Source organism: Paraburkholderia sp. EG304 (genome assembly GCF_046543485.1).
GTDB classification, from domain to species: domain Bacteria; phylum Pseudomonadota; class Gammaproteobacteria; order Burkholderiales; family Burkholderiaceae; genus Paraburkholderia; species Paraburkholderia youngii.
In genome coordinates, this window is the sequence record NZ_JBKGUA010000049.1 from 1 (window position 1) to 47,786 (window position 47,786).

45 protein-coding genes, 1 pseudogene and 1 riboswitch are annotated in these 47,786 nt (G+C 63.6%); of the genes and pseudogenes, 13 read left to right on the forward strand and 33 right to left on the reverse strand.

The genetic code is table 11. The features are described from left to right. The 6 genes from ACLFKU_RS34700 to ACLFKU_RS34725 form a co-directional block, all read right to left on the reverse strand. Window positions 1-1,087: AAA family ATPase (locus tag ACLFKU_RS34700; RefSeq protein ID WP_410852156.1), on the reverse strand; the 1,087-nt coding region annotated here is incomplete at its 3' end. Window positions 1,088-1,360: 273 nt separating this feature from the next. Beyond that, window positions 1,361-2,254 carry a hypothetical protein gene (locus ACLFKU_RS34705; RefSeq protein ID WP_410852157.1) on the reverse strand — a complete coding sequence of 298 codons (894 nt, stop codon included), beginning with the start codon at window positions 2,252-2,254 and terminating at the stop codon, window positions 1,361-1,363. After that, complete coding sequence (locus ACLFKU_RS34710) at window positions 2,251-4,866, reverse strand: S8 family peptidase (protein ID WP_410852158.1); 2,616 nt, start codon at window positions 4,864-4,866, stop codon at window positions 2,251-2,253. The genes ACLFKU_RS34705 and ACLFKU_RS34710 overlap by 4 nt, the downstream gene beginning before the upstream one ends. Further along, on the reverse strand, window positions 4,748-5,797 hold the full coding sequence (locus ACLFKU_RS34715; protein WP_410852159.1) for an AAA family ATPase: 1,050 nt from the start codon (window positions 5,795-5,797) through the stop codon (window positions 4,748-4,750). The genes ACLFKU_RS34710 and ACLFKU_RS34715 overlap by 119 nt, the downstream gene beginning before the upstream one ends. Then, a complete protein-coding gene (locus ACLFKU_RS34720) occupies window positions 5,784-6,218 on the reverse strand; it encodes a hypothetical protein (RefSeq protein WP_410852160.1) in 435 nt (144 codons plus the stop codon). Before ACLFKU_RS34720 ends, ACLFKU_RS34715 begins: the two co-directional genes overlap by 14 nt. Before the next feature lie 426 nt (window positions 6,219-6,644). Continuing rightward, a complete protein-coding gene (locus ACLFKU_RS34725) occupies window positions 6,645-7,574 on the reverse strand; it encodes a hypothetical protein (protein ID WP_410852161.1) in 930 nt (309 codons plus the stop codon). 126 nt (window positions 7,575-7,700) lie between these two features. Here ACLFKU_RS34725 and ACLFKU_RS34730 point away from each other — a divergent pair, with 126 nt between their 5' ends. Then, the gene (locus ACLFKU_RS34730) at window positions 7,701-8,090 is read left to right on the forward strand and encodes a hypothetical protein (protein WP_410852162.1); all 390 of its coding nucleotides are present in this window, start codon (window positions 7,701-7,703) and stop codon (window positions 8,088-8,090) included. Window positions 8,091-8,206: 116 nt separating this feature from the next. On the opposite strand, the gene glmS is transcribed toward ACLFKU_RS34730, so the two are convergent. From glmS to ACLFKU_RS34755, 5 genes are all read right to left on the reverse strand, one after another. Further along, complete coding sequence (gene glmS / locus ACLFKU_RS34735; protein ID WP_368586370.1) at window positions 8,207-10,024, reverse strand: glutamine--fructose-6-phosphate transaminase (isomerizing); 1,818 nt, start codon at window positions 10,022-10,024, stop codon at window positions 8,207-8,209. Between the two features lie 59 nt (window positions 10,025-10,083). Beyond that, window positions 10,084-11,445, reverse strand: coding sequence for a bifunctional UDP-N-acetylglucosamine diphosphorylase/glucosamine-1-phosphate N-acetyltransferase GlmU (gene glmU / locus ACLFKU_RS34740; RefSeq protein WP_368586369.1), 1,362 nt, complete (start codon window positions 11,443-11,445; stop codon window positions 10,084-10,086). 141 nt (window positions 11,446-11,586) lie between these two features. After that, on the reverse strand, window positions 11,587-12,588 hold the full coding sequence (gene ttcA / locus ACLFKU_RS34745; protein WP_410852163.1) for a tRNA 2-thiocytidine(32) synthetase TtcA: 1,002 nt from the start codon (window positions 12,586-12,588) through the stop codon (window positions 11,587-11,589). Between the two features lie 3 nt (window positions 12,589-12,591). Next, window positions 12,592-12,987, reverse strand: coding sequence for a dihydroneopterin aldolase (locus ACLFKU_RS34750; protein ID WP_013090805.1), 396 nt, complete (start codon window positions 12,985-12,987; stop codon window positions 12,592-12,594). A gap of 90 nt (window positions 12,988-13,077) precedes the next feature. Further along, a complete protein-coding gene (locus ACLFKU_RS34755) occupies window positions 13,078-13,905 on the reverse strand; it encodes an SDR family oxidoreductase (RefSeq protein WP_410852164.1) in 828 nt (275 codons plus the stop codon). Between the two features lie 13 nt (window positions 13,906-13,918). Here ACLFKU_RS34755 and ACLFKU_RS34760 point away from each other — a divergent pair, with 13 nt between their 5' ends. Then, the gene (locus tag ACLFKU_RS34760; RefSeq protein WP_410852165.1) at window positions 13,919-15,121 is read left to right on the forward strand and encodes a class I SAM-dependent methyltransferase; all 1,203 of its coding nucleotides are present in this window, start codon (window positions 13,919-13,921) and stop codon (window positions 15,119-15,121) included. Window positions 15,122-15,152: 31 nt separating this feature from the next. Further along, window positions 15,153-15,347: a DUF2905 domain-containing protein gene (locus tag ACLFKU_RS34765; RefSeq protein WP_018418711.1), complete on the forward strand. Its 195-nt coding sequence runs from the start codon at window positions 15,153-15,155 to the stop codon at window positions 15,345-15,347. 31 nt (window positions 15,348-15,378) lie between these two features. Here ACLFKU_RS34765 and ACLFKU_RS34770 read toward each other — a convergent pair whose 3' ends face one another. The 4 genes from ACLFKU_RS34770 to ACLFKU_RS34785 all read right to left on the reverse strand — a co-directional run bounded on the left by ACLFKU_RS34770 (window position 15,379) and on the right by ACLFKU_RS34785 (window position 20,305). Further along, window positions 15,379-16,611: a multifunctional CCA addition/repair protein gene (locus tag ACLFKU_RS34770; RefSeq protein WP_410852166.1), complete on the reverse strand. Its 1,233-nt coding sequence runs from the start codon at window positions 16,609-16,611 to the stop codon at window positions 15,379-15,381. Beyond that, window positions 16,608-17,261, reverse strand: coding sequence for a glutathione S-transferase family protein (locus ACLFKU_RS34775; protein WP_410852167.1), 654 nt, complete (start codon window positions 17,259-17,261; stop codon window positions 16,608-16,610). Before ACLFKU_RS34775 ends, ACLFKU_RS34770 begins: the two co-directional genes overlap by 4 nt. A 40-nt stretch (window positions 17,262-17,301) precedes the next feature. Next, a complete protein-coding gene (locus ACLFKU_RS34780; protein ID WP_368586363.1) occupies window positions 17,302-18,255 on the reverse strand; it encodes a complex I NDUFA9 subunit family protein in 954 nt (317 codons plus the stop codon). An 82-nt stretch (window positions 18,256-18,337) separates the two neighbouring features. Beyond that, window positions 18,338-20,305, reverse strand: coding sequence for a lytic transglycosylase domain-containing protein (locus tag ACLFKU_RS34785; protein ID WP_368586362.1), 1,968 nt, complete (start codon window positions 20,303-20,305; stop codon window positions 18,338-18,340). Window positions 20,306-20,382: 77 nt separating this feature from the next. Here ACLFKU_RS34785 and ACLFKU_RS34790 point away from each other — a divergent pair, with 77 nt between their 5' ends. Next, window positions 20,383-20,925, forward strand: coding sequence for a 5-formyltetrahydrofolate cyclo-ligase (locus tag ACLFKU_RS34790; protein WP_410852168.1), 543 nt, complete (start codon window positions 20,383-20,385; stop codon window positions 20,923-20,925). 50 nt (window positions 20,926-20,975) lie between these two features. Here the strand turns inward: ACLFKU_RS34790 and ACLFKU_RS34795 are convergent, their stop codons facing one another. Then, a complete protein-coding gene (locus ACLFKU_RS34795; RefSeq protein ID WP_018418717.1) occupies window positions 20,976-21,488 on the reverse strand; it encodes a winged helix DNA-binding protein in 513 nt (170 codons plus the stop codon). A 210-nt stretch (window positions 21,489-21,698) separates the two neighbouring features. Here ACLFKU_RS34795 and pxpB point away from each other — a divergent pair, with 210 nt between their 5' ends. The 5 genes from pxpB to ACLFKU_RS34820 all read left to right on the forward strand — a co-directional run bounded on the left by pxpB (window position 21,699) and on the right by ACLFKU_RS34820 (window position 26,103). Then, complete coding sequence (pxpB, locus tag ACLFKU_RS34800) at window positions 21,699-22,352, forward strand: 5-oxoprolinase subunit PxpB (RefSeq protein WP_368586360.1); 654 nt, start codon at window positions 21,699-21,701, stop codon at window positions 22,350-22,352. Next, complete coding sequence (locus ACLFKU_RS34805; protein ID WP_410852169.1) at window positions 22,349-23,401, forward strand: biotin-dependent carboxyltransferase family protein; 1,053 nt, start codon at window positions 22,349-22,351, stop codon at window positions 23,399-23,401. The genes pxpB and ACLFKU_RS34805 overlap by 4 nt, the downstream gene beginning before the upstream one ends. Before the next feature lie 20 nt (window positions 23,402-23,421). Beyond that, complete coding sequence (gene pxpA, locus ACLFKU_RS34810) at window positions 23,422-24,174, forward strand: 5-oxoprolinase subunit PxpA (RefSeq protein ID WP_410852170.1); 753 nt, start codon at window positions 23,422-23,424, stop codon at window positions 24,172-24,174. Window positions 24,175-24,376: 202 nt separating this feature from the next. Further along, window positions 24,377-25,150 carry a DUF969 domain-containing protein gene (locus ACLFKU_RS34815; protein WP_368586357.1) on the forward strand — a complete coding sequence of 258 codons (774 nt, stop codon included), beginning with the start codon at window positions 24,377-24,379 and terminating at the stop codon, window positions 25,148-25,150. After that, complete coding sequence (locus ACLFKU_RS34820; RefSeq protein ID WP_368586356.1) at window positions 25,147-26,103, forward strand: DUF979 domain-containing protein; 957 nt, start codon at window positions 25,147-25,149, stop codon at window positions 26,101-26,103. The genes ACLFKU_RS34815 and ACLFKU_RS34820 overlap by 4 nt, the downstream gene beginning before the upstream one ends. Before the next feature lie 86 nt (window positions 26,104-26,189). On the opposite strand, the gene ACLFKU_RS34825 is transcribed toward ACLFKU_RS34820, so the two are convergent. The 15 genes from ACLFKU_RS34825 to ACLFKU_RS34895 all read right to left on the reverse strand — a co-directional run bounded on the left by ACLFKU_RS34825 (window position 26,190) and on the right by ACLFKU_RS34895 (window position 40,868). Continuing rightward, complete coding sequence (locus ACLFKU_RS34825; protein ID WP_410852171.1) at window positions 26,190-26,468, reverse strand: hypothetical protein; 279 nt, start codon at window positions 26,466-26,468, stop codon at window positions 26,190-26,192. Beyond that, on the reverse strand, window positions 26,465-26,947 hold the full coding sequence (locus tag ACLFKU_RS34830; RefSeq protein ID WP_410852172.1) for a DUF2778 domain-containing protein: 483 nt from the start codon (window positions 26,945-26,947) through the stop codon (window positions 26,465-26,467). Before ACLFKU_RS34830 ends, ACLFKU_RS34825 begins: the two co-directional genes overlap by 4 nt. 3 nt (window positions 26,948-26,950) lie before the next feature. Then, window positions 26,951-27,427, reverse strand: a complete 477-nt coding sequence (locus ACLFKU_RS34835) for an Hcp family type VI secretion system effector (RefSeq protein WP_410852173.1) — start codon at window positions 27,425-27,427, stop codon at window positions 26,951-26,953. Window positions 27,428-27,631: 204 nt separating this feature from the next. Then, the gene (locus tag ACLFKU_RS34840; RefSeq protein WP_410852174.1) at window positions 27,632-28,891 is read right to left on the reverse strand and encodes a TraB/GumN family protein; all 1,260 of its coding nucleotides are present in this window, start codon (window positions 28,889-28,891) and stop codon (window positions 27,632-27,634) included. After that, window positions 28,884-29,903 (reverse strand): peptide ABC transporter ATP-binding protein, encoded by a 1,020-nt coding sequence (locus ACLFKU_RS34845; protein ID WP_368586354.1) that lies wholly within the window; start codon window positions 29,901-29,903, stop codon window positions 28,884-28,886. The genes ACLFKU_RS34840 and ACLFKU_RS34845 overlap by 8 nt, the downstream gene beginning before the upstream one ends. Next, a complete protein-coding gene (locus ACLFKU_RS34850) occupies window positions 29,900-30,904 on the reverse strand; it encodes an ABC transporter ATP-binding protein (RefSeq protein WP_410852175.1) in 1,005 nt (334 codons plus the stop codon). Before ACLFKU_RS34850 ends, ACLFKU_RS34845 begins: the two co-directional genes overlap by 4 nt. Window positions 30,905-30,906: 2 nt before the next feature. After that, window positions 30,907-31,824 carry an ABC transporter permease subunit gene (locus tag ACLFKU_RS34855; protein WP_176124541.1) on the reverse strand — a complete coding sequence of 306 codons (918 nt, stop codon included), beginning with the start codon at window positions 31,822-31,824 and terminating at the stop codon, window positions 30,907-30,909. A gap of 8 nt (window positions 31,825-31,832) precedes the next feature. Beyond that, entirely contained in the window at window positions 31,833-32,843 is a 1,011-nt protein-coding gene (locus ACLFKU_RS34860; protein WP_013090824.1) for an ABC transporter permease subunit, read from the reverse strand. 140 nt (window positions 32,844-32,983) lie between these two features. Continuing rightward, window positions 32,984-34,615 (reverse strand): ABC transporter substrate-binding protein, encoded by a 1,632-nt coding sequence (locus ACLFKU_RS34865; RefSeq protein WP_410852176.1) that lies wholly within the window; start codon window positions 34,613-34,615, stop codon window positions 32,984-32,986. A gap of 203 nt (window positions 34,616-34,818) precedes the next feature. Continuing rightward, window positions 34,819-36,462 (reverse strand): ABC transporter substrate-binding protein, encoded by a 1,644-nt coding sequence (locus tag ACLFKU_RS34870; RefSeq protein WP_410852182.1) that lies wholly within the window; start codon window positions 36,460-36,462, stop codon window positions 34,819-34,821. 173 nt (window positions 36,463-36,635) lie between these two features. Further along, complete coding sequence (metF, locus tag ACLFKU_RS34875; RefSeq protein WP_176124636.1) at window positions 36,636-37,466, reverse strand: methylenetetrahydrofolate reductase [NAD(P)H]; 831 nt, start codon at window positions 37,464-37,466, stop codon at window positions 36,636-36,638. A gap of 11 nt (window positions 37,467-37,477) precedes the next feature. After that, the gene (locus tag ACLFKU_RS34880; RefSeq protein WP_018432546.1) at window positions 37,478-37,831 is read right to left on the reverse strand and encodes a phage holin family protein; all 354 of its coding nucleotides are present in this window, start codon (window positions 37,829-37,831) and stop codon (window positions 37,478-37,480) included. A 175-nt stretch (window positions 37,832-38,006) separates the two neighbouring features. After that, window positions 38,007-39,425 (reverse strand): adenosylhomocysteinase, encoded by a 1,419-nt coding sequence (ahcY, locus tag ACLFKU_RS34885; protein ID WP_368586350.1) that lies wholly within the window; start codon window positions 39,423-39,425, stop codon window positions 38,007-38,009. A 33-nt stretch (window positions 39,426-39,458) separates the two neighbouring features. Further along, window positions 39,459-39,593, reverse strand: a riboswitch (S-adenosyl-L-homocysteine riboswitch). Window positions 39,594-39,654: 61 nt separating this feature from the next. Further along, window positions 39,655-40,380: an LrgB family protein gene (locus tag ACLFKU_RS34890; protein WP_410852177.1), complete on the reverse strand. Its 726-nt coding sequence runs from the start codon at window positions 40,378-40,380 to the stop codon at window positions 39,655-39,657. After that, entirely contained in the window at window positions 40,377-40,868 is a 492-nt protein-coding gene (locus ACLFKU_RS34895) for a CidA/LrgA family protein (RefSeq protein WP_410852178.1), read from the reverse strand. The genes ACLFKU_RS34890 and ACLFKU_RS34895 overlap by 4 nt, the downstream gene beginning before the upstream one ends. A gap of 112 nt (window positions 40,869-40,980) precedes the next feature. Here ACLFKU_RS34895 and ACLFKU_RS34900 point away from each other — a divergent pair, with 112 nt between their 5' ends. Beyond that, window positions 40,981-41,931, forward strand: a complete 951-nt coding sequence (locus tag ACLFKU_RS34900) for a LysR substrate-binding domain-containing protein (protein ID WP_410852179.1) — start codon at window positions 40,981-40,983, stop codon at window positions 41,929-41,931. Between the two features lie 76 nt (window positions 41,932-42,007). Here ACLFKU_RS34900 and ACLFKU_RS34905 read toward each other — a convergent pair whose 3' ends face one another. Then, window positions 42,008-42,679, reverse strand: a complete 672-nt coding sequence (locus tag ACLFKU_RS34905; protein WP_410852183.1) for a GMC family oxidoreductase — start codon at window positions 42,677-42,679, stop codon at window positions 42,008-42,010. A gap of 129 nt (window positions 42,680-42,808) precedes the next feature. Beyond that, window positions 42,809-43,640, reverse strand: a pseudogene (locus ACLFKU_RS34910) (GMC family oxidoreductase); the annotation flags it as partial. 327 nt (window positions 43,641-43,967) lie between these two features. Between ACLFKU_RS34910 and ACLFKU_RS34915 the strand changes: the two are divergent. The 3 genes from ACLFKU_RS34915 (at window position 43,968) to ACLFKU_RS34925 (ending at window position 47,747) form a co-directional block, all read left to right on the forward strand. Continuing rightward, a complete protein-coding gene (locus ACLFKU_RS34915; protein ID WP_410852180.1) occupies window positions 43,968-45,656 on the forward strand; it encodes an isovaleryl-CoA dehydrogenase in 1,689 nt (562 codons plus the stop codon). Window positions 45,657-45,764: 108 nt separating this feature from the next. Then, on the forward strand, window positions 45,765-47,183 hold the full coding sequence (locus ACLFKU_RS34920; protein ID WP_368624190.1) for a coniferyl aldehyde dehydrogenase: 1,419 nt from the start codon (window positions 45,765-45,767) through the stop codon (window positions 47,181-47,183). A gap of 201 nt (window positions 47,184-47,384) precedes the next feature. After that, window positions 47,385-47,747 (forward strand): hypothetical protein, encoded by a 363-nt coding sequence (locus tag ACLFKU_RS34925; RefSeq protein ID WP_410852181.1) that lies wholly within the window; start codon window positions 47,385-47,387, stop codon window positions 47,745-47,747. Window positions 47,748-47,786 lie beyond the last annotated feature (39 nt).

Consider the following 47,786-nt stretch of genomic DNA (forward strand, 5'->3'; position numbering starts at 1 on the left):
TGCGCAACGCCAATCCTGCCGTCCGGTCCGCTCGGTCACGTTCCCGAAATGACCGGTCACGTTGCCGAAATCCCCGGTCACGATCCCGAAACGGCCGGTCACGTTCATCCGAAATACGCACCGACGACCCCACTCTCCTCCGGACTGTGTTTGAGGCATTCAGCTGCTGCAGCTCTTGGGTAAAGCGTCGGAACTCGTCATTGAAGTGCGCTTCAAGGCGTCTCAGCCGACTGGCAGGCAATGGTTGCTCGCAAAATTTGCACGTCTTCGAGTCATTCGGCTGGCTGTGTAGCGTCAAACCATGGCGGACCCAAGCACTGAGGTCCGAATTCGCGGCAAGCTCATCGATAACGTTCGACACTACCGACTTCTTGAGAGCCTCACGAGCCTCGTTCCGCAAGGCCGTCAAGTCTGGAAACTGAACGTTTGAGACGCGGATGAACTCGCGCGGCTGTGCGTCCTTGCGGTCGAGCAGCAATTGACGCTCCTCGGCCGAGAGCAATTGCTTCGTATCCTGAGAAATGCGCGCGATTTCCGCGCGAAAGTCCGCAGCGTTATAATTGTTGAAGTTACCGCCTGGCGCAACCAGCAGGTTCTTTATCGCTCGTGCTGTCGTCGCCGCGTATTCGTTAAGCTCCTTTTGAGCACGCGCTTCGTCTGCCGAAGCCTTTTTGACGGCCTCTGCAAGACTTTCCTGCTTCGGCTTCAACTCGTTTAGCTGACGCTGTTTTTCTGCACTTTCCTCGCCGAATACATAGACCGGCGGAAATTGCCCGAGCGTTCCACCGCTAGCCTCGAACACACTGCGCGCTGCAGTATCTCGATTGAATACGCGGACTGCTGGAAGTTCCGCCTCGTTTAGGTTCCTCCCCGAGACTTTCGCGTCGTCAAAGATGAACTCAACGTCTCCGTCGGCGATGGGTGTCGCCATCTGAAGCGACCTAAAAAGGATGGAGAGCGTTGTCTTCCCTGAGCCGTTCCAGCCGTAGACCAGATTGAACCGGCTGAAGTCCTCAAGACCGTTCGGCCAAGCGAAATCCCTGAAAATGCGATATCCGCTAATCTTCGCAAAGCGTGCCAGCTTCATCCTTGACCCCAGAAGCCAAACGGCTTCTCTCACAACTGCGTTTTAGTTCTTCGCCAGCTCTTCGAAGCAAATACCGTGAGTCGCAGAGACGTGCATCACGAGCGGCTCAGGATGGTCTCTCAGGCCATCCCGACTAGAGACGGCCTCATTCAGTTTGCCTATGCGCAGAGGAACTGCGCCTTCCTGCAGCATCGCAAGAAGCTGCGTTTCCCTCACGCCCGTTCTTCGGGCGACCCACAAGGAGTGCGGCGCTAGCAATTCCTGAGGGAACACTTATGTCTGAGGTGCTGACTCGAACTTGGTAACGCCGAACACCATGTAGTTGACGCTCGGCGCCGCTCCTTCCTTCGACCGCAGGCTTAAGGTGCCACGATTCCACCTATAGCCACTCCAATCCCACTGCTGGTCATCGGTCTGAACAACAACGTAGGAGCCGACCCGCAGTCGAACCGAAGACGCGTTACCACCGAAATCCAGTCCAAGATTAAACGTATGCACTTGCACGTTCTTTTTCCGGTCGAGCGTAGCCTTTACCACCGACGCCGCGAGCCCGGCAAACGGCTTGAGTGCCGGTTGGGCAGTTGCTATCAGTGAAAGACCGCTCTTGAATGCGGCGCTATCCAACGCTGAAAGCACAGTTTCATCGAGGCTGCTGCCCACGTTGATTGCCCGGCCTTCAAACGAGATTCCGTTCGAACCGACTGTGACCCCAAGAAAAATAGGATGGCCTGAGATACTGGCGCTGGCATTGTCCCGAACCTTCGTTCTGACGGCAAAACGCAGTTCTTCGACTTCGTCGGCGACCTGATTCTTGCCAGCAAATTCACAGAGGATGTTGTGCTCACCCGAGCCGGGGTATGCATGGACGAAGAACTTGTCGAGTGAAATCTTGATGCGTTGGCCGACGAGACTATGGTCTGCCTGAACAACACTTGCAGCGCGGATTGGGACCTCTACCTCGTCATCCTTGGGTGGCTCGATGAAACCCAGCATAAAGCCTGAGCATTTATAGGCGCTACCGAAGGAAAGGAAGCCTTGGCCTCCGGGCGCCTGAGCCAAAACGCTCTTGGCGCCGTCGATGTCATCGATGGACATCAGGTATTCGGCAATCGCGTTATCGTCGCGGCTTCCGAGTGATAAAGACGAATCGAAGATTGTTCCTGTCATGCTTTTGCTCCTGCTCGAGCTCTGCCACGCACTCTAGCGCGTTCTTGAATTTTATTCCGGACCTCGGCATACAGCCCCGCTGACCGTTGCGACTGCGCCATTTCAAGCGTAATTGCCAAGGCGTACGGGACTTCGGCAACGTGAAATTGGCTTCTGTTCGCGTACGCCTGTACACCGACGAAGAGCCCCTTTTCGTCGGCAATCGCCGCGACTTTTTTTCGTCCCTCAAGGACGAAGTGAGTCAGAGTGCCTCGCTCCGTGCTCCTTGAGTTCGGCTGCAAGGTTCGCTCAACACCGCCCCAGAAGTTCTTCTTCCCGTGGCTGTTGACTATCTTTAGACCGACACCTCGATAGGCGTCCGTGGTGACACTTACCGGAGTGGACCATGCGAGGGTAATTACAACTCGGCGAACCTCGTTCGTGCCAAGCATCGCTGTTGGCAAGGGGATTCGGTATTCGTGCAGATGGTCGTGGAAAATGGTGTCGGCTGCGAGAAGCGTAATTCGACTCTGGTCGCCGGATATCACTAGTTCAGGCTGAGGCCTGCCGTATCCGATGAATTGCGCGATAGTTTCGCGGCGACGATGATGCCTCATGGCTTCGGTTGGAGGGTACACCTCCTCCAGAAGCTTGCCGATTTCTCCCCAGCGCGCGCCGTGCGCGAGCAAAGCCTTGAGTATGACTGCGCGCGTCGGAAGGTTAAGCCAGTTGATGCCATCTGCTGCATAAATCTCGCGCACGGCTTGTGCTACCACAATACCGGCCCGGGTCGTGAGCGCAGCGGCGTTGCTCGTCCCCGTGCTAAGCGTGACTTTCCGAAGGTCTCCACCAGCGGGGTCGGGTGACGCTACCATCTGCCCCATGTGAACTGACTGGAATCCGCGAATCGCAACGTTGTCCGGCTCCTGCGAGATGACGACCGTCTGGCGTCCACCGAATTCGACGAGGTCCGGTTTGATGCCGCGTCGGACTCCAAACCCAAGCGCGGAACAGATGTTCGTCATCGCGACGCTCGGATAAGGGTCGACAACCCCTGCCGGGGCCGCTGCCGAGCCATCCGCGTGCAGCGCACCGACAGTGAGTGCGTTGATTGATTCAGCCGGGCTCAGAATGCCGCGCAAACCCTTCGCTTTCTCGATGGCGAGAAGGATGGCCGCTTCGCGCTGTGCTGAGGAGTCGCTGTCAAAACTACTCTTGTCGGGATATAGCTCCACCGGGAAGGCGCTTTCAATGTTACCGGCGCTAACTACGAACAGGAGTCGATGCGCGTGGCTCAGGTGGTCGAGCAGAACCGCCCAAGGTGTCGGTCGCCTGACGAAGGGGGCGTACCTGTCACAGATAGAGTGGTTGATGAGGACGACTTCAGGAGCGCCGGCCGCTTCACCGTCCAGACCGGCGACCAGAGACTTTACGGCTCGATAAATGATGCCGATTGGCAACTTTCCGGGGGGCGTAGTCTCTCCGGCTCCGCCTGCACCTACAGTGAGCACAGGCACGACAACAACAGGAGCATTCAGAGGCGCCTGCGGCGCGTGCAAATCACCGTGAACGACCAGCGACGCCATCGCAGTGCCGTGCCGCCTTGCAGCAACCGGAACATCCCTCCCTTCGATATCGACTTCATGAACTGCGATGCGGGTGCCAAGCGCCTCGTGACCCTGGACGGGGTAGCCGTCAAGGATGGCTGCGATGACGGGAGCCGCGCCATCCTGATGCTTCGAATCTACCGGAGGCATCTTAGGCGTCGAGCTATTTCCAGCCTCGGCCTCATACAGGGACTGCGGCCGGATGGTCATAATCTCATCCGCGTTCGCAAGTTTGCCGTCCCTGTTCGCCAAAAGACGAGCGACGTTAGCCGGCACGCGAACAAGCGCAGCCTCGTAATTGATTTCAGGAATTGTGCAGAAGTCGAGCATTTCCCCGCCCACTTCCTTGAGCAGTTCCAGAAGCGTGCGAAGAGCCCTGTCTCGCCTTTCAGCCTCATTGCGGTACCAGAGGTCCACCTCCATGACAACCGGTGTGTCAGGGTCTCCTGACAACATCAGTTCCACGTACCTGGCGATTGACGGGTCGATGCGGTCCTTTGCGGACCAGACTCGAATATCGTGGAGGTAGCTGAAGAGCGCCCACCATAGGCCGTCACCCGACGGCGCACTCTTGCCCGCCTTAAAAGCGCGCCAACGGGAAAGGAGAGTCTCCAGTCCTTTCACTGTTGGCATAGTGAGATAGAGGTACGTCGCGCCTACGCCATCGTTGCCGTCCGAGCCGTCGACCTCTTCGTCGTCATCGTCCGGAGACGAGTCATCGTATTCACTCGTCAGCCACTCGAATCCGAGAGCTTTCGCAGCCCTTTCGAACTCCTCGACGCGACCAAGAAGCTCAATCACCAACGCCCTATCGGGGGTTACCGCGCGAGGGTCGTTAGAAACGTCGATGCCATTCTTTAGGCGTTCGGTAGTCTGCTCAATCTTCTCGAAAGCACCGGAATAGCGGTTACTCTGCTCCTGCGGCGTTCTTTTCTGAGCGAAGATTCCTTTTGGAGGCGGTCCTTTTATTCGCTTTCCGCTCTGCTGCTCTCTCAGCAGTCGGACCACTGGATAGTTCTGCGACATAGTCCCCGTTCTGCAAGTTCTTTCTTAAACGCCTTTGCCAGCGTCCCAGAATCTCCTGGACTGCACGCGCCGGAGTAAGCTTTCCGCGTGAAAGAATGAGCTTGCGGCGTACGTCGAGTGTGAATGCCTCGATTTCGGACATGCTCTCGCCCGCCATGCAATCAGCAAACTCCTGAGCATCGATTCCTGCGCTCGCACCGAGCGAACGCTCAAATCTGTGGAACCACTCTTTAAGCTCACTTGGTCCTGGCAAAGGAACCTCCACCCGAACTTCAAATCGACGCCAGACGGCCTTATCCAGCAACTCGGGGTGGTTAGTCGCACATATTACAACGGAATGGCTCGGTAACCGGTCAAGTTGAACGAGTAGAGAACTCACCACCCGCTTGATTTCGCCCGTTTCTTGAGAATCCCCTCGGTCCTTTCCGACAGCGTCAAATTCGTCAAAAAACAGGACGCTCGGATTGGTCGCGACGTAATCGATAAGCCTCCGAAAACGATTTGCAGTCTCGCCTAGAAAACTGTCGACGATAGCGTCATATCTCACCGAGAGAAGCGGAAGCGAAAGTTCAGCAGCAATGACCTCCGCCAAACTCGTCTTTCCGTTTCCGGGCGGGCCAATCAACAGCAGCGTATGCCGAGGCTCGACAGAATGCTCGCGCAACAATGACGCATGAGAGAACTCATAGATGAATTCTTCCACGCTGTCTTTGAGATGTTCGGACAGAACGAGGTCGCTCAGCCGCTTATTGGTCGGAACGTCAAATACCAGTTCCGATATCCCATTTGGCAAAGCATTTGCCGATGGAGCGAACAGCGAAGTCTGTGCCGGCTGCGTCGTTTCTCGCTTGCTTGCACGACTCGCTTCGAGAATTGCATCCATTGTTCGTTGCAGCGCCTGACGGTCGCCGCGGATATTAGGATTGGCCATTCTGTCCCCCAATCATCGGCATGTTCTCGGGGCGGGTAACGTTGCTGCCCGCAATCGGCTGCGCGAATCCAGCCGAGGCGGCACCACCGGCAGGACTCCCCACATAGGCATCAATCACGTTCAGCATGTTCTGCAAGAAAGCCCGCATTGCGATGAGGTCCTCAACCGGCACGCTTGCCGGCAAGGCAGCAGGAGCCGCACTCGTTGCACTTTCCCCAATTGCCGTTTCTTTTTCATGTTGTTCCAAGCCCGCGGCTAGCAAAGCACGCGTTCTCTCTATGGCACAACCAGAGCGGTTAAAGCGCCAAAGGAGCGTACGGTCGACGTCTAATTCAGTGGCCGCAGCCGACACCGACCCACATTTTTCGATAAATGCGCGAACACGTGCAGCTAGTTGTTCGTCACGAACTACCTTTGGCATCGACACTTTCCCCAGTATTCCGGAAAGTGTATTGCATCACGCAACAAAACGCAACAAGAAAGCGGATAAATGTATCAATTTCGTTTCTTTTTCCCAGTAAAAAGAAACATCCAGAAGTGAAACGCAACCGCGATGGCGTTTCACGTTTTCGTTGGGCCCTGTCTCCATTGCGGAGTCATCGAGTCGCGCTGGCGATGCAAGGGCCGTTTCCGGGAGCAATGTAACGCCCCAAAAATCTGGTCGGGGGCATAACCGGCACTTCGCGAATCGCCTCCGCCTGGCACTGTCGCGCAGGTACGGAGTACGTCGCTACCCATCGATACTGTATATATATACAGTTTTCCAGTTTTCTGCCAGTAGTCTGGCAACCTCTAATGAGCGATTCGACGGTGAGCCACACCGTCGTACTCGACACGAAAGCGGAACCTAAGCCGAGTAGCGCCCCTTCGTGTCCAGCGCCCAGCCGCGGAGTGTTTCTTTCGCGACGACGCGACTGCCGGAGGTTTCGTCCAATTCCGCCTTGAGTGCGTGTTTGCGGCTAGCAGGAATAGCTTCGGCCCACCTTTTCAGTAGGCTCTGGAAATCGACATCCCCACAGGCGTCATATGGGTAGTCGGCGGTCTTGAGCCGATGGACGAGACTAGCTAGGGCGATTTTCAGCAGATTTGCGCTCGCCTTCGAATCCACGTGCGCGACGGATAGTTTCTTGGTGATGCGATTGCGGTGTGTCGAGTCTTCACCTGCCGCCATTAACAAGATGTGCTGCAGCGACTGGTAGTCGGTGCGCGTGCTGCCCCGGCAGAGCCGTGTCCATAGTGTGTTCCTCGGCTCCCCGTAGTCGGAGACCCGACACGGCCCCTCCATCAGGCAGCGCATACGGAGCGTCTCCCGGAGCGAGAGTCCTGGCAGCGCCAACCCGTCTGCCGCCAACCCCGTAACGTCGAGGAACGACTTGTCGCCTTTGGCCTTGTTGGCACGAGTACTCATGACAACAAGGTTGCCTTCAGCGTACGCCCCGTCGTTGTTGACCCGGTCCACCGACCAATCCGTATCTTCGCCGGTGCCGTGTGTCAGCTCCACTAACGTTACTGGGCAGGTGGGGTAGTCGATGAATTCAATGAATTGGGGTGTGACATTCCTGTCGACGACTCGCCCGCGCCTTAGGGCGTTCTGACGAAGTTGCAGCCATTTGCGCTCAAAGCGCGTCGGCTGTTTGGTCCTGCTTCCATGGTGAGCCTTGCCGGCAGCGTGTCCTTCCCTGACATCAGCGGGGGCGTCTTCTCGCGGATTCCATCCGTAGTACGCCAAATCCCATCCGAGTGCCCGACCAATCTCCGCGGTGTACTCCTGCGCCATCTTGCTGCTCTCTCTTGTTGTATGTGCCCCAATTCGATAACGGCCCATTGCGAACAAGTCTTGAGGTCCCACCAGCAGTCCCGGTCCCGCGTGAAGTCCGTTTAAACAAGCGCCGCTACAGGGGAGATGGAGATAAAAATCGAAGCGATGAGCGCCAGTCCCCCAATTGACAGCGAGGCATGCACCCTCGTCGGCCTGTTGCTAGCCGATGCGGTCACCGACGTGGAAGTTGTCCGCCGCGAACTCGGCCTCGGCGAGCAGATGGTTGAGCGCCTTCAGCGCGCGGTCGACAGGCTGGGTTGCGCGCAGACGATTCTGGACGCAATGGGAGGATGCCGGTTTGGCAACAGCGGCGGCCAGCTTTGGGAACAGGTGGGTAAGGCGGTGCGGTTGCTCGCAGGGAATTGGCCACAGGAGTACCCGGAAGGTGCGGTTGAGTGGCTCCTGCTACATTCGGCCAGCGCAGACAAGGACCAATGGAGTCGGCTGCGGAGAGCGACCATTAGTTCCAGTTAATCCTTTTCTGACAAGGAGTTGGAAGCAGCTTGGAGCCACTGCTAACCCAAACTAACAGCGCTCGTTAACCGAAACTAATAGTGCTCTCCAGCTACACGTCTTCTCCTGCTTCGCCGTCACTCCACCGTCACCGATTTCGCCAGGTTGCGCGGCTTATCCACATCCGTGCCACGCGCACATGCGGTGTGATACGCGAGCAACTGCAGCGGCACCACGTGCAGGATCGGCGACAGCAAGCCATAGTGCTCTGGCATCCGGATCACATGCAGCCCTTCGCCGTTGACGATCTTCGTGTCCGCATCGGCGAACACATACAGCTCGCCGCCGCGCGCGCGCACTTCCTGGATGTTCGACTTCAGCTTTTCGAGTAGCGCATCGTTCGGCGCAACCGTCACCACCGGCATCGCTTCGGTCACGAGCGCCAACGGCCCGTGCTTGAGCTCGCCAGCCGGATACGCCTCGGCGTGGATATACGAAATCTCCTTGAGCTTCAGCGCGCCTTCGAGCGCGATCGGATAGTGCATGCCGCGTCCGAGGAACAGTGCGTGTTCCTTGCGCGAAAACTCCTCCGCCCACGCGATGATCTGCGGCTCCAGCGCGAGCACGCTGTTGAGCGCGGCCGGCAGGTGGCGCAACTGCTTCAGATAGCTCGCTTCCTGCTCGTCATTCAAACGTCCGCGCAGCTTCGCGAGCGTTGCCGCCAGCGTGAACAGCGCGACCAGCTGCGTCGTGAATGCCTTGGTCGACGCTACGCCGATCTCGCGGCCCGCATGCGTGAGGAACGACAACTCGGTCTGACGCACCATCGCGCTCGTGCCGACGTTGCAGATCGCAAGCGTGTGGTTGTGGCCGAGTTCCTGCGCGTGCTTGAGCGCCGCGAGCGTGTCGGCGGTTTCGCCCGACTGCGAGATCACCACCACCAGCGACTTCGGATTCGGCACCGACTCGCGATAGCGATACTCGCTCGCGATCTCGACCTGAGTCGGAATCTTCGCGACCGATTCGAGCCAGTACTTGGCGGTGAGTCCCGAGTAGTAGCTGGTGCCGCACGCGAGAATCAGCAGGCTGTCGATGTCCGCGAACACCTGGCGGGCGCCTTCGCCGAAGATCGACGCATCGAACGCGTCGGCTTGCGGAATCGTGTCGGTGATCGCGCGCGGCTGCTCGAAGATTTCCTTCTGCATGAAGTGGCGATACGGGCCGAGTTCGACCGCGCCGCCATAGGCCGCGACCTGACGCACCTCGCGTTGCGCGATCTCGCCCTGGCGATCGGCGATGCGCACGCCATCGAGCGACAGTTCGCAGACGTCGCCTTCCTCGAGGAAGATGAAGCGCTCGGTGCTGCCCGCGAGCGCGAGCGCGTCGGAGGCGAGGAAGTTTTCGCCGTCGCCGAGTCCGACCACGAGCGGCGAGCCCTGGCGGGCGCCGACGACCGTATGCGGCTGATCCCGGTGCAGCACCGCGATCGCATACGCGCCATGCAGTTGCGCGATCGCCTCGCGCACCGCGGCGAACAGGTCGCCGCGATACAGGCTATGGATCAGGTGAGCAATAACCTCGGTGTCGGTCTGCGAAACGAACTCGTAACCCTTGCCACGCAGCATTTCGCGCAGGGTCTCGTAGTTTTCGATGATGCCGTTGTGTACCAACGCCAGCGCATCGCGCGAGAAGATCGGGTGCGCGTTGTCGGTAACCGGTGCGCCATGCGTGGCCCAGCGGGTATGCGCGATGCCCGTCACGCCTTCGAGGTGACCTTCGCGCACCTGAGCGTCGAGGTCGGCGACGCGCGCGACGCTGCGCGCGCGGCTCGGCCCGCGAGCGCCGAGCACGGCGACGCCGCACGAATCGTAGCCGCGATATTCGAGACGTCGCAGTCCTTCGATCAGGACGGGAACGATGTTACGTTGCGCAACCGCGCCGACAATGCCGCACATGGTGTATTCCTTTTCAGTGCCGAATTCAGTGAGCGCGCCTCGTGGGCGCGCCGTATCGATCAGCTTTTCTTTTTGACAGGGCGCACGTAGCCCGTCTTGCTCGTCTGGGTTTTATCGTTCAACACCAGCGCATTCGCGGCGACGTCTTTCCACACCGTGGTGCCGGCCGCGATCGTCGCGCCGCGCTGCACGCGCACCGGTGCGACCAGTTGCGTGTCCGAGCCGACGAACACGTCGTCCTCGATCACGGTGCGGAATTTGTTCGCGCCGTCGTAGTTGCAGGTGATCGTGCCCGCGCCGATATTCACGCGCGCGCCGACATCCGCGTCGCCGATGTAGGTGAGGTGGTTGGCTTTCGAGCCATGACCGAGCACCGCGTTCTTGATCTCGACGAAGTTCCCTACATGAGACTCGTCTTGCAGCGCCGCGCCTGTGCGCAAGCGCGCATACGGGCCGACAACGGCCTTCGCGCCGACTTCGGCGCCTTCGATGTGCGAGAACGCATCGACGCGCGTTCCCGCGCCGATACGCGCGTTGCGGATCACGCAGTTCGGCCCGATGCTGACGTTGTCAGCGAGCGACACGCTGCCTTCGAACACGCAGTTGACGTCGATCGATACGTCGCGGCCGCATTCGAGCGTGCCGCGTACGTCGACGCGCGCCGGATCGGCGAGCGTCACGCCCGCGACGAGCAGCGCGTCGGCGACATTGCGCTGATAAATCCGCTCGAGTTCGGCGAGCTGCTGCTTGCTGTTGACGCCGAGCGTTTCCCACTCGTCGTCGGGCTGCGTGGTGACGACTTCGAGGCCGGCTTCGATCGCCATCTCGACCGCGTCGGTCAGATAGAACTCGCCTTGCGCGTTGTCGTTCTTGAGCGCCGCGAGCCAGCCGGCGAGGCGCGCGGTTGGCGCGACGATGATGCCGGTGTTGATTTCAGCGATCTTCAGCTGTTCGGGACTTGCGTCCTTCTGTTCGACGATGCGCTGCACGTTGCCATGCTGATCGCGCACGATGCGGCCATAGCCGGTCGGATCGTCCAGCGTGACGGTGAGCACGCCGTAGCCGTCCTGGCCGGCGCGCTCCGTCAGTGCGCGCAGCGTTTGCGCGCGCGTGAGCGGCACGTCGCCATAGAGCACCAGCGTGGGCAACGAAGGATCGAGCAGCGGCAGCGCTTGCTGCACCGCATGGCCGGTGCCGAGCTGTTGCTCCTGCACCGCGAACTGGATATCGGGCGCCGCGACGGCTTCGCGCACGGCTTCGGCGCCGTGGCCGATCACGACGATCAGGCGCGCGGGCTTCAGCGCGCGGGCGGTGTCGATGACATGAGCGAGGAGCGGCCGGCCGGCCAGAGGATGGAGCACCTTGGGAAGCGCGGACCGCATGCGCTTGCCGGTACCTGCCGCCAAAATGACGATGTTCATGGCGTCGGCAAATAGACGAGTTTGGAGCGGACGATTCTATCATGCTTCACCTGCAAAAAAGGCCGCAGAAGCGGCCTCGGCAGGGCGTGCAGGCCAGCGGAAAACCGCCGGAATACCGCCAAAACAAGCATTTTTCGCTCTCTACAGGTCGTCGAACTGGACCAGCGGAATGGTCTTGGCGCCGGTGAGCGGCGCACCTTCGTCGCCGCTCGAGCAGGGTTCTTCGTCGAACGCGATGTCGCCTTGCGGGTCGGCCTCGCCGGTCGCACGCAGCCCCGCGAACGGAAACAGCTGGTGGTCCATCAGATGCGACGGCACCACGTTCGACAGCGCGTTGAACATGTTCTCGATGCGGCCGGGGAAACGCTTCTCCCAGTCGCGCACCAGCGCCTTCATTTCCGCGCGCTTCAGGTTTGGTTGGCTACCGCACAGATTGCACGGAATGATCGGAAATTCGCGCAGCTCCGCGTACTTCTCCAGATCGGTTTCCTTCACGTAGGCAAGCGGCCGGATCACGATGTTCTTGCCGTCGTCCGATTGCAGCTTGGGCGGCATGCCCTTCAGCTTGCCGCCGTAGAACAGGTTCAATAGCAGCGTCTGCAGGATGTCGTCGCGATGATGGCCGAGCGCGATCTTGGTCGCGCCGAGCTCGCCGGCGACGCGATACAGGATGCCGCGCCGCAGTCGCGAGCACAGCGAGCAGGTGGTCTTGCCCTCCGGCACTAGCCGCTTGACGATGCTGTAAGTGTCCTGGTTCTCGATGTGGAACGGGATGTCGAGCTGGGTCAGATACTCGGGCAGCACGTGCTCAGGGAAGCCCGGCTGCTTCTGGTCGAGGTTGACCGCGACGATGTCGAAATTGATCGGCGCGCGCTCGCGCAGCCGCATCAGGATATCGAGCATCGCGTAGCTATCTTTGCCGCCCGACAGGCACACCATCACCTTGTCGCCGTCCTCGATCATGTTGTAGTCGCCGATCGCCTGGCCGACCTGGCGCGCGAGGCGCTTGAACAGCTTGTTGTTCTCGTACGCCTCCTTCTGCTCGCGGCGCGTGAGCGGCGATTTCGAAGCACGCGCGGCGTTCGAGGCCGTGGCGGCCTCGGCGGCCTGGTTGCCTGCGTTCAGCATTTCCGGTGCATTCATCGCTCAGTCCTCCTTGATGCGGAAGACTTCGACGCCGACCGCGTCGCAGTCCGGATAAACATCCGGCTTCTCGGTCGACACGCGCGCGCCGCGCACCTGCGGATGTTCGAGCATCACGCGCACGAGGTCGTCGCACAGCGTTTCCTGCAGATGGATATGGCCTTGCGACACGCGCTTGGCGATCGTCGAGCGCATGAAGTCGTAGTCGACGACTTCGGTGAGCTTGTCGTGCACCGGCGTGGACATCGCGAGCGGCACGAACAGTTCGACGTTGATCACGACGCGCTGCTCGCCGCGCTTTTCGAAGTCGTGCACGCCGATATTGATGTGCACTTCGTAATTGCGCAGAAACAGCCGGCGGCAATCGGCGAGCCGGGGGTGCGAAAGAGCGGCAAACATGTTCGTTCCAGTCAAAAAAGCGTGCGGGGCACGCAAAGGGGCGCTGCGCCACACGCGATGGCCGCTTCGAAGGCTGGCCGCGCGCGCATGTCAGGCGCCCGTCAAAAACATTACGTCGCGCGGCAGCGGCACGAGATGCTGCCCGCCGTCGACCACCAGCGTCGTTCCGGTGACGCCGGCTGCATCCGCGAGATACAGCGCGGCGGCGACGATATCCTCGGGCCGCGACGCACGGCCCAGCGGCGTCATACGGTGAGCGGCCTCGAACCCGTGCTGGGTCTGGTCGCCCGATTGCATCGTCAGGCCGGGCGCGAGCCCGACCACCCGGACCTTCGGCGCGAGCGCCTGGGCGAGCGCGACCGTCGCGGTCTGCAGCGCCGCCTTCGACAGCGTGTACGACAGATAGTCCGGGTTCATGTTGTACAGCTTCTGATCCAGCACATTGATGACCACGCTGCGCTGGCTTTCGTCGCGCAGCGCGGCATCGGGCGTCGCGTCGTAAAGCATGCGCGCAAGCACCAGCGGCGCGCCGAGGTTCATCGCGGTCAGCTTCAGCAGCAGGTCGTAGCCGACGTCGCGCGCCGTGTCTTCCTCGAAGCGCGACGCGTTGTTGACGATGCACGACGGCCGCCCTAGCGCCGCGGCACAGTCCGGCAGCAGCCGCGCGACCTGCGCTTCGTCGCCGAGCTCGGCGTGCAGCGCGACCGCGCGGCGGCCCAGCGCGACGATCTGCGCGACCACTTCGTCGGCGTCCTCACGCGAGGCCCCGTAGTGCACGGCCACGTCCCAGCCGCGCGCGGCGAAGCCGAGTGCGAGCGCGCGCCCGATGCGGCGCGCGGCGCCGGTAATCAGCACGACGCGGGGCGGTTCAGTCGGCGCTTCGGCCGCGCGGGCAGCGATGTCCGGAGAAACGGTCATTTACAATGCGGGGATGAATCCGAAAGCTCACCAACCCGATAGTTTACCTGCTCCCGGCCCGAGCGCGCTCGCGCAGTCCGACGCGCTCGTCGCCGAGATCCGCGCGCAGCTCGACGCGGCCGGCGGATGGCTGCCGTTCGACCGCTACATGGAGCGCGCGTTGTACGCGCCGGGGCTCGGCTACTACAGCGGCGGTGCGCGCAAATTCGGCCTGCGCGCCGACGACGGCAGCGACTTCGTCACCGCGCCGGAACTGTCGCCGCTGTTCGCCGCGACGCTCGCGCGCCCGGTCGCCGAAGCGTTGGAGGCGAGCGGCACGCGCGACGTGATGGAGTTCGGCGCCGGCACCGGCAAGCTCGCCGCGGGGCTGCTCAATGCGCTCGACACGCTCGGCGCCGAATTCGACAGCTATTCGATCGTCGATCTGTCGGGGGAGCTGCGCGAGCGGCAGCGCGAAACGATCGCGGCGGCCGCGCCCGAACTGCTCGCCAAAGTGCGCTGGCTCGACGCATTGCCGGAGCGCTTCGAAGGCGTGGTGATCGGCAACGAGGTGCTCGATGCGATGCCGGTGCGCCTCTTCGCGCAAAACGGCGGTGTCTGGCACGAGCGCGGCGTGGTGTGGCGCGACGGCGCATTCGCGTTCGACGACCGCCCCGTCGCGGCCGCCGCGGACCGCGCGCTGCTGACCGAAATCGATACTGATCGCGAGAACGCCGCCGACGGCTACGTGACCGAAACGCACGAAGCCGCCCGCGCCTTCACGCGCACGATCTGCACGATGCTCGCGCGCGGCGCGATCTTGCTGATCGATTACGGCTTTCCGCGCCATGAGTACTACCACGACCAGCGCGCGCAGGGCACGCTGATGTGCCACTACCGGCATCGCGCGCACGGCGACCCGTTCCTGTACCCCGGTCTGCAGGACATCACCGCGCACGTCGAATTCACCGGCATCGCCGAGGCGGGCGTCGAGACCGGCGCGGACCTGCTCGGCTTCACGTCGCAAGCGCGCTTCCTGCTGAACGCGGGTGTCACTGAGGTGCTCGGCGAAATCGATCCCGCCGACGCCAGGCGTTTTCTGCCCGCGGCCAACGCGGTACAGAAGCTGCTGTCCGAGGCGGAGATGGGCGAACTCTTCAAGGTGATCGCGTTTTCGCGCGGACTCGACGATACGCTGCGGGCCTTTTCGAGCGGCGACCGCTCGCATACGCTGTGATTGTGAAGCCGCTCCGCTTCGAGGATTCGCGATGATTCGCTGGCTGTTGACTACCTTCGTTGCCGTCGCGGTGCTGTCGTCGTGCTGGCCCTGGCTGAGGAAGCTCGGCATCGGCCGGATGCCCGGCGACGTGACCTTGCGGCTGTTCGGCCGCGAGTATCCGTTTCCGTTCATGTCGACGCTGGTGCTGTCGATGCTGTTATCGCTATTGGCGCGGGTGTTGTAGACACCGCGCGCCGCTTCACGTTACCTCCGCTTCAGGCAAGCGCCGCTTGCACCGCGCGCACCCGCTCCTCATGCACGGCGTCCTTGATGCCCGCCGGCGCATCGGCGAGCCGCTTGGCGACCGCTCCCGCATCCACGCCTCGCGCGGCCACCAGCGCCACCCTCAGCCGCTCGGCCTGCGGGTACTCGCTCATCTCGAGGCCGAGCCGCCCGCGCGCATCGGACTCGCAGGCCTGTAGCGCCTCGGCGAAGCGCGCCGGCTTCCTGATCGCGTCGCTGCGCTCGAGCAGGCGCACCAGCGCCGCCGCCCCCATCTCCATCACGCGATGAATATTGCCGTGCTCGCGCGCGACCAGCACCGCGAGATCGCGGCACTCGTTCGGCACGCGCAGCCGCTCGCACAACGGCTTGAGCAGATCGACGCTGCGGCCCTCGTGGCCGATGTGCCGCGGCAGTTGCTCCTCGGGCGTGGTCGCCTTGCCGAGGTCGTGTGTCAGCGCTGCGAAGCGCACCGGCAGCGTGTAGCCCTGCTGCGCGGCATGGTCCAGCACCATCATCACGTGAACACCGGTATCGACTTCGGGGTGATAGTCGGCGCGCTGCGGCACGCCGAACAACGCATCGATCTCCGGCAGAACTCGCGCGAGCGCGCCGCAGTCGCGCAGCACGTCGAACATCCGCGACGGCTTCTTCTCCATCAATCCGCGCGACACTTCCTGCCACACGCGCTCGGCCACCAGCGCATCGGCTTCCCCGTCGGCGACCATTTCGCGCATCAGCGCCAGCGTTTCCGGCGCGACCGTGAATTCGACGAAGCGCGCCGCGAAACGCGCGATGCGCAGAATCCGCACCGGATCTTCGAGGAACGCATCGCTGACATGGCGAAAGAGCCGCGCCTGCAAGTCAGCCTGGCCGTTGAACGGATCGATAACAGGGCCGGTCAGCTCACCGTCCGGGCGCACCTCGCGCGCCATCGCGTTGATCGTAAGATCGCGGCGCGCGAGATCTTCTTCGAGCGTCACGTCGGGCGCATAGAAAAACTGGAAGCCGTGATAACCGGCCGCCGTCTTGCGCTCGGTGCGCGCGAGCGCGTACTCCTCGTGCGTCTGCGGATGCAGGAAAACCGGAAAGTCCTTGCCCACCGGCCGATAGCCCTGCGCGACCATCTGCTCGGGCGTCGCGCCCACAACCACATAGTCGCGGTCCTGCACCGGTACGCCGAGCAGCTCGTCGCGGACCGCGCCACCTACTGCATAGATATTCATGGGCATTCGTCTTGATAGGCGATCGCGTGCGTTTCACGGCGCGAGGCATCGATCCATGCATTGACGGCGGGCAGCCCGGTAAGCCGCGCGACATAGGCGGCCGAGGTCTGCGACAACGCCGGCTTCCACGTGTTGAAGCGCATCGCGACCGGCGCATACATCGCGTCGGCAATGCTGAATTCGCCGAACAGGAACCGACCGCCGTAGGTGTCGAGGCAGTCGCGCCAGATCGTCTCGATCCGCGCGATGTCGGCGAGCGCGCCGGGCGTCGCGTTCTTGCCCGGGAACGACGCACGGATGTTCATCCACATCTTCGAGCGCAAATCGCCGAAGCCCGAATGCATCTCGGCGCTGACGCTGCGCGCATGCGCGCGCGCCGCCGCGTCGCGCGGCCACAGCGCGTGTTGCGGGAAGCGCTCGGCGAGCGTTTCGGCGATCGCGAGCGAATCCCACACGGCCTGACCCGCGTCGTCGATCAGGCACGGCACTTTGCCCGGTCCACGCGGTGCCTGAGCGAGGATCTTCGCATTCGTGTCCGCTTCGTTTAGCAGGATCAGTTCCTCGTCGAACGGAATGCCGAAGTGCGTGAGCAGCAGCCACGGACGCATCGACCACGACGAATAGTTCTTGTCACCAATCAGCAGTTTCATGCTTGTTATCAGGGAGTGTTGGATGGGATTGTGCGAGGGTTCAGCGCCCCGCGCTGGCTCGGAACGTGTCGAGTCGCGACCCCGAGGACGCGCCGGTCAGATACGTCGGCACGATCGCTTCGATGCTGACCGGTTCGAGTCCGAGCTCCGGCGCGAGTGGCCCGCTCAGAATATTGGCGACCTTCATCGAATCGAGATTGTCGCGCGAAATCACCGGTTCGCCCGGCGCCAGTTCGAAGCTCAGCGCCTGCAGCCGCGCGAGCGGCTCGGGCAGACGGATGATGCGCGCATGCTTGCCGATCACGTCGCCGCAATACGACACCAGGTCTTCGAGCGTATAGACGGTGGGGCCGCCGAGCTCGTAGGTGCGGCGGCCCGCGCCATCCATATCGAGCACGTTGACGATCGCCTTCGCGACGTCGCCGACATAGACCGGCTGGAATTGCGCGTCCGGCATCGCGAGCGGGATGGCCGGAAACACGCGCTGCAAAAACGCGAACTTGTTCAGGAACGCGTCCTCGGGTCCGAACACGACGGACGGACGGAAGATCGTCCATGCGACGTTCGCCGCATGCACGGCTTTCTCGCCGTCGCCCTTCGAGCGCGCATACATGCTCGGGCCGCTCGGATTGGCGCCGAGCGCGCTCAGATGAATCAGCCGATGCACGCCCTTGCCTTCGCAGGCGGCGACGATGCGCGTCGGCAACTCGACGTGCGCATGCGCGAACTCCGGTCCATAAGGCTTGCCGCGTTTGCCGTTCAGGATACCGACGAGGTTGATCACGCAATCCGCTCCTTCGACGAAGCGCGCGAGCTGCACCGGATCGAACACGTCGGTTTCGAGCACGTCGATCGGCAGTGTGGTCAGATGGCGCGCGTTGTAGCGTCGCCGTGTGGCGACGCGCACATCCTTGCCCATTTCGACGAGCGAGTTGACGAGGTAGCTGCCGATGAATCCGGAGCCGCCGATGACCGCGATAGCTTGATGTCGCATTTTTCGACTCCCTGATGGAAGCCGCGGCAACGGCTGGCGAAGCGCGCCGCAACCTCGAAACGAGATTGCGGCGGCAAGGCGCTTACGGTGCGATGTAACCCAGGCGCGCCTTCAGCGATTGCGGACGGCCTTCGAACAATGCCGCGTAGTAGACCGTGTTGGACAGCACATTCTTGACGTAGTCGCGAGTCTCCTGGAACGGAATCGTCTCGGCGAACACCGCCCCTTCGACCGGGCGCTGCAGCGACTGCCGCCAGTTGCGCGGACGGCCCGGACCTGCGTTGTAGCCAGCGGTGGCCAGCACGGCGGACCCGTCGAACTGATTGTAGATCATCGCCAGGTAGTTCGTGCCGAGCAGGATGTTGGTGTTGATGTCGTTCATCTGCTCGCGCGAGAGCGGGCCCAGACCGATTTTCTTCGCGACCAGCTGCGCGGTGGCCGGCATCAGCTGCATCAGTCCGCCCGCGCCGACATCCGAGCGCGCATTGATGATGAAGCGCGACTCCTGACGAATCAGCCCGTACGCCCACTCGACGTCGAGCCCGCTCGACTGCGCGTCCTGCTCGACGATGTTGCGGAACGGCGATAGATAGCGCAGTGAAAAATCGTGCTCGCTCTTCGTGCGGTCCGCAGTGTTGACGGTGCGGTCGTACAGCTCGATACGGCGCGCGTACTCGGCGGCCGCCAGCAGTTGCCGGTCGGTCATGCCGCGCAGCGGCCAGTTCCACTCGCGATTGCCTTCGAGCCGCAGATTCAGCGCATAGAAGCGCTGCGCCAGATCGAAGCCCGGCGTGGTGCCGGCCTGCTGCACTTCGGCGTCGGTGACCGTGGTTTTCGGCGGCACGGTGATCTTCTGGCCGAGTTCTTCGAGCGCAAGCTGGCCGTAGAAATTGAAGTTCGACGCGATCGACTGGAATTCCTGGTTGGCCGTCGCGGTGTCGCCGGCCTGCTTCAGCGCGCGCGCATGCCAATACACCCACGACGGCTGCTTGCGCAGCGACTCGGGCATCTGTTCGATCGACCAGCGCACCATGTTCCAGTCGCCGGCGAGCAGTGCGCTGCGCGTGCGCCATTCATACGCGGGATTCGACAGCGGCGCGTTCGCCGACAGCCGGAACCAGTCGACCGCGGCAGGCATCTGCTTGAGCGCGCCCTGATAGCCGATCGTGCCCCAGCCGATTGCGCGCTCCGGCGAATTCAGCGACGGCGCGACCGATGCGAACGTGGCCGCGGCCATGGCCGGATCGTTGCGCGCCATGCGCGTGATCGCGAGCAGCGCCAGCTGATGCGATTGTGCGTCCGGTCCGACGCCGCGCGCGAGCAGCAGCGGCGGCGTATTGGCGGCCTGGCTGAACAGCACCGGGTCGGGCGGCGGGTCGCCGAGCGCGTCGACGAGCTTACTGCCGGTGTTCGTGTAGTTCTGCTCGTACGCGAGACGGATCTGCGCCCAGACGTCGTCGCTGCTGAACTGGTGGTTCACGCCGAGCACCGTGATCAGATCGACGCAACCGTCGCCGTACCACTTCGGATCGACGAGCAGCGCGCGTGCCGCGTCCGCGACGTTCTCGCCGCGCGACGCGCGCGATTCGAGCGCGTAGCACTTGACCTGAGTGTCGTCGTCGAGCACGAACTTCGCGTACTGCTGGTCGAAGTTGCGCCAGTCGTGGCGCGTGCCGAGCACGGTCAGATAGTCGTTGCGCATGCGATCCGCGATCGCCTGGCCGTCGTACTTCTGCAGGAACGCGAGCACCGGCGCATCCGGCGCGTCGATGCGCGCATGGCCGGTCGAATCGAACAGCTGCGGCTTGATCTGGAAGTACTCCAGATACGAGGGCGCCGGATAATCCGGGATCATGCTCGCGAGCTGGGCTGCGCGCGCTGCGTCGTTAGTGCGCGCGGCTTCGCGAAGCTGGACGAAAATCTGGTCGTCGTTCGTGAGTTGGGAGATCGGGAGGGGCTTGACGGCCGAGGCAGTACTGCAGGCCACGAGTGCCGCTGCGGCCAGCGCGATACCGGCCGCGCGATATACTCGAAAAAGGCGTTTTGACATCGTTGTTTCTGGAGCGCGAATTGGACCCAAGCATAGCATGCAACCCTGTCCCCGCAACCAAAAAGGCGCTGCGCCGGATGTTGCTGGAAAGCCGTCTGCAAGCGGCTTCCGAGCCGTCGAAGAATGCCGCGCTCGGGCGTCGAATGCTCGACGCGCTGAAGCACTATGCGGTACGCAGCGCCGGATTCTACTGGCCGCTCGCCGGCGAGTTCGACGCGCGCGGCGCGATCGGGATCTGGCTCGCCGCGGATTCGCATCACGAAGCCAGTCTGCCAATCATTAAGGAACGTGGCATGGCACTCGAATTCCATGCGTGGACGCCCGCGACGCCGATGAAAATCGGTCATCACAAGATTGCCGAGCCCACTTCGGGGCGCGTCGTGCTGCCCGAGCTGCTGTTCGTGCCCTGCGTGGGTTTCGACTCGGACGGCTATCGGCTCGGCTATGGCGGCGGCTATTACGACCGCACGCTGGCCGCCTGGCCGACCGCGCACAAGCCGATCACGGTCGGCATCGCGTACGAAGCGTGCCGCACCGACACGCTGGAACGCGAGGCGCACGACATTCCGCTCGATCTGATCGTGACCGAAGCGGGGTTTCATCCGGCGCTGCCGGACTGAACTCGCGATGCGCGCCGTGTGACGCTCGGCGTTTTCGCGCTATTTCGTCGTTACAGCGAAGCGGCCGCGCGCGCCGCCGTGTCGTACAGCCCCGACGCATTGCGCATCAACTGCGCGGCCTCGCCGATCTGCTGGTTGGTCAGGCCGCTTTCCTTGAGCGTCGAGATCAGGCAGTTCTCGCGCACCTCGCGATACTTCAGGCATAGCTCGCGGCCCGCGTCGGTTGCGGAAAAAAACACTTCCTTGCCGGTCTTTTCGCTTTTTACGTACCCTCTAGCTACGAGCTTTTTCAACGCGTAAGTCGCGACGTGCGTGTCTTCGATGTTCAGCACGAAGCAGATGTCCGCGAGCTTCTTGCGGCGCTCGCGATGGCTCACGTGGTGCAGCAGCGACACCTCGATCGCGGTCATGTCCTTGTCGCCGGCCGCCGACATGCAGCGCACCATCCAGCGGTTGAACGCATTGCCCGCCATGATCAGCGCGTATTCGAGTTCGGACAGCTCCGCGCTGCTCTCGGAGACGAGGTGTTCCGACGAAACGATCTTGGTGGGATGACGCGTCATACGAGGTTCCCGTGACGAATTGGGATGGAAAAGTGTCGCAAGTGTACGACGATGCCCCGTCGCCGACGAGCCTGGCAAAAACGCTTATTGATAAATCGTCAATATTTTATTGATAATGTACGCTCGAAACGTTGCCGACTCCGTGCCGGACATGCGCCAACGCGCCGCGCAGTCCGTCTCATTTTCCGACTCGATCCGGGCCGCCCACTCATGAGCCAACCACGAATCTTTCCGCTCGGCGATACCGCGCTCGTCTGCGAAGCTCCCCCGCCGGCCACGCTGGAGTGCCAGCAGCGCGTGTGGGCCGCCGCTGAAGCCGCGCGCGACTGGCCGCAGGTGCTCGAGGTCGTGCCCGGCATGAACAATCTGACGCTCGTGTTCGACCCGCTCGCAACCGACGCCGACGCGCTCGGCGAGCAGTTGCTGACCGCCTGGAACGCAGCGGAAGAAACCGCCGCGCCCACACGCGACGTCGAAATTCCGGTGCAGTACGGCGGCGCATTCGGCCCCGATCTCCAGGCGGTCGCCGAACATACGGGCTTGAGCGCGCGCGAGGTCGTCGAGCGTCATGCGGGCGGCGCCTACGTGGTGTTCTTTCTCGGCTTTCAGCCCGGCTTCGCCTATATGGGTGGGCTCGATCCCACGCTGCACACGCCGCGCCGCGCGTCGCCGCGGCTCGAAGTGCCGGCGGGCTCGGTCGGCATCGGCGGCGAGCAGACCGGCATCTATCCGGCGGTGTCGCCGGGCGGCTGGCAGCTGATCGGCCGCACCGAAGTGGCGCTGTTCGACCCGGCGCGCCGCCCGCCCACCCTGCTGCAGCCCGGCGACCGGGTGCGCTTCACGATCGCGGGGATGCACGCATGATCGACGTGATCCGCGCGGGTCTCCAGACCACGATTCAGGACCTCGGCCGCCACGGCTACCGGCATCTCGGTGTCGCGATGGGTGGTGCGCTCGACCGGTTGTCGCTCGAAGTCGGCAACCGGCTGGTCGGCAATCGCCCCGATGCGGCCGGCCTCGAAATCACCTTCGGACCGACCGTGCTGCGCTTTCTGCGCGCAACGCGCGTGGCGATCGCCGGCCCCGACTTCGGCTCGACGCTCGACGGCAAGCCGGTCTATTCATGGTGGAGCCTGCCCGTGCAGGCCGGCCAGGAGCTCGTGCTGAACGCGGCGAAGCGCGGCATGCGCGGGTATGTGTGCGTGGCGGGCGGCATCGACGTGCTGCCGATGCTCGGCTCGCGCAGCACCGATCTCGCCGGCCGTTTCGGCGGACTCGGCGGCCGCGCGCTCAACGATGGCGACCGTCTGCCGGTCGGCGCGCCGCCGCAGCGCGGCCACCTCGGCTTCGCGCCGGAGGCGCCCGCGTTCGGCGTGAAGGCGCCCACATGGTGCAAGTTCGTGCTGGTCCCCGAGCCGCTGCGGCGCGGCCGGCATCCGTCGGGCGTGCCGTGGGCGATACCGATCCGCGTGCTGCGCGGCCCCGAATACGACAGCTTCACCACGGATGCGCAGCAGTCGTTCTGGTCCGACGAGTGGCTCGTCACGCCGAACAGTAACCGCATGGGCTACCGCCTTGCCGGCACGGAACTAAAACGCACGCACAAGACCGATCTGCTGTCGCACGCGGTGCTGCCCGGCACGATCCAGGTGCCGCCGAACGGTCAGCCGATCGTGCTGATGAGCGACGCGCAGACCACCGGCGGCTATCCGAAGATCGGCGCGGTGATCCAGGCCGATCTGTGGAAGCTCGCGCAAGTGCGCCTGAACGCGGCGGTCCGTTTCATCCCGACGACGCCCTATGAGGCGCGCCAGGCTTTACTGGAAGAACGCACGTATCTGCGGCAGATCGATGCCGCGATCGCGATGCATGAAGAGCGTTGCACGCGCCAGGCGGCGCTCGCGGCGCTGTAACGGTGAATAAAGGAATCCCCATGGAAATCGATCTGAACGCCGATCTCGGCGAAGGCTGCGGCTCCGACGAGGCGCTGCTCGACCTCGTGAGCTCGGCCAACATCGCATGCGGCTGGCATGCGGGCGGACCCAACGCGATGCGCGATTGCGTGCGCTGGGCCGTGCAGAAAGGCGTGTCGATCGGCGCGCATCCGAGCTTCAACGATCCCGAGAATTTCGGCCGCAAGGAAATGGATTTGCCGGCGGGCGAGATCTACGCGGGCGTGCTGTATCAGCTCGGCGCGCTGTCGGCGATCGCGCAGGCCGAGGGCGGACGCATCGCGCACGTGAAGCCGCACGGCGCGCTGTACAACCAGGCCGCGCGCGACGCGAAGATCGCCGACGCGATCGTCTCCGCGGTGCACGACTTCGATCCGTCGGTGGCGGTGTTCGCGCTCGCCAACAGCGGGCTCGTCAGCGCCGCGCGCAACGCGGGCCTGACCGCGATCGAGGAAGTGTTCGCCGACCGCGGCTATCGCGCCGACGGCTCGCTGGTGCCGCGCAAGGAGCCGGGCGCGCTGCTCGACGACGAGGACGAAGTGCTCGCGCGCACGCTTACGATGATCCGCGAGCAACGCGTGAAGGCCGTCGACGGACAGTGGGTGCCGTTGAAGGCGCAAACCATCTGCCTGCACGGCGACGGCCCGCACGCGCTCGCGTTCGCGCGACGCATTCGGGACGCGCTCGCCGAGGCCGGCATCGAAGTGCACCCGGCGGGCGTCGCACGCGTCTGAGCGTTCGCATCGCCACCGTGCACACCGCGCGCGGTGATGCCCGCTGCAAACCCGCCGATGCCGACGCACGCGCATCCGCGGGGTAGGTGAAGAGAGTTGCGGCCGCAGAGCCGCGGCAGCACGCCGGCGCATGGGGCCGCATGCACCGGTTCACGTCAGCCGCCACCCGCGGCGAAGTTGAATTACCTCTTTGGAGACCCTGATGCAGACAACCGTCAGTTTATGGCCGCTCATCGGTGTGGCCGTCATCATCGTTGGCTTTCTGTTGCGCTTCAATCCGATGCTGATCGTCGCCGTGGCCGCGATCATCACCGGTTTCGCCGCGCATTTCCCGCCGGAGAAAATCCTCGCTCTGATCGGCACCGGCTTCATCAAGACACGCAATATCCCACTGATCATCCTGCTGCCGCTCGCGGTGATCGGCCTGCTCGAACGACACGGCCTGCGCGAGCGTGCGCAGGCGTGGATCAGCGGCATCAAGGCGGCGACCGCCGGGCGTCTGTTGATCGTCTATCTGGCCGTGCGCGAGCTGACCGCCGCGGTCGGTCTGACCGGGCTCGGCGGCCATCCGCAGATGGTGCGTCCGCTGATCGCGCCGATGGCCGAGGGCGCGACCGAGAACCGGTTCGGCAAGATCAGCGACGCGGTGCGCTTCCGGCTGCGCGCGTTCTCGGCCGCAACCGACAACGTCGGGCTCTTTTTCGGTGAGGACATCTTCGTCGCGTTCGGCGCGATCGTGCTGATGACGACCTTCCTGAAGGAAGCGGGCATCGTCGTCGAGCCGATTCACGTGGCGGTGTGGGGCATTCCGACCGCGATCAGCGCGTTCATCGTGCATGGCTTCCGGCTCTGGCTGCTCGACCGGCGGCTCGAGCGTGAATTGCGCGGCAAGGTGCCGGACGGTACTTCGAGCGCGAAAGCGACTGCCACATCGACGCCGTCGTCGGGCACGCGTGCTACCGGAGACGAAGCATGACCTTCACGATCACCTATCTGTTCTGGTTGCTCGGCATCGTGCTGCTGATCGTCGGCGGCATGATCGTTATGGACCGCCAGCATCCGCGCCGCTTCACCGCGGGCGGCTTCTGGATTCTTTACGCGCTGATCTTCCTGATCGGCGACCGCCTGCCGCCGGCCGTGGTCGGCGTCGCGGTGATCGCGATGGCGCTGATCGCGGGCTTCGGCGGCGTCACCGCGGGCAAGCCGAAGACGCTGTCGCTCGAAGCGCGTCAAGCGAGCGCCGCGCGTCTGCGCAACAGGCTGTTCGTGCCCGCGCTGACGATTCCGATCGTCACCGTGATCATCACGTTGGCGGCAAGTCATCTTGTGTTCGGCGGTGTGCCGTTGATCGAGAAGGCCAACGTCACGCTGATCGGCTTCGGTCTCGGCTGCGTGATCGCGCTCGCGATCGCCTGTGTGATTACACGCGACACGGTCGGTCAGTCGATGAAGGAAGCGCGCCGCCTCGTCGATGCGCTGTCGTGGGCGGCGGTGCTGCCGCAGATGCTCGGCATGCTTGGCCTGGTGTTCTCGGACGCGGGCGTCGGCAAGGCGGTCGCGCACGTGACGACATCGTATATCAGCCTCGACTACCGCTTCGTTGCGGTGGCCGTGTACTGCATCGGCATGGCGCTGTTCACGATGGTGATGGGCAACGGCTTCGCCGCGTTTCCGGTGATGACGGGCGGCGTCGGCGTGCCGATCCTCGTCGGCGTGTTCCACGGCAACCCGGCCGTGATGGCCGCGATCGGCATGTTCTCCGGCTACTGCGGCACGCTGATGACGCCGATGGCCGCAAACTTCAACATGGTGCCGGTCGCGCTGCTCGAATTACCCGACAAGAATGCGGTGATCAAGGCGCAGATTCCGACCGCGTTGACGCTGCTGGTGATCAATATTTTTCTGTTGAATTTCTTGATGTTTCTGTAGTGTTTTTTTGAACCTTTTTCTTCGTATCGACGAGGTGCTGCCCATCTGAGGCAGTACCTCGCCGTCCGGAAGCTTCAGATGTCCAATCAACGGCGATGCGTACGACGCAAATGACTAACGATCGCTAACAAAGCAACGGCCAACATCAGCGAGACAAAAAAACTGACAACGAGCAACGTTGCGACGATGATGTCCGTGTTGTTTTCTCCGCCAACCGAATCCAGCATTTCGAAAAGCGGGGCAAAAAACTCAGAGCCCGCGCCGCTCGCAAACCATTCATCAATACCCGGCATGCGGGCAATTCCCACTGCGATGGGCAGCGTCATCGCCAGTGCGAGCGCAACACAAATCAGCGCCTTTTTCATTTCACGTCGATGGTACCGTAGTATCTGGTCGTCGTCCCGGGGATAAACGCGGGCGGCTGTGCTTTAAAGTATGACCGCAGCGCCTTGAACTGCTCGCGGGACGAAAGCGTAATGCAACCGTCGCTTTCTCCGGATCGCCCTACCGGGTGTAACCGAAAGTTTCCGCGTCGCACACCGTCTACGAACGTCCAATCATCAATGTGTTGCTCATAGCGATACAGAGCAAACCATTCCCTGCGATGCGTGTCCGCCAATAGGTCTTTGACAGCATCCCAGAGCCAACCGAGATGCCCCCCGCTTTCCCTATCGACGATGTAGTACTCGCCTTTGGGAATAGCGCCCGCGCTTACCACTTTCGCGGAATCTGGGTCATCGATATATCGCCCTTTACCTGAAAATGCAGGGACACCACCAAAACCGGGACAAAGCAAACTCGACATCGGGCGTCGATTTAATGTGAAAGTGCAAGATACAGGCATTTATTAACTCTGCCTGTTTGCCCTGATGTCTATGAGGGCAGTCACTGTGCCGCCGCTTCCGCCATGACTGTTCTGCAAGATGTACTCGTGCTTCATTCGCGCAAATGACAAACGCACCTGTTCGTGGCAGCACTGACCGCCTCCAATCGGTTCAACAAAAGAGACGATTACGTCGTACATCGTGATTTTCGCGTACTCGTGAGGGATACCGCCGGCTCTTCGCACCGTGAGTTTCGCTTCGGGGATGCGCTCTCCAGAGAAGCAGTATCTGGCCAAATTCGGACTCGCACGGCCCATCAGATGAGTAAATTCAAGATCGGAAACGGTGGCTTTTGGAACACGTCCGCTTGAACCCGCGAGCATCCCCGCCGGCTGTGCAACTTGCCAGCGCCATCCGATTACATCGATCTCGTTGAGATGAGCCGCATCCTGCGATTCGCCATCGATACCGTCGATCCTGATAAAGATGTCCTGTGCCATCGTTGGATTTCCTTCCTGTTAGTCGCTTGCTGAGAACTTTTGACGAAGCTAACAGGCGTAGGATGTGGCACGACTCGGATTCGTCCGAAAAATGCGCAGGAGCCGGCCCGGACAGATCGCGGCGACCGTGGCGCAGCTCACGTAAACAGTGAAGCACAATGTCGACAATGCGCCCGGCCGCGACGGCTGTAGCCTCGACCCGGCTCACCCCGCCTCCACCACGAAGCCGTGCTGCCGCAACAGCTGCAGCACGCCCTTCGGTCCACCCAGATGGAGCGCGCCGATCGCGACGAACAGCGGCTTGTTCGGCGCGGCGAGCTGCAGCATCTTCGCGACGAAGCGGCGATTGCGCTCATAGACGATGCGGTTGTCGATCGAATCGGAGATGCGCGGATCGCGCGCGAGCTTCTCCGATTTGGCGGTCTGCCACGCGGCGATCGCATCGGCATCGCCGACCTGCCATAGCCGATGCAGCGTGCGCACGTCCTGGACGTTCTGCGCCGGCGTCTGCACCAGGTCCTGCGCGAGCATCTCACGCTGCTGCGCGGCCGACAGTCCGGTGAACGAACGCATCTGCTGCGCGAGCGTTTCGAGTCCGACGATCTTGCCGCGCGTCTTCAGATACACGTTCTGCAATTGCGCTTCGGTACCGTACTCAGTTTGCAGACCCGCTGACAGCGAGTCGTAGGTCTCGACCACCAGCGACGCAAGCCACGGCCGCATCTTCTTGATCGCATCGAGCGCGGCCGGGTTGCCGCGCAGCCGCAGCGCGAGCTTGTGCCACAACGGCTCGGGCAGCAGGCCCGGCAGGCAGTCGTGCTTGCACACGCCGTACCTGGAGACGTCGTCCTGCGACACCAGCAGTTCGTCGGGCGACAGTTCGAGCGCGAGTGTCGGCGACGCGGCGAGCGCCGCGAGGATCGGCGCGCGGAACGGCTGCGCCGCCGGATAGTCGGCCGGATCGCCGACGTGCAGCGTGCCGAGCACATAGATGGTGATATTGCCGCGTGTCGCGACATAGAACGGCATGCGCGCCGGTTGCTGACGCACCGGTCCGCTCGCGGTGGTGCCAGGGACCGGGGGCGGCGCAATCGACGGCGGTGGCGTGGTTGGCACATTAACCGCCGGTCGGGCCGCCTGGGCCGCGGGGGCTGGCGTGTTGGCCGCCGCGCCGGCTGCGTCAGCGATGCCGGGCACGGCCGCGCCGACCGACAGCGCGCAGCCTACGCGCAAAAAAGCGGACAGCGACGCGGGAAGAAATATGGAGAACAATGCGCGCGCGAGCGCATCGACAAACGCGCAGAAAAATGTGCGAAAAAACTCGCTGACGAAGCTTCCAGCAAATGCGCCGCAGGGCGCGGCGCCTCCCGGCGCACGCGCCCCGCGGCGCCGCGCGAAGGCGGCTATCCCGCCGCCCTCACACAAGCGGCGCGCAAGACGACGCGCCGCCACCACATCAGGCATCCACGTCCCCCACCTCTTCGGCGCGGTGACACGAGACGAGGCGCCCATCCACTTCACGCAGCTTCGGCACCTCGCTGCGGCAGCGGTCGATCACGTACGGACAGCGCTGATGGAACGTGCAGCCCGACGGCGGATTCAGCGGCGATGGCATTTCGCCTTGCAGCTTGATCTTGATCGTGCGGTCCGCCTCGAAGATCGACGGGGTCGCCGACATCAGCGCGCGCGTGTACGGATGGCGCGGCTTCGAGAAGATGCGCTTCTTGTCGCCGAGCTCGGCGACGCCGCCGAAGTACATGACCATCACGTCGTCGGCGATATGCTCGACCACCGACAGGTTGTGCGAGATGAACACGTAGCTCGTCTTGAACTCATCCTGCAGGTCCATGAACAGGTTCAGGATCTGTGCCTGGATCGACACGTCGAGCGCGGACACCGGTTCGTCGGCGACCACGATTTGCGGATCGAGGATCATCGCGCGCGCGATCGCGACCCGCTGACGCTGGCCGCCGGAGAACATGTGCGGATAGCGCTTCGCGTGCTCGGGCCGCAAGCCGACCGTGCGCATCATCTGCGCGATGCGCTCGGCGCGCTCGGTCGCGCTCATCTGCGTGTTGATCGCGAGCGGCTCGCCGAGCGTCTGCTCGACGGTCTTGCGCGGATTGAGCGACGCAAACGGGTTCTGGAACACCATCTGCACGCGCCGCCTGAGCGCCGCAATCTTCTCGTGATTCGCCCCGGCCACGTCTTCGCCATCGATCAGCAGGCGGCCCGCGCTCGGCGTTTCGATCATCGTCAGCTGACGCGCGAGCGTCGACTTGCCGCAGCCGGACTCGCCGACTACCGCCAGCGTCTTGCCGCGTTCGAGCGCGAAGGACACGCCGTTCAGCGCCTTCACCGTGCCGTGCGCGAACATGCCGCGTTTGACTGTGTAGTAGCGCGCGAGCTGGTCGGCGACGAGTACGTGATCGCCAGGACGATCCGGCTGACGACGGATTTCGGGTGCTGCGCTCATCGGGCGCCTCCTTGCGTGTGAACGTTGGCGTCCTTCTCGAGGTTCAGCGGCTTGATGCAGCGCACGCGCGTGAAATCGGCGTGGGCGGGCAGCGCAGCGAGCGCGGGCCGCGCCTTCATGCAGTCGTCGACCACGTATTTGCAGCGCGGCGCGAACAGGCAGCCCTTGGGCCGGTCGTCGCGGCCCGGCACCATGCCCGGCAGCGCCGCGAGCCGCACCGCGCCCACGTTGTGCTCGGGAATCGCGGCCAGCAGCGCTTCCGTGTACGGATGATGAGGCGCGGCGAAGATGTCGGGCACCTTGTTCGTCTCGATCACCTCGCCCGCATACATCACGGCGACGCGCTGCGCGACCTCGGACACCACGGCCAGATCGTGCGAAATCAGCACGAGCGCCATGCCGCGTTCCTTCTGCAGGCGCATCAGCAGTTCCATGATCTGCGCCTGGATCGTCACGTCGAGCGCGGTGGTCGGCTCGTCGGCGATCAGCAGCTTCGGGTTGCAGGCGATCGCCATCGCGATCATCACGCGCTGGTTCATGCCGCCCGACATCTGATGCGGAAACGCGCCGATGCGGTTCTTCGAATCGGGAATGCCGACCTGATCGAGCAGTTCGAGCGCGCGCTTGTCGAGCGCGCTGCCGCGCAAGCCTTCGTGCAGCTTCAGCACTTCCTTGATCTGATAGCCGACCGTGTAGCTCGGGTTCAGGCTCGTCAGCGCGTCCTGGAACACCATCGCGATGTCCTTGCCGATGATCTTGCGGCGTTCCTTCGCGGAGGCGTTCAGCAGGTTCTTGCCGTCGAACGTGATTTCGTCGGCGGTGACCTTGCCGGGCGCGTCGATCAGGCCCATCAACGCCATCATCGTCACGCTCTTGCCCGAGCCCGATTCGCCGACCACGCCGAGCACTTCGCCCGGCGCGACGTCCAGATTGATGCGGTCGACCGCGGGCAAGCCGCCGAAGTTGACCGCGAGATTGCGGATGGTCAGTAGATTGCTCATGTTCAGGCCATCCGTTTCAGTTTGGGGTCGAGCGCGTCGCGCAGCCCGTCGCCGAGCAGGTTGATCGCAAGCACCGAGATCAGGATGGACAGGCCAGGCATCGTGACGATCCACCATGCGCTGTCGATGTAATCGCGCGCCGACGCAAGCATCGCGCCCCACTCCGCCGACGGCGGCTGCACGCCGAGGCCGAGAAAGCCGAGCGCGGCGGCATCGAGAATCGCCGACGAAAAGCCGAGAGTGGCCTGCACGATCAGCGGCGCGGTGCAGTTCGGCAGCACCTGCGAGAACATCAGCCGCAACGTGCTCGCACCCGCGACCCGCGAAGCGGTCACATACTCCTTCTGCAATTCGCCTTGCGCGGACGCGCGCGTCAGACGCACATAGCCCGGCAGCGCGACGATCGCGATCGCGAGCATCGTGTTGACGAGACCCGGACCGATGATCGCGACCACCGCGACCGCGAGCAGCAGCGACGGCAGCGCGAGCAGCACGTCCATGATGCGCATGATCGGCGTGTCGGCCCATTTCTCGAAGAACGCGGCGATGAGGCCGAGCACGATGCCCGGAATCAGCGCGAGCACGACCGACACGAAGCCGATCCAGAACGACAGCCGCGCGCCGTACATCAGACGCGAGAGGATGTCGCGGCCCGCTTCGTCGGTGCCGAGAATGAACTTCCAGTTGCCACCGTCGAGCCACGCGGGTGGAATCTTCACGGAGTCGCGATACTGCTCGATCGGGCTGTGCGGCGCGATCAGCGGCGCGAAGATCGCGATGAAGATCAGCACCAGCACGATGATGCCCGCGCCGACCGCGCCGCGGTTGCGCGAGAAGTTCGCCCAGAATTCGCGCGCCGCGATGGCGCGGCCGCTCGGTGGGGTGACCGCTTGGGGGACGGTGTTTTGAATGTCAGCCATGGTCGTGATTACCTCGTATGGCGAATGCGCGGGTTGAGCACGCCGTACAACAGATCGACGACGAGGTTCACGACGATCACCAGCGTCGCGATCAGCAGGATACCGCCCTGCACGACCGGATAATCGCGCCGGCCGATCGCATCGATCAGCCACTTGCCGATGCCCGGCCATGAAAACAGCGTTTCGGTCAGCACCGCGCCGGCAAGCAGTGTGCCGACCTGCAAACCGATCACCGTAACGACCGGAATCAGCGCATTGCGCAGCGCATGCACGACGATCACGCGTCCCGGCGACAGCCCCTTCGCACGCGCGGTGCGGATGTAGTCCTCGCGCAGCACTTCGAGCATCGACGAGCGCGTCATGCGCGCGACCACCGCGAGCGGAATCGTGCCGAGCACGATCGCGGGCAGGATCAGATGGCTCAACGCGGACTTGAACGCGCCTTCGTCGGTGGACATCAGCGAGTCGATCAGCATGAAGCCGGTCACGTGCGGAATGTCGTATTCGACTGCGATGCGGCCCGACACCGGCGTCAAGCCGAGCTTGACCGAGAACACCATGATGAGGATCAAGCCCCACCAGAAGATCGGCATCGAGTAGCCGGTCAGCGCGGTGCCCATCACGCCGTGATCGACCACCGTGCCGCGCCTCAGTGCCGCGAACACGCCCGCCGGCAGGCCGACGATCAGCGCGAACAGCATTGCGCAGATCGACAGTTCGACGGTGGCGGGAAAGCGTGCGAGGAATTCGCCCATCACGCTGGTGTTGGTGATGATCGAAGTGCCGAGGTTGCCGTGCAACGCACGGACGATGTAGTGGAAGTACTGGATCGGCAAGGGCTCGTCGAGCCCGAGGCGGTGCATCGCGGCCGCATGCATGGCCGGATCGACGCCGCGCTCGCCCATCATCACTTCGATGGGGTCGCCCGGGATCAGGTGAATCAGCGCGAACGCAAGGATCGTGATGCCGATGAACGTCGGTATCACCATGCCGATGCGGCGCAAAACGAAGCGGAACATAGCTCGCTCCTATAGTACTGGTGATGAAAAAACGCAACCGGCGACGAGGGCTCGTGACCCCGGTCGCCGGACCATTTCGACCAGTTTTCTAACCGTGCGAAAGCGTACTCTACTGCGGCGTACTGTGCGAACTTTACGAATTACTTGATGCTGACGCCGTCGAAGCGCGCATAGCCGAGCGGTTCGATGCGCATGCCGACCACCTTCTTGCTGACCGGCTGATAGACGGTCGAGTGCGCGATCGGCGAGAACGGCAGTTGCTGCGCGAAGATGTGCTGAGCGTCGCCGTAGATCTTCGTGCGCGTTGCCACGTCCGCAGTCGTGCGGCCCTTCTGGATCAGATCGTCGAACGGCTTGTAGCACCACTTCGAGAAGTTGTTGCCGTTGATCGCCTCGCAGCCGAGCAGCGTGCCGAGCCAGTTGTCCGGATCGCCGTTGTCGCCGGTCCAGCCGATCAGCATCGAGTCGTGTTCGCCCGCGTGCGCGCGCTTGATGTACTCACCCCATTCGTACGTGACGATCTTCGCCTTCACGCCGATCTTCGCCCAGTCCGCCTGGATCATTTCCGCCATCAGACGAGCGTTCGGGTTGTACGCGCGCTGCACCGGCATCGCCCACAGCGTGATGTCGAAGCCGTTCGGGTAGCCGGCCTTCGCCAGCAGATCCTTCGCCTTGGCCGAATCGTACGATGCTGCCGGCAGATTCTTGACGAACGACCATTGGGTCGGCGGCATCGGGTTCGTCGCGAGCTGGCCCGCGCCCTGGTAGACCGAGTCGATGATCGCCTTCTTGTTGATCGCCATGTCGAGCGCCTGACGCACTTCGAGCTTGTCGACCGGCTTGTGCGTCACGTTGTACGCGAGGTAGCCGAGGTTGAAGCCGGGCTGCGACGGCATGTCGATGTTCGGCTCGGCTTTCAGCGGCGCGATGTCGGCCGGACGCGGATAGCTCATCACCTGGCATTCGTCGCGCTTGATCTTCTGCACGCGCACGCCGGCGTCCGGCGTGATCGAGAAGATCAGCTTCGAGATCTTCACCGCGTTCGGCTTCCAGTATTCGGGATTGCCGTCGAAGCGGATCGTCGCGTCCTTCGTGTAGCTGCGGAAGATGAACGGACCGGTGCCGACCGGGAACTGATTGATATCGGCGGCCTTGCCTGCCTTGAGCAGCTGATCCGCATATTCGGCCGACAGGATCGACGCGTATTCCATCGCCAGATTCTGGATGAACGGCGCGTTGACTTCCTTCAGCGTGAACTTGACCGTGTACGGGTCGACTTTCTCGACGCTCGTGATCAGCTTGTCGAGGCCCATGTCGGTGAAGTACGGGAACTGCACCGGATACGCCTTGCGGAACGGCTGGTTCGGGTCGAGCATGCGCTGGAACGAGAACACCACGTCGTCCGCGTTGAATTCGCGCGTCGGCTTGAAGAACGAGGTGGTCTGGAACTTCACGCCATGACGCAGATGGAACGTGTAGGTCTTGCCATCGGGCGACACGTCCCACTTCTCGGCGAGGCCGGGTTCGACCTTGGTGCCGCCGCGCTCGAATTCAACGAGGCGGTTATAGACGGTGAACGTGTTGGCCGTGAAGTCGACGCCCGTCGTGTATTGGGCCGGATCGAAACCCGCGGGACTGCCTTCCGAGCAGTAGACGAGGGTTTTGTTCGGAATCCCAGTGGCCTGCGCGCTCGTGACGCCAAGCAGGGATGCCGCTGCGGCTGCGACGAGCGTAGACACCCGCGCGACGCGCAACAGATTGTTTTGCTTCATGTTTCCTCCAAGTTCGGGGCCGGCTTGCGCCGGCGTAGCGGGATATTACTTGAGCTTGGGCCGGCCACCAAGCGGAGCAAAATCCCTCTGTTGACGATAGGAAACACTTCATGCAAACGTTTTGCCGCGGTACTGTCGCGGGCCGGACGGCCCGTTCGAGCCGCCCGGCGACGAAAGCGGCGCAAAAAGCGCGCCGCGTCCGCTTACTTCACCCCGACCTCCAGGAATTGCGTCGGTCCGAACGGATCGATCTTGAAGCCCGTCACGTTCTTGCTGATCGGCTGATACACGGTCGAATGCGCGATCGGCGTGAACGGCACCTGGTCCTTGAAGATTTCCTGAGCCTGGGTGTAGGCCTTCAGCCGATCGGGCATCTTGGTGGTGCTGCGGCCCTGCTTGATCAGATCGTCGTAAGGTTTGTAGCACCACTTCGAGAAGTTGCTGCCGTTGACCGCGTCGCAGCCGAGCAACACGCCGAGCCAGTTGTCGGGGTCGCCGTAGTCACCGGTCCAGCCGATCAGCATCGCCTGATGCTCGCCAGCGTGCGCGCGGCGGATGTACTCGCCCCACTCGTACGTGGCGATATTCACCTTGACGCCGATCTTCGCCCAGTCCGACTGCAGCATTTCGGCCATCAGGCGCGCGTTCGGGTTATACGGGCGCTGCACCGGCATCGCCCACAGCGTCAGCTCGAAGCCGTCGGGGAAGCCCGCCTCCTTCAGCAGCGCTTTCGCCTTGTCGACGTCGTACGGCGCGTCCTTCAGGCTTTTGTCGTAGCCCCATTGCGTCGGCGGCATCGGGTTGGTCGCGAGCTGGCCCGCCCCCTGGTAGACCGCCTCGATGATCGCCTTCTTGTTGACCGACATGTCGAGCGCGCGGCGCACGAGCACGTTGTCGAGCGGCTTTTTGGTGGTGTTGTACGCGATATAGCCGAGGTTGAAGCCCACTTCGCTCGGCATTGCCAACGACGCATCGGCCTTCACGGTCGCGATGTCGGCCGGCCGCGGATACGACATCACCTGGCATTCGCCCCGCTTCAGCTTTTGCAGGCGCACGGCCGGATCGACGGTGATCGCGAAGATCAGCTTGCCGACCTTCGCGACGCCCGGCTTCCAGTAGTCGGGATTGCCGTCGAAGCGGATCGTGTCATCCTTCGTATAACTGCGGAAGATGAACGGACCGGTGCCGACCGGGTACTGGTTGATATCCGACGCCTTGCCCGCCTTCAGCAGCTGATCCGTGTATTCAGCCGACAGGATCGAGGCGAACGGCATCGCGATCTGCTGCAGGAACGGCGCGTCGACTTCCTTCAACGTGAAGCGCACCGTGTACGGATCGACCTTCTCGATCTTGGCGATGTTCTTCGCGAGACCGAGATCGTTGAAGTACGGGAAATTGACCGGATACGCCTTGCGGAACGGATTCTCGGGATCGAGCATGCGCTCGTAGGTGAACACGACGTCGTCCGCGTTGAATTCGCGGGTCGGCTTGAAATACGACGTGGTCTGGAATTTGACGCCGCGGCGCAGATGGAACGTATAGGTGAGGCCGTCGGCCGACACGTCCCATTTTTCGGCGAGTCCCGGCTCGATGTCCGTGCTGCCATGCGCAAACTCGACGAGCCGGTTGTAGACCGTGTACGAGCCGGCGCTGAACTCGACACTGGTCGTGTATTGCGCGGTATCGAAGCCCGCCGGGCTGCCTTCGGAGCAGAAAATCAGCGTCTTGTCGGGCAGCGTGGCCGCCTGCGACGCGGCGGGCGCGAGGCCGCTGGTGGCGACCGCGAGCGCGGCGAGAGCCGGCAGGCAGAACTGGTGAAGCGCGAACAGCCGGTGTGCCGCAGTCATTCTTGTCACTGTCATATCGTCCTCCGCACAGCAGCCGGGGTAGCTGCTTTTCGATGATAGACAGCCCAAAAATGAGCTTCAACAGGGACTTACCACGCTATTTGGGACAAATTCGAGACCCACGCCAGCCTGACGGGGACCGCGCGGCCGTTGCAGCCGCGCGGGCATGGCCGTTACACGGCGAGCCGTTCGCAGATCGCCTTGGTCGACGTGGCCGCGTTCAGCGTATAGAAGTGCAGGCCGGGCACCTTCGCGTCGACGAGCCGTTGACACAGATCCGTCACCACGTCGAGCCCGAACGCGCGGATCGACTCGCGGTCGTCGCCGAAGCTCTCGAGCCGGCGCGCGATCCAGCGCGGCACTTCGGCGCCGCACATTTCGGAGAAGCGCATCAGCTGCGAGAAGTTCGTGATCGGCATGATGCCGGGCACGATCGGCACGTCGACGCCGAGCTGGCGCGCATCGTCGACGAAACGGAAGTATGCGTCCGCGTTGAAGAAGTACTGCGTGATCGCCGAGTTCGCGCCAGCCTTCACCTTGCGCGCGAAATTCTCCAGATCGTGACGCGGCGAGCGCGACTGCGGATGGTATTCCGGGTAGCCCGCCACCTCGATCCAGAACCAGTCCCCGAACTCGGCGCGGATGAAGCTGACGAGCTCCGACGCATAGCGCAGCTCGCCGACCGCGCCCATGCCCGAGGGCAGGTCGCCGCGCAGCGCGACGATATGGCGGATGCCGTGCGCGCGGTACTCGTTAAGAATCGCGCGCAGGCTTTCCTTCGACGAGCCGATGCACGACAGGTGCGGCGCCGCCTCGAGCCCTTCCTTCGTCATGTCGATGACGGTATCGAGCGTGCCTTGCTGGGTCGAGCCGCCGGCGCCGAACGTGACGGACACGAACTTCGGCTTGAGCGACACGAGTTGCGCGCGGGTCGCGCGCAGTTTGTCGATGCCTTCCTGCGTCTTCGGCGGGAAGAATTCGAATGAGAGTTCGATCGGATTCATAGTGAATAAGGTCAACCGAGACTGCGGTTGCCGAAAATGAGCGCGGACAGCAGCCACGACACGATGCTGTACAGGATCGAGCCGAAGAACGCCGACCAGAAGCCCGACACCTCGAAGCCCTTCAACAGCGACGAGGCCAGCCAGAAGCACAGCGCATTGACGACCAGAATGAAGAGTCCTAGCGTGAGGATCGTGACGGGCAGCGTCAGCAGGATCAGTACCGGCCGAATCACCGCATTGATGAGACCGAGCACGATAGCGACGATCAGCGCGGTGCCGAAGCTACGGATGTGGATCGACGGAACGATGTAGGTGATGATCAGCAGCGCGAGCGCGTTGATGAGCCAGGTCAGCAGCACGGTCATGTTAGAACTCCTTGTAAGCACCTGTGCGGGGAAGATGTCCAGCAAATGAAAAGCGGCGCTGTCGAACAAAGCGGCGCATTGCGCGCCGCCCCGAGATCAGACCGTCAAACTTTTCACCGCCGTCCGCTTGGCCCGGCGCGCAAAGCGCGCCTCGAACCCGCGGGCGGCCGCCTACTTAGTAGCGATAGTGGTTCGGCTTGAACGGACCGTTCTTGTCGACGCCGATGTAGCCGGCCTGCGCGTCGGACAGCACGGTCAGGTTCGCGCCGATACGCGCCAGATGCAGACGCGCGACCTTCTCGTCCAGGTGCTTCGGCAGCACGTACACCTTGTTCTCGTACTTCGCGCCCTGCGTGAACAGTTCGATCTGCGCGAGCGTCTGGTTCGTGAACGAGTTCGACATCACGAACGACGGGTGGCCCGTCGCGCAGCCGAGGTTCACGAGACGGCCTTCGGCGAGCAGGATCACGCGCTTGCCGTCCGGGAAAATGATGTGGTCGACTTGCGGCTTGATGTTTTCCCACTGGTACTGACGGGTCGACGCGACGTCGATTTCCGAATCGAAGTGGCCGATGTTGCAGACGATCGCGTTATGACGCATCGCCTTCATGTGATCGTGGTTGATCACGTGATAGTTGCCGGTTGCGGTCACGAAGATGTCGGCTTTATCCGCCGCGTATTCCATCGTCACGACGCGGTAGCCTTCCATCGCCGCTTGCAGTGCGCAGATCGGATCGATTTCGGTGACCCACACGGTCGCGCCCAGACCGCGCAGCGATTGCGCGCAGCCCTTGCCCACGTCGCCGTAGCCCGCCACGACCGCGATCTTGCCGGCGATCATCACGTCGGTCGCGCGCTTGATGCCGTCGACCAGCGACTCGCGGCAGCCGTACAGGTTGTCGAACTTCGACTTCGTGACCGAGTCGTTGACGTTGATGGCCGGGAACGGCAGACGGCCTTCCTTTTCCATCTGGTACAGGCGGTGCACGCCGGTGGTGGTTTCTTCGGTGACGCCCTTGATTGCCGCGAGGCGCTTCGAGTACCACGTCGGGTCGACCTCGAGGTGCGCGGCGATCGACTTGTACAGCGCGACTTCTTCCTCGTTGGTCGGCTTGGCGATCACCGAGCGGTCCTTCTCGGCCTTCGAGCCGAGGATCAGCAGCAGCGTTGCGTCGCCGCCGTCGTCGAGGATCATGTTGGCGAACTCGCCGTTCGGCCATTCGAAGATGCGGTGCGAGAACTCCCAGTATTCGTCGAGCGACTCGCCCTTGAACGCGAACACCGGCGTGCCGGCCTGCGCGATCGCGGCGGCGGCATGGTCCTGGGTCGAGAAGATGTTGCACGAGGCCCAGCGCACGTCCGCGCCGAGCGCGGTCAGCGTCTCGATCAGCACGCCGGTCTGGATCGTCATGTGCAGCGAGCCGGCGACGCGCGCGCCCTTCAGCGGCTGCTGCGCCTTGTACTCTTCACGCGTCTGCATGAGGCCCGGCATTTCGGTCTCGGCGATCGTGAGTTCCTTGCGGCCCCACGCGGCGAGCGACATGTCTGCAACGACGTAATCCTGCTTTTGGGAATCGATGACTGCGGCGTTCATCACGCCCTCCTTTCTAAGAAATTGACTAGAAATGTGACGTGAGCGCGGTTTGAGGCAACGCACGGATTCGCGTGATGCGCATTCCATGCTGCCGATTGAAGCCTTCGAGCCTGGCGGGCGGCCGGCGAATGTGGATTCGCGGTACCCGTCGCAACGCTCCTCGAAGACGAACGGCGATTGTAGCAAATCGAGATGACTTCGGCTCGCGCGGGATGGTGGGCGCGCCGCTTCAGATCGGCAGCAGGCCCAGCATCGGCGCGAGCAGCACCATCGCGACGCCGGCGATCATCATCGTCAGGCTGGACACGACGCCCTCCTCGCTGCCGATCTCGCGTGCCTTCGCGGTGCCGACGCCATGCGCGGCCGCACCGAACAGCGCGCCGCGCGCGAGCCGCGTGCGCAGCGGCATGAACGCGAGCACGAGTTCGCCGAACAGCATGCCGCAGACGCCCGTCGCGATCACGAACAGCGCGCTCAGATCCTTCGGCGCGTGAATCCTGTCTGATACGGCGAGCGCGAACGGCGTCGACACCGAGCGCGTCATCAGGCTGCGCTGCAATTCCGGCGACAGATGCAGCAGCTTCGCGAGCACCAGCGAGCCGCCGACGCCGACCAGAATGCCCACCGTCACGCCGACGGACAGCGAGATCCAGTGACGCTTCAGCAATGCGCGGTACTCGTAGATCGGCACGGCGAACGCGACCGTCGCGGGGCCGAGCAGCCACATCAGCCAGCGCGTGTCCTCGAAGTACAGCGAATAGGGAATGTGCGCGAGCGCGACGATCGCGACGAGCGCGGCCGGCACGGTCAGCATCGGCGTGAGCCATGGCGAGCGCACGCGCGCATACAACGCCTTCGACGCGAAATACAGCGCGATCGTCAGCGCGAGGCAGCCTGCCGCGATCAGGCGCGAGGCGTCGTCGGCCAGCAGCGAAGCGAAAATGTGCGGGCTCATCGGCACTCGCGCGACAGACTGCCTGCCTCGCGCGCAACCCGCACGCGGCGCAGCGCGAAACGCCGTTCGACGCGCGCGGCCTGATCGACGGCGAACGCCACCGCGACCATCACCATCAGCGTGCCGGCGATCACGACCAGCGCAAGACGCCAGCCGTCCGCGCGGAACAGGCCGCCGTATTGCACGGCGGCGACCGCGGCCGGTATAAAGAACAGCAGCATGTCGGACAGCAGCCAGTCCGCGCCGGCCTTGACCCAGCGCGGCGCGACGCCGCCGCAAAACAGCAGCGCGAGCAGCACGACGAGGCCGAGCACGCCGCCCGGCACCGGCAGATGAAGCCGTCGCACGATGAAATCGGCGCCGATCCACAGCGCGGCGATCGCGGCGCTTTGCACGGCGATGCGTGCGACCCGGCCGATGCCATCCGCGCGGCCGCTCGAACCGCCATCGGCGGGAGGGGCGGAACGGACGAAAACTGGCGTGGACATGGCATTCCTTGGCTGACTCGGAAGGCACTCAGTATGCAGCGCGCCGCGCCATAAACAAAATGACTTACAATCATCGAAACCATTCCAAACTGGAATTCTGGAGGCCACGATCATGGAACTCCGCGCGCTGCGCTATTTCGTCGAAGTGGTCCGTCAGCAGAGCTTCACGGTCGCCGCCGAGCAGATGTTCGTCACGCAGCCGACCATCAGCAAGATGGTCAAGTCGCTGGAAGATGAAATCGGCTCGCCGCTGCTGCTGCGCGACGGCCGTCAGATGGTGCTGACCGACGTCGGCCGGATCGTCTATCAGCGCGGCCAGGACGTGCTCGCCGCGCACGCGCAACTGCAGGCCGAGCTGAACGATCTCGACACGCTCGGGCGCGGCGAACTCGCCATCGGCATCCCGCCGATGGGCGGTGAGCTCTTCACGCCCGCAATCGCCGCATTCCGCCAGCGCTATCCGAAGATCGAACTGAAGCTGTTCGAGCAGGGCTCGCGCGCGATCGAAGCCGCGCTGATCAACGGCGAGCTGGAACTCGGCGGGGTGCTGCAGCCGGTCGATCCCGACAACATCGACGTGCTGCCGATGTCGCGCCAGTTGCTGTGGCTCGTCGCGCGCAGCGGCTCGCGCTGGGACGCGTCGAACGAGGTGCCGCTCGCGCAGCTCGCCACCGAGCCGTTCGTGTTTTACGGCGAGAGCCTCGCGTTGAACGACGTCGTGCTGAACGCGTGCCGCGCGGCGGGATTTGCGCCGGCGATCGTCGGGCGCAGCGGGCATTGGGACTTCATGGCGGCACTGGTGCTGGCCGGCGTCGGCATCGCGCTGCTGCCCGCGCCCTATTGCCGGCGGCTCGATCCCGCGCAGTTCACCTGCCGCCCGGTCGTCGAACCGGAGATACCGTGGGAAATGGCAATCGGCTGGCGCCGCAACGGCTATCTGTCGCACGCGGCGCGCGCATGGCTCGACGTCGCGCGCGAAACACTGCCGACGCACGTCAGCGACGATTTCATGCTCGGACCGGGAATCGGCTTCAACGGAATCGCGGCGCCGGACGAAGCTTAGCTACCCGCGCATGAATGAAGCGCGGCGGGCGGTTGCACTGCGCCGCCGCGTTTCTCGAACTCGTCGTCAGCGGCGATCAAGCCGCCTGCGCCGACAGCCCAGCTCCTTGTCGCCGGCTTGCCGCGATCAACTCCGCCGCCCGTTCGCCGATCATGACCGTCGGCGAGTTGGTGTTGCCGCCGATCAGGGTCGGCATCACCGACGCATCGACGATCCTCAACCCCGTCACGCCGCGCACGCGCAATTGCGGATCGACGACCGAGCGCGCGTCGCCGCCCATCCGGCAGGTGGCGACCGGGTGATAGATCGTGTCCGCGCGCTCGGCGATCGTCTGGCGCAGTTCAGCGTCCGATTGCCCCGGCCGCGTGTACAACTCCTTGCCGCCGTGCAGCGCGAGCGACGGCGCGTCGAGAATGCGCCGCGCGATCTTCGCGCCCTCGACGAGCAGATCGAGATCGCGCGCATCGCTCAGAAAGCGCGGATCGATCAGCGGCGCGACACGCGCATCGGCGCTCGCGAGCGTCACGGTGCCGCGGCTATGCGGACGCAGCACACACACGTGCAGCGAATAACCGTGGCCCCAGTGCATATGGCGGTTGTGATCGTCGACGATCGCCGCGCAGAAATGCAATTGCAGATCGGGCCGCTCGAGTGTCGGCCGGGTCTTCAGAAACCCGCCCGCCTCGGCGACGTTGCTCGACAGCATGCCGCGCCCGTGCCGCATGAACGTGACGAATTGCGGCAGCATCCGCGCGATGCCGCGCACCGAGAAACCGACCGGCTCGATCGACCTCACCCGCTTGTTGATCGTGAAATCGATGTGATCGGTCAGGTTCTGGCCGACTTCGGGTGCGTCGTGCAGCACGTCGATGCCGAGCGAGCGCAACTGCGCGGCCGGCCCGATGCCCGAGCACATCAGTAGTTGCGGCGAGTTGAACGCGCCCGCGGCGAGCACGACCTCGGCGCGCGCGGCGAGCGTTTCGATCCGGCCGGCGCGCGCGATCTCGACGCCGCTCGCGCGCTTGCCGTCGAACACGACGCGCAGCACGGTTGCATCGGCGATCGTGTGCAGGTTCGCGCGCGGCCGGTCGTAGATATACGCGCGCGCGACGCTGCAGCGTCGCCCGTCGCCCGTCGCGTTGCGTGACCTGATAGAAGCCGATGCCTTCCTGGTCCGCGCCGTTGAAATCGTCGTTCGCCTTGTAGCCCGCTTCGAGCGCGGCCTGCACGAAGCGCTTTGAAAACGGATTCTTGAAGCGCAGATCCGACACCGTCAGCGGACCGGCCTCGCCATGCCATGCATCGGCGCCGCGCTGGTTGTCTTCGGCGCGGCGGAAATACGGCAGCACCTCGGCCCACGACCAGCCGTCGCAGCCGAGCCGCGCCCACTCGTCGTAATCGAGCGGATGGCCGCGCGTGTAGATCATCGCGTTGATCGCGCTCGATCCGCCGAAACCGCGTCCACGCGGCTGATAGCCCTGTCGACCGGCGAGCCCCGGCTGCGGCGTGCTCAGGTAGCCGTAGTTGGTCTTCAGCCGGTTCGGCACCACGGCCGCGACGCCGACCGGCATGTTCACCAGCAGATTGCGCCCGGTATGCGGACCGGCTTCGACCAGCGCGATGGTCGCGTCGGGACAGCTATCCGCGAGACGGCTTGCGAGCGTGCAGCCACCCGAGCCCGCACCGACGATGATGTAGTCGTATTGCATGCGCTCCTCCTGATGGGCCGCGTTGCTCGCGGACCCTGTCCCGTGCACACTTGTCTACGTGTGTTTTCTGCGCATTGTAGGGAGCGTTTTGGGGCCGCGGCGGCTTACTGACAGAACGATTCCTCTAAACGCCGGCGGCATCGCGCCCCTATGATGCAAGTCGCGCACGCCGCCGTCTGTGGGCCGTGCGCGGCTTTCAAACATGGCGCGACGCGCGCCTTCTCCCCGCATGCAACATCACGCGCCGCGCTCGAACAGATGCGTCGAGACGCATCGCGGATGCCGTCGGCAAAGCGGCGCACAATAGCGAAAACGCGGAGACAGCAGATGGAACGGCACGGCTTCGGACAGACTCACGAGGTGACGAATCAGGCGCCTGCGCTCGCGGACTACAACCTGTTCGCGAGTGACGCCGCCTTAAGCGCGGCCGTCGATCGCGACGGCGCGAGCTGGCATCGCGAGGCGCTGCTGCGACACGGCGCGGCGCTGACGACGCCCGAGACGCTCGCGCTCGCCGAGCTCGCCAACCGCCATACGCCGGAGCTGGTCACGCATAGTCCGCGCGGCGAGCGCATCGACGCGCTCGAGTTTCATCCCGCATGGCACGAACTGCTCGCGCTGCTGCGTCGCGAAGGGCTGCACGCGCTGCCGTTTTCCGATCCGCGAAGTGGCGCGATGGCCGCGCGCTGCGCTGGCTACTTCATGCATGCGCAGATCGAATCCGGCTCGCTGTGTCCACTAACGATGACCTTCGCGAGCATTCCGGTATTGCAGCGCGAGCCCGCGCTGTTCAAGACACTGCGCGAGCAGTTGTACACGCGCGAGCACGATCCGCGCGACGTGCCGCTCACGCAGAAGCGCTCGATGATGATCGGCATGGGCATGACCGAGAAACAGGGCGGCTCCGACGTGCGCAGCAACCAGACGCGAGCGCATGCGCTCGACGGTGCCGGCGGGCGCGGCGGCGCCTACGGGCTCATCGGTCATAAGTGGTTTTTCTCGGCGCCGCAATGCGACGCGCATCTGGTGCTCGCGCGCACCGACACGCACGAGGGACTGTCGTGCTTTTTCGTGCCGCGCTTCGCGCCGGACGGCAGCAAGAACGCGGTGCAGATCCAGCGTCTGAAGGACAAGCTCGGCAACCGCTCCAACGCAAGCAGCGAAGTCGAATTTCTCGACGCGTACGGCGTGATGATCGGCGACGAAGGACGCGGCGTGCCGACCATCATCGAAATGGCGAACTACACGCGGCTCGACTGCGTGATCGGCAGCGCCGCGCTGATGCGCGCCGCGCTCGTGCAGGCGATCCATCATGCGCGGCATCGCAGCGCGTTCGGCCGGCACCTCGCCGAGCAGCCGCTGATGCGCAACGTGCTCGCCGATCTCGCGCTCGAATCGGAAGCGGCGACGGTGCTGTTCATGCGTCTCGCGCGCGCGTTCGAGCAATCCGCCGACGCGTCGTCGGCTTCATTGGCCGAACGCGCATGGCGGCGCATCGTTACGCCGGCCGCGAAGTACTGGGTCTGCAAGCGCGCGCTCGAATTCACCGGCGAGGCGATGGAAGTGTGGGGCGGCAACGGCTACGTCGAAACCGGGCCGATGGCGCGCTTCTATCGCGAGGCGCCGGTCAACTCGATCTGGGAAGGCTCGGGCAACGTGATGTGCCTCGACGTGCTGCGCGCGATGGAACGCGAGCCGCAAGCCGCGCAAGCGCTGTTCGCCGCCTGGCAGGACGTCGCGCGCGCGCATCCAGCATTGGGCGCGGCGCTCGCGCGGCTCGCCGCGACGCTGAACGGGCCAGCCGAACAGCGCGAGGCATCGGCACGACGTATCGCGCAGCAGATCGTGCTGATCGCGCAGGCCACGCTGCTCGCGCAGCACGCGCCCGCGGCGGTCGCCGACGCATTCATCGCAACGCGTGTCGCCGACGGCTGCGGCGAAAGCGGCCGCGTGTACGGCACGCTGCCGGCCACGTTCGATCACGCGGCGATCATCGAGCGCGCCTTTCCCGCTTAGGCGCGGCGGGGCACGCTAACTGCGGGCGCTCCGCTCGCAATACCGACGCAAGCTCAAACCAATAAGCGCGCTCGACGCGCATCGTCATCCATCAGGGAGTGGACTCACATGAAGAATGATCTGTCGGGGGTCGCCGCGCTCGAAGCGCTGCTGCGCGATCAGCGTCACGCGTACCTGCGCGCGCCGTATCCGTCGTGGGACACGCGCGCGACGCATCTGCGCGCGCTGCGCAAGCTGATGCTCGACAATCGCGACGCGCTCGCCGATGCGATGCACGCGGACTTCGGCAATCGAGCGAAAGAAGAAGTGCTGCTCGCCGAATTCCTGCTCGTGAAGGAAGAGATCGACGCAGCGCTGCGTCACGGCAAGCGCTGGATGAAAGCGCAGCGCCGCCGCACCAACAAGTGGCTGCTGCCGGCGCGCGCGAAGGTGGTGCCGCAGCCGCTCGGCGTGGTCGGCATCATCGTGCCGTGGAATTATCCGGTGTTGCTCGCGGTCGGGCCGTTGATCAGCGCGCTGACGGCCGGCAATCGCGCGATCATCAAGATGTCCGAGCTGACGCCGCGTACCTCGGCGCTATTCGAGTTGCTGATCGGCCAGACCTTCGCGCGCAATCACGTCGCGGTCGTCAACGGCGACGCGGCGCTCGCGGCCGCGTTCAGCGCGCAGCCGTTCGATCATCTGCTGTTCACCGGCTCGACCAAGGTCGGTCACGAAGTGATGCGCGCGGCGGCCGAGCATCTGACGCCGGTCACGCTCGAACTCGGCGGCAAGTCGCCGGCGCTGATCGGCGCGCATGCGCGTTTCGACAACGCGGTCGACAACCTGATCGCCGGCAAGACGCTGAACGCTGGGCAGACCTGTATCGCGCCCGACTATGTGCTGGTGCCGCGCGGCAAGGAGCAGGCGTTCATCGAACGGGCGCGCGTGCGAATGGCGAGGATGTACCCGGACTTCGCGCAGAACCCGGACTACACGTCGATCATTTCGGCGCGGCACTTCGAGCGGCTCGAACGTCTCGCCGACGAAGCGCGGGCTGCGGGCGCGCAGTTGCACGCGCTGACCGACGCGACGCCCGATGCCGCGAGCCGGCGCTTTCCGCTGATTGCCGTGACTGGCGCGCCGAACGAATGCGCGCTGATGCAGGAGGAGATTTTTGGGCCGCTGTTGCCGCTCGTGCCGTATGACACGCTTGATGACGCGATCGCGTGGATCAATGCGCGGCCGCGGCCGCTGGCGCTTTATCTCTATGCCGACGATGCGCGGACTGTTGAGCGTGTCACGCTCGAAACTATTGCCGGTGGAATGGCGGTTAATGAGACGTTGATGCAGCTTGCGTGTGAGAGTTTGCCGTTCGGCGGGGTTGGGGCGAGTGGGATGGGGGCGTACCACGGGTATGAGGGGTTCGTTACTTTTTCGAAGATGAAGCCTGTGCTCACTCAGGCGCGCTTGAATGCGCGTGGGTTGATCTCGCCGCCGTATGGGAGACGCGTGAACGCGTTGTTGAAGTTGATGATGAGGTTTTGATTTTTCATCTTGGGCGGTGAGGCCTTTCTTTGGCTTTGTTCTTTGCGGGGTTGGCCTTTCCTTGCTTTCTTGTCGGTCTATTAGCGTTGCCCCTGTGCGGGGCGGCACCTACTTTCTTTGCTGCTGCAAAGAAAGTAGGCAAAGAAGACAGCTTTAAACCGCTAGCTCTTAAGCGGGTCCCTCGGTCCGCATGAGGTAGTGGTGCGTATCCGTGGTCATATCGTGCGCGATTATCCCGCGCTGGCCAATGATCCGACCTTGCGCGACCGGCTTAATGCTGCCTTTACGCAAACAAAGATGCTCCGCTTTACACATGACGGGCCGATAGTCGATTTCCTGTATGCGGAAGCAACGACGCCGGGGTTTTACTGGATTCCGGAGGTCATGGCATGGCTGCACAAACCCGGCGTTCGGCAAGAAAAGAGCAACACAAGAACAAAAACAAAAAAGAGCCCCGCCCTGCAAAAGGGCAATCCGGGAGTGTCTGAATTTTTGTGTGCAAGGCGTCTGAACATTTCAGGCGTGGCAGGCGATCAATTTCATTCTAGCTGTTGGGTCGTGTGAAGCGATCCTCGTAGAGGATCGCGAACTGCCGCATGGCGG

Excerpts from the sequence above, each read along its gene's own strand:
- ACLFKU_RS34705 (WP_410852157.1), bottom strand. The coding sequence starts at position 2,254 with ATGACAGGAACAATCTTCGATTCGTCTTTATCACTCGGAAGCCGCGAC.
- ACLFKU_RS34710 (WP_410852158.1), bottom strand. The coding sequence starts at position 4,866 with ATGTCGCAGAACTATCCAGTGGTCCGACTGCTGAGAGAGCAGCAGAGC.
- ACLFKU_RS34715 (WP_410852159.1), bottom strand. The coding sequence starts at position 5,797 with ATGGCCAATCCTAATATCCGCGGCGACCGTCAGGCGCTGCAACGAACA.
- ACLFKU_RS34720 (WP_410852160.1), bottom strand. The coding sequence starts at position 6,218 with ATGCCAAAGGTAGTTCGTGACGAACAACTAGCTGCACGTGTTCGCGCA.
- ACLFKU_RS34725 (WP_410852161.1), bottom strand. The coding sequence starts at position 7,574 with ATGGCGCAGGAGTACACCGCGGAGATTGGTCGGGCACTCGGATGGGAT.
- ACLFKU_RS34730 (WP_410852162.1), top strand. The coding sequence starts at position 7,701 with ATGGAGATAAAAATCGAAGCGATGAGCGCCAGTCCCCCAATTGACAGC.
- glmS (WP_368586370.1), bottom strand. The coding sequence starts at position 10,024 with ATGTGCGGCATTGTCGGCGCGGTTGCGCAACGTAACATCGTTCCCGTC.
- glmU (WP_368586369.1), bottom strand. The coding sequence starts at position 11,445 with ATGAACATCGTCATTTTGGCGGCAGGTACCGGCAAGCGCATGCGGTCC.
- ttcA (WP_410852163.1), bottom strand. The coding sequence starts at position 12,588 with ATGAATGCACCGGAAATGCTGAACGCAGGCAACCAGGCCGCCGAGGCC.
- ACLFKU_RS34750 (WP_013090805.1), bottom strand. The coding sequence starts at position 12,987 with ATGTTTGCCGCTCTTTCGCACCCCCGGCTCGCCGATTGCCGCCGGCTG.
- ACLFKU_RS34755 (WP_410852164.1), bottom strand. The coding sequence starts at position 13,905 with ATGACCGTTTCTCCGGACATCGCTGCCCGCGCGGCCGAAGCGCCGACT.
- ACLFKU_RS34760 (WP_410852165.1), top strand. The coding sequence starts at position 13,919 with ATGAATCCGAAAGCTCACCAACCCGATAGTTTACCTGCTCCCGGCCCG.
- ACLFKU_RS34765 (WP_018418711.1), top strand. The coding sequence starts at position 15,153 with ATGATTCGCTGGCTGTTGACTACCTTCGTTGCCGTCGCGGTGCTGTCG.
- ACLFKU_RS34770 (WP_410852166.1), bottom strand. The coding sequence starts at position 16,611 with ATGAATATCTATGCAGTAGGTGGCGCGGTCCGCGACGAGCTGCTCGGC.
- ACLFKU_RS34775 (WP_410852167.1), bottom strand. The coding sequence starts at position 17,261 with ATGAAACTGCTGATTGGTGACAAGAACTATTCGTCGTGGTCGATGCGT.
- ACLFKU_RS34780 (WP_368586363.1), bottom strand. The coding sequence starts at position 18,255 with ATGCGACATCAAGCTATCGCGGTCATCGGCGGCTCCGGATTCATCGGC.
- ACLFKU_RS34785 (WP_368586362.1), bottom strand. The coding sequence starts at position 20,305 with ATGTCAAAACGCCTTTTTCGAGTATATCGCGCGGCCGGTATCGCGCTG.
- ACLFKU_RS34790 (WP_410852168.1), top strand. The coding sequence starts at position 20,383 with ATGTTGCTGGAAAGCCGTCTGCAAGCGGCTTCCGAGCCGTCGAAGAAT.
- ACLFKU_RS34795 (WP_018418717.1), bottom strand. The coding sequence starts at position 21,488 with ATGACGCGTCATCCCACCAAGATCGTTTCGTCGGAACACCTCGTCTCC.
- pxpB (WP_368586360.1), top strand. The coding sequence starts at position 21,699 with ATGAGCCAACCACGAATCTTTCCGCTCGGCGATACCGCGCTCGTCTGC.
- ACLFKU_RS34805 (WP_410852169.1), top strand. The coding sequence starts at position 22,349 with ATGATCGACGTGATCCGCGCGGGTCTCCAGACCACGATTCAGGACCTC.
- pxpA (WP_410852170.1), top strand. The coding sequence starts at position 23,422 with ATGGAAATCGATCTGAACGCCGATCTCGGCGAAGGCTGCGGCTCCGAC.
- ACLFKU_RS34815 (WP_368586357.1), top strand. The coding sequence starts at position 24,377 with ATGCAGACAACCGTCAGTTTATGGCCGCTCATCGGTGTGGCCGTCATC.
- ACLFKU_RS34820 (WP_368586356.1), top strand. The coding sequence starts at position 25,147 with ATGACCTTCACGATCACCTATCTGTTCTGGTTGCTCGGCATCGTGCTG.
- ACLFKU_RS34825 (WP_410852171.1), bottom strand. The coding sequence starts at position 26,468 with ATGAAAAAGGCGCTGATTTGTGTTGCGCTCGCACTGGCGATGACGCTG.
- ACLFKU_RS34830 (WP_410852172.1), bottom strand. The coding sequence starts at position 26,947 with ATGCCTGTATCTTGCACTTTCACATTAAATCGACGCCCGATGTCGAGT.
- ACLFKU_RS34835 (WP_410852173.1), bottom strand. The coding sequence starts at position 27,427 with ATGGCACAGGACATCTTTATCAGGATCGACGGTATCGATGGCGAATCG.
- ACLFKU_RS34840 (WP_410852174.1), bottom strand. The coding sequence starts at position 28,891 with ATGCCTGATGTGGTGGCGGCGCGTCGTCTTGCGCGCCGCTTGTGTGAG.
- ACLFKU_RS34845 (WP_368586354.1), bottom strand. The coding sequence starts at position 29,903 with ATGAGCGCAGCACCCGAAATCCGTCGTCAGCCGGATCGTCCTGGCGAT.
- ACLFKU_RS34850 (WP_410852175.1), bottom strand. The coding sequence starts at position 30,904 with ATGAGCAATCTACTGACCATCCGCAATCTCGCGGTCAACTTCGGCGGC.
- ACLFKU_RS34855 (WP_176124541.1), bottom strand. The coding sequence starts at position 31,824 with ATGGCTGACATTCAAAACACCGTCCCCCAAGCGGTCACCCCACCGAGC.
- ACLFKU_RS34860 (WP_013090824.1), bottom strand. The coding sequence starts at position 32,843 with ATGTTCCGCTTCGTTTTGCGCCGCATCGGCATGGTGATACCGACGTTC.
- ACLFKU_RS34865 (WP_410852176.1), bottom strand. The coding sequence starts at position 34,615 with ATGAAGCAAAACAATCTGTTGCGCGTCGCGCGGGTGTCTACGCTCGTC.
- ACLFKU_RS34870 (WP_410852182.1), bottom strand. The coding sequence starts at position 36,462 with ATGACTGCGGCACACCGGCTGTTCGCGCTTCACCAGTTCTGCCTGCCG.
- metF (WP_176124636.1), bottom strand. The coding sequence starts at position 37,466 with ATGAATCCGATCGAACTCTCATTCGAATTCTTCCCGCCGAAGACGCAG.
- ACLFKU_RS34880 (WP_018432546.1), bottom strand. The coding sequence starts at position 37,831 with ATGACCGTGCTGCTGACCTGGCTCATCAACGCGCTCGCGCTGCTGATC.
- ahcY (WP_368586350.1), bottom strand. The coding sequence starts at position 39,425 with ATGAACGCCGCAGTCATCGATTCCCAAAAGCAGGATTACGTCGTTGCA.
- ACLFKU_RS34890 (WP_410852177.1), bottom strand. The coding sequence starts at position 40,380 with ATGAGCCCGCACATTTTCGCTTCGCTGCTGGCCGACGACGCCTCGCGC.
- ACLFKU_RS34895 (WP_410852178.1), bottom strand. The coding sequence starts at position 40,868 with ATGTCCACGCCAGTTTTCGTCCGTTCCGCCCCTCCCGCCGATGGCGGT.
- ACLFKU_RS34900 (WP_410852179.1), top strand. The coding sequence starts at position 40,981 with ATGGAACTCCGCGCGCTGCGCTATTTCGTCGAAGTGGTCCGTCAGCAG.
- ACLFKU_RS34905 (WP_410852183.1), bottom strand. The coding sequence starts at position 42,679 with ATGCTGCCGCAATTCGTCACGTTCATGCGGCACGGGCGCGGCATGCTG.
- ACLFKU_RS34915 (WP_410852180.1), top strand. The coding sequence starts at position 43,968 with ATGGAACGGCACGGCTTCGGACAGACTCACGAGGTGACGAATCAGGCG.
- ACLFKU_RS34920 (WP_368624190.1), top strand. The coding sequence starts at position 45,765 with ATGAAGAATGATCTGTCGGGGGTCGCCGCGCTCGAAGCGCTGCTGCGC.